Source organism: Stenotrophomonas sp. HMSC10F06 (assembly GCF_001807865.1).
Lineage (GTDB): Bacteria > Pseudomonadota > Gammaproteobacteria > Xanthomonadales > Xanthomonadaceae > Stenotrophomonas > Stenotrophomonas bentonitica_A.
The window spans coordinates 1-45,941 of the sequence record NZ_KV791253.1; the positions used below are offsets into that span (position 1 = coordinate 1).

37 protein-coding genes and 1 riboswitch are annotated in these 45,941 nt (G+C 67.2%); of the genes, 18 read left to right on the forward strand and 19 right to left on the reverse strand.

What is annotated here, in order from left to right; genetic code table 11:
• Positions 1–596 (reverse strand): sigma-E factor negative regulatory protein (locus HMPREF3113_RS01570; protein WP_254665223.1); only part of this gene is annotated, 596 nt, incomplete at its 3' end.
• Positions 593–1,213 carry an RNA polymerase sigma factor RpoE gene (gene rpoE / locus HMPREF3113_RS01575; RefSeq protein ID WP_019183456.1) on the reverse strand — a complete coding sequence of 207 codons (621 nt, stop codon included), beginning with the start codon at positions 1,211–1,213 and terminating at the stop codon, positions 593–595. The genes rpoE and HMPREF3113_RS01570, both read right to left, overlap by 4 nt.
• Positions 1,214–1,450: 237 nt before the next feature.
• Between rpoE and HMPREF3113_RS01580 the strand changes: the two genes are divergently transcribed.
• From HMPREF3113_RS01580 to HMPREF3113_RS01595, 4 genes are all read left to right on the forward strand, one after another.
• A complete protein-coding gene (locus HMPREF3113_RS01580; RefSeq protein WP_046273645.1) occupies positions 1,451–3,514 on the forward strand; it encodes a 3-hydroxyacyl-CoA dehydrogenase NAD-binding domain-containing protein in 2,064 nt (687 codons plus the stop codon).
• Positions 3,515–3,673: 159 nt separating this feature from the next.
• Complete coding sequence (locus tag HMPREF3113_RS01585) at positions 3,674–4,537, forward strand: pirin family protein (RefSeq protein ID WP_019183458.1); 864 nt, start codon at positions 3,674–3,676, stop codon at positions 4,535–4,537.
• A 113-nt stretch (positions 4,538–4,650) separates the two neighbouring features.
• Positions 4,651–5,373 carry an aquaporin Z gene (gene aqpZ, locus HMPREF3113_RS01590; RefSeq protein WP_083298677.1) on the forward strand — a complete coding sequence of 241 codons (723 nt, stop codon included), beginning with the start codon at positions 4,651–4,653 and terminating at the stop codon, positions 5,371–5,373.
• Positions 5,374–5,603: 230 nt separating this feature from the next.
• On the forward strand, positions 5,604–6,065 hold the full coding sequence (locus HMPREF3113_RS01595) for a hypothetical protein (protein ID WP_070470395.1): 462 nt from the start codon (positions 5,604–5,606) through the stop codon (positions 6,063–6,065).
• A gap of 124 nt (positions 6,066–6,189) precedes the next feature.
• Here HMPREF3113_RS01595 and HMPREF3113_RS01600 read toward each other — a convergent pair whose 3' ends face one another.
• Complete coding sequence (locus HMPREF3113_RS01600) at positions 6,190–7,041, reverse strand: pirin family protein (protein WP_070470397.1); 852 nt, start codon at positions 7,039–7,041, stop codon at positions 6,190–6,192.
• 227 nt (positions 7,042–7,268) lie between these two features.
• On the opposite strand from HMPREF3113_RS01600, the gene HMPREF3113_RS01605 reads away from it, so the two are divergent.
• Together HMPREF3113_RS01605 and HMPREF3113_RS01610 are read left to right on the forward strand one after the other, a co-directional pair.
• Positions 7,269–9,350, forward strand: a complete 2,082-nt coding sequence (locus HMPREF3113_RS01605) for a carbon starvation CstA family protein (protein WP_070425673.1) — start codon at positions 7,269–7,271, stop codon at positions 9,348–9,350.
• The gene (locus HMPREF3113_RS01610) at positions 9,350–9,574 is read left to right on the forward strand and encodes a YbdD/YjiX family protein (protein WP_019183464.1); all 225 of its coding nucleotides are present in this window, start codon (positions 9,350–9,352) and stop codon (positions 9,572–9,574) included. Before HMPREF3113_RS01605 ends, HMPREF3113_RS01610 begins: the two co-directional genes overlap by 1 nt.
• 140 nt (positions 9,575–9,714) lie before the next feature.
• On the opposite strand, the gene HMPREF3113_RS01615 is transcribed toward HMPREF3113_RS01610, so the two are convergent.
• The 4 genes from HMPREF3113_RS01615 to HMPREF3113_RS01630 all read right to left on the reverse strand — a co-directional run bounded on the left by HMPREF3113_RS01615 (position 9,715) and on the right by HMPREF3113_RS01630 (position 14,513).
• A complete protein-coding gene (locus HMPREF3113_RS01615; RefSeq protein WP_175440323.1) occupies positions 9,715–10,917 on the reverse strand; it encodes a DUF3103 family protein in 1,203 nt (400 codons plus the stop codon).
• A 199-nt stretch (positions 10,918–11,116) separates the two neighbouring features.
• The gene (locus HMPREF3113_RS01620) at positions 11,117–12,367 is read right to left on the reverse strand and encodes a DUF819 family protein (RefSeq protein WP_070470401.1); all 1,251 of its coding nucleotides are present in this window, start codon (positions 12,365–12,367) and stop codon (positions 11,117–11,119) included.
• Positions 12,368–12,481: 114 nt separating this feature from the next.
• Positions 12,482–13,765 carry a sensor histidine kinase gene (locus tag HMPREF3113_RS01625; protein WP_254665224.1) on the reverse strand — a complete coding sequence of 428 codons (1,284 nt, stop codon included), beginning with the start codon at positions 13,763–13,765 and terminating at the stop codon, positions 12,482–12,484.
• A 46-nt stretch (positions 13,766–13,811) separates the two neighbouring features.
• Positions 13,812–14,513 (reverse strand): response regulator transcription factor, encoded by a 702-nt coding sequence (locus HMPREF3113_RS01630; RefSeq protein WP_070470405.1) that lies wholly within the window; start codon positions 14,511–14,513, stop codon positions 13,812–13,814.
• Between the two features lie 130 nt (positions 14,514–14,643).
• Between HMPREF3113_RS01630 and HMPREF3113_RS01635 the strand changes: the two genes are divergently transcribed.
• The 5 genes from HMPREF3113_RS01635 to HMPREF3113_RS01655 all read left to right on the forward strand — a co-directional run bounded on the left by HMPREF3113_RS01635 (position 14,644) and on the right by HMPREF3113_RS01655 (position 22,845).
• Positions 14,644–16,353: an ArnT family glycosyltransferase gene (locus HMPREF3113_RS01635; RefSeq protein ID WP_070470444.1), complete on the forward strand. Its 1,710-nt coding sequence runs from the start codon at positions 14,644–14,646 to the stop codon at positions 16,351–16,353.
• A 101-nt stretch (positions 16,354–16,454) separates the two neighbouring features.
• Entirely contained in the window at positions 16,455–17,225 is a 771-nt protein-coding gene (locus HMPREF3113_RS01640) for a phosphatase PAP2 family protein (protein WP_083298679.1), read from the forward strand.
• Positions 17,222–18,874 carry a phosphoethanolamine transferase gene (locus HMPREF3113_RS01645; protein ID WP_070470406.1) on the forward strand — a complete coding sequence of 551 codons (1,653 nt, stop codon included), beginning with the start codon at positions 17,222–17,224 and terminating at the stop codon, positions 18,872–18,874. The genes HMPREF3113_RS01640 and HMPREF3113_RS01645 overlap by 4 nt, the downstream gene beginning before the upstream one ends.
• A 175-nt stretch (positions 18,875–19,049) precedes the next feature.
• On the forward strand, positions 19,050–21,044 hold the full coding sequence (locus HMPREF3113_RS01650) for a M2 family metallopeptidase (protein WP_070470408.1): 1,995 nt from the start codon (positions 19,050–19,052) through the stop codon (positions 21,042–21,044).
• A gap of 271 nt (positions 21,045–21,315) precedes the next feature.
• Positions 21,316–22,845 (forward strand): glycoside hydrolase family 19 protein, encoded by a 1,530-nt coding sequence (locus tag HMPREF3113_RS01655; RefSeq protein ID WP_070470410.1) that lies wholly within the window; start codon positions 21,316–21,318, stop codon positions 22,843–22,845.
• Positions 22,846–22,885: 40 nt separating this feature from the next.
• Here HMPREF3113_RS01655 and HMPREF3113_RS01660 read toward each other — a convergent pair whose 3' ends face one another.
• The 3 genes from HMPREF3113_RS01660 to HMPREF3113_RS01670 all read right to left on the reverse strand — a co-directional run bounded on the left by HMPREF3113_RS01660 (position 22,886) and on the right by HMPREF3113_RS01670 (position 25,627).
• Positions 22,886–23,272 (reverse strand): hypothetical protein, encoded by a 387-nt coding sequence (locus HMPREF3113_RS01660; protein ID WP_070470412.1) that lies wholly within the window; start codon positions 23,270–23,272, stop codon positions 22,886–22,888.
• 80 nt (positions 23,273–23,352) lie between these two features.
• Positions 23,353–24,246: a siderophore-interacting protein gene (locus tag HMPREF3113_RS01665; protein WP_070470414.1), complete on the reverse strand. Its 894-nt coding sequence runs from the start codon at positions 24,244–24,246 to the stop codon at positions 23,353–23,355.
• 157 nt (positions 24,247–24,403) lie between these two features.
• Entirely contained in the window at positions 24,404–25,627 is a 1,224-nt protein-coding gene (locus HMPREF3113_RS01670) for a multidrug effflux MFS transporter (protein WP_070470415.1), read from the reverse strand.
• A gap of 293 nt (positions 25,628–25,920) precedes the next feature.
• Positions 25,921–26,022, forward strand: a riboswitch (glycine riboswitch).
• Positions 26,023–26,119: 97 nt separating this feature from the next.
• Here HMPREF3113_RS01670 and gcvP point away from each other — a divergent pair.
• Positions 26,120–28,990 carry an aminomethyl-transferring glycine dehydrogenase gene (gcvP, locus tag HMPREF3113_RS01675; protein ID WP_070470417.1) on the forward strand — a complete coding sequence of 957 codons (2,871 nt, stop codon included), beginning with the start codon at positions 26,120–26,122 and terminating at the stop codon, positions 28,988–28,990.
• 173 nt (positions 28,991–29,163) lie between these two features.
• Here the strand turns inward: gcvP and HMPREF3113_RS01680 are convergent, their stop codons facing one another.
• Together HMPREF3113_RS01680 and HMPREF3113_RS01685 are read right to left on the reverse strand one after the other, a co-directional pair.
• Positions 29,164–30,558: an amino acid permease gene (locus HMPREF3113_RS01680; RefSeq protein ID WP_070470420.1), complete on the reverse strand. Its 1,395-nt coding sequence runs from the start codon at positions 30,556–30,558 to the stop codon at positions 29,164–29,166.
• 81 nt (positions 30,559–30,639) lie between these two features.
• Positions 30,640–31,350: an AraC family transcriptional regulator gene (locus HMPREF3113_RS01685; RefSeq protein WP_019183477.1), complete on the reverse strand. Its 711-nt coding sequence runs from the start codon at positions 31,348–31,350 to the stop codon at positions 30,640–30,642.
• 182 nt (positions 31,351–31,532) lie between these two features.
• Here HMPREF3113_RS01685 and HMPREF3113_RS01690 point away from each other — a divergent pair, with 182 nt between their 5' ends.
• Both HMPREF3113_RS01690 and HMPREF3113_RS01695 read left to right on the forward strand, forming a co-directional pair.
• A complete protein-coding gene (locus HMPREF3113_RS01690) occupies positions 31,533–33,623 on the forward strand; it encodes a catalase (RefSeq protein ID WP_070470422.1) in 2,091 nt (696 codons plus the stop codon).
• 36 nt (positions 33,624–33,659) lie between these two features.
• Positions 33,660–34,154, forward strand: a complete 495-nt coding sequence (locus tag HMPREF3113_RS01695) for a HupB (protein WP_070470424.1) — start codon at positions 33,660–33,662, stop codon at positions 34,152–34,154.
• A gap of 75 nt (positions 34,155–34,229) precedes the next feature.
• On the opposite strand, the gene HMPREF3113_RS01700 is transcribed toward HMPREF3113_RS01695, so the two are convergent.
• From HMPREF3113_RS01700 to HMPREF3113_RS01715, 4 genes are all read right to left on the reverse strand, one after another.
• A complete protein-coding gene (locus tag HMPREF3113_RS01700) occupies positions 34,230–35,018 on the reverse strand; it encodes a hypothetical protein (RefSeq protein ID WP_070470426.1) in 789 nt (262 codons plus the stop codon).
• Between the two features lie 61 nt (positions 35,019–35,079).
• The gene (locus tag HMPREF3113_RS01705; RefSeq protein WP_070470428.1) at positions 35,080–36,345 is read right to left on the reverse strand and encodes a sensor histidine kinase; all 1,266 of its coding nucleotides are present in this window, start codon (positions 36,343–36,345) and stop codon (positions 35,080–35,082) included.
• Positions 36,342–37,028, reverse strand: coding sequence for a response regulator transcription factor (locus tag HMPREF3113_RS01710; protein WP_070470430.1), 687 nt, complete (start codon positions 37,026–37,028; stop codon positions 36,342–36,344). The genes HMPREF3113_RS01705 and HMPREF3113_RS01710 overlap by 4 nt, the downstream gene beginning before the upstream one ends.
• A gap of 3 nt (positions 37,029–37,031) precedes the next feature.
• The gene (locus HMPREF3113_RS01715; protein ID WP_083298680.1) at positions 37,032–38,159 is read right to left on the reverse strand and encodes a DJ-1/PfpI family protein; all 1,128 of its coding nucleotides are present in this window, start codon (positions 38,157–38,159) and stop codon (positions 37,032–37,034) included.
• 190 nt (positions 38,160–38,349) lie between these two features.
• Here HMPREF3113_RS01715 and HMPREF3113_RS01720 point away from each other — a divergent pair, with 190 nt between their 5' ends.
• Positions 38,350–39,210, forward strand: a complete 861-nt coding sequence (locus HMPREF3113_RS01720; RefSeq protein WP_046273976.1) for a PA4780 family RIO1-like protein kinase — start codon at positions 38,350–38,352, stop codon at positions 39,208–39,210.
• 95 nt (positions 39,211–39,305) lie between these two features.
• On the opposite strand, the gene HMPREF3113_RS01725 is transcribed toward HMPREF3113_RS01720, so the two are convergent.
• Positions 39,306–41,438, reverse strand: coding sequence for a methyl-accepting chemotaxis protein (locus tag HMPREF3113_RS01725; protein ID WP_070470432.1), 2,133 nt, complete (start codon positions 41,436–41,438; stop codon positions 39,306–39,308).
• Between the two features lie 206 nt (positions 41,439–41,644).
• On the opposite strand from HMPREF3113_RS01725, the gene HMPREF3113_RS01730 reads away from it, so the two are divergent.
• Both HMPREF3113_RS01730 and HMPREF3113_RS01735 read left to right on the forward strand, forming a co-directional pair.
• Entirely contained in the window at positions 41,645–42,625 is a 981-nt protein-coding gene (locus tag HMPREF3113_RS01730) for a L,D-transpeptidase family protein (RefSeq protein WP_070470434.1), read from the forward strand.
• A gap of 4 nt (positions 42,626–42,629) precedes the next feature.
• Positions 42,630–43,328: a M23 family metallopeptidase gene (locus HMPREF3113_RS01735; RefSeq protein WP_070470436.1), complete on the forward strand. Its 699-nt coding sequence runs from the start codon at positions 42,630–42,632 to the stop codon at positions 43,326–43,328.
• On the opposite strand, the gene HMPREF3113_RS01740 is transcribed toward HMPREF3113_RS01735, so the two are convergent.
• Entirely contained in the window at positions 43,329–43,655 is a 327-nt protein-coding gene (locus tag HMPREF3113_RS01740) for a DUF6966 domain-containing protein (protein ID WP_070470437.1), read from the reverse strand.
• A 231-nt stretch (positions 43,656–43,886) separates the two neighbouring features.
• On the opposite strand from HMPREF3113_RS01740, the gene HMPREF3113_RS01745 reads away from it, so the two are divergent.
• The gene (locus HMPREF3113_RS01745; RefSeq protein ID WP_070470440.1) at positions 43,887–44,297 is read left to right on the forward strand and encodes an EF-hand domain-containing protein; all 411 of its coding nucleotides are present in this window, start codon (positions 43,887–43,889) and stop codon (positions 44,295–44,297) included.
• A gap of 90 nt (positions 44,298–44,387) precedes the next feature.
• On the opposite strand, the gene HMPREF3113_RS01750 is transcribed toward HMPREF3113_RS01745, so the two are convergent.
• Positions 44,388–45,680 carry an adenylosuccinate synthase gene (locus tag HMPREF3113_RS01750; RefSeq protein ID WP_019183490.1) on the reverse strand — a complete coding sequence of 431 codons (1,293 nt, stop codon included), beginning with the start codon at positions 45,678–45,680 and terminating at the stop codon, positions 44,388–44,390.
• Positions 45,681–45,941 lie beyond the last annotated feature (261 nt).

Genomic DNA, 45,941 nt, shown 5'->3' on the forward strand with positions numbered 1-45,941 from the left:
GCGCTGGCGCTGGCGCGGCGTGCGGTGGCCACGTCCTGGCGGCGGCTGGCCGCCGCCACCGCAGCCGCCGGCACCGCAGCCACGGCGAGTGCCTGTCCGGCGGCAGAGGCTTCGGTAACCGGTGCGGCCGGCAGTTCGGCCTGGCTGGCGATGATGGTGGTCGGCGCCTCCAGCGGGGCCTGGGCGGGCAGCTGTTCGCGCGTCATGAACATCGCCACCGCGGCCACGGAGGCAGCCAACGCCGCGCCACCGCCCCAGCGTCGCCAGCTGCCGCGCCGTTGCGCCTGCTCCGGGCCACGCTCCACCCTGGCCTGCATCGCCGGGGCGGGCTCTACGGCCACGGACGCGCGCACACGCTCGGCGAAATCGACCGGGGCCGGTGCGCAGGCCTGCCCGCGCAGCACATCGCCCAGCACCTGCCAGCGTTCGTTGCAGCTGGACAAGGCCTCATCGTGTTCCAGCCGACGCAGCATGAAGCGCGCTTCATCGGCCGACAGTTCACCATCGATCAGCGAGGACAGCTGCTGACGGTAATGGGCGTCGAATTTATCGGGGGACGCGCCCCGGGAAGCATCATTGGACATATCGTGGCTCATGCGCGGCTCTTCTCGCGGGTGGCGCTGCCCACATCGAGCAGCGGCCGAAGTTCAGTGTCGATCGCCTCGCGGGCACGGAAAATCCGCGACCGCACGGTGCCGATCGGGCACCCCATCTTCTGCGCGATTTCGTCGTAGCTCAGGCCCTCCACCTCGCGCATGGTGATGGCTGACCGCAGTTCTTCAGGCAGCGCGGACACTGCCTTCATCACCGTCTGTTCCAGTTCCTGCCGCATCAACTCGCGTTCGGGCGTGTCGGTGTCGCGCAGGCGGGTGCCGCTGTCGTACTGCTCGGCGTCCCCGATTTCGATGTCATCGGTGGGCGGGCGGCGGTTGTGCGCGGCGAGATGGTTCTTGGCAGTGTTCACGGCAATCCTGTGCAGCCAGGTATAGAACTGGGCGTCGCCGCGGAAACTGCCGATCGCGCGGTACGCGCGGACGAACGTGTCCTGGGCGACGTCCTGACATTCACTCCAGTCCGCGATGTAGCGCCCGATCAGCGCGATGACCCGATGCTGGTACTTGCGCACCAGGACATCGAACGCCGCGCTCTCGCCACGCTGCACACGTCGGACCAGCTCCAGGTCCAGCTCCTGTGGTGTTTCAACCTCGGCCATGGGGGGCCGCACTCCTGTCAGCCCAACCGACGTCGGGCAATGAGACTGCCAATCCCGGGAAAAGTTCAGCGCTCGATCACACAGCGCCGCACCAGCTTTTAACCACCGTTCCGTTAAGGTTTCCGATCCAGGCAATGAATCGACGGTATCTCTCCCCAGCTATAGGGATTTGACGGGGAGGAAACAACCTCTGGATCATAGCCCCCTTCTCCATACACAACCGGATGGAACGTTCCCATGCTCTCAGGCTTCGATGGGCTCCGCTTCTCGCATTGGCACCCGCAGATCCGTGACGATGGCGTCGTGGTGCTCAGCCTCGACCGCCAGGACAGCAGCGTCAACGCCATGTCGCAGGACGTGCTGCTCGAACTGGGCGACCTGATCGAGCGGATCGCGATGGACCCGCCCAAGGCGGTGGTGATCCAGTCGATCAAGGCGGCCGGCTTCATTGCCGGGGCGGACCTGAAGGAATTCCAGGCGTTCGACCGCCGCGGCACCGTCAATGACGCGATCCGCCGTGGCCAGAGCACCTACCAGAAGCTGGCCGAACTGCCCTGCCCGACCGTGGCGGCGATCCATGGGCATTGCCTGGGCGGCGGCACCGAGCTGGCGCTGGCCTGCCGTTACCGCGTGGCCTCCAATGATCCGTCCACCCGGATCGGCCTGCCGGAAACCCAGCTGGGCATCTTCCCGGGCTGGGGCGGCAGCTCGCGCCTGCCGCAGCTGGTCGGCGCGCCGGCGGCGATGGACATGATGCTGACCGGCCGCAATCTGTCGGCCTCGGCCGCGCGCAACATCGGCCTGGTCGACAAGGTCGTCGCGCCCGCCGTGCTGCTCGATACCGCGGTCTCGCTCGCACTGAAGGGCACCACCCGCCCGTTCAAGCAGCGCGCGACGGCGTGGATCACCAACACCTGGCTGGCGCGCAGGCTGCTCGCCCCGCAGATGGCCAAGCAGGTCGCCCGCAAGGCGCGCAAGGAGCACTACCCGGCGCCGTACGCGCTGATCAACACCTGGGCGCGCACCGGTGGCAGCCCGATCCAGACCCGCCTGGATGCCGAGCGCCGCGCGGTGGTCAAGCTGGCCGGCACGCCGACCGCACGCAACCTGATCCGCATCTTCTTCCTGACCGAACGCCTGAAGGCCCTGGGTGGCAAGGACCATGGCATCCAGCACGTGCACGTGGTCGGTGCCGGCGTGATGGGCGGTGACATCGCCGCGTGGTCGGCCTACAAGGGCTTCAACGTGACCCTGCAGGATCGCGAGCAGCGCTTCATCGATCCGGCCATGGAACGCGCGCAGGCGTTGTTCGCCAAGCGGGTGAAGGACGAGAGCAAGCGCCCGGCCGTGGCCGCGCGGTTGAAGGCCGATCTCGCGGGCGAGGGCGTGGCGCTGGCCGATCTGGTGATCGAAGCGATCATCGAAAATCCGGAAGCGAAGCGTGATCTGTACCAGTCGCTGGAGCCGAAGATGAAGGCCGATGCGCTGCTGACCACCAACACCTCCTCGATCCCGCTGGACGAACTGCGCGACCACATCCAGCGCCCGGCGCAGTTTGCCGGCCTGCATTACTTCAACCCGGTCGCGCAGATGCCGCTGGTGGAAATCATCCATCACGACGGCATGGCCCCGGAAACCGAGCGTCGCCTGGCCTCGTTCTGCAAGGCACTGGGCAAATTCCCGGTGCCGGTCGCCGGTACCCCTGGCTTCCTGGTCAACCGCGTGCTGTTCCCGTACATGCTCGAAGCCGCCACCGCCTATGCCGAAGGCGTGCCCGGGCCGGTGCTGGACAAGGCCGCGGTCAAGTTCGGCATGCCGATGGGCCCGATCGAACTGCTCGATACCGTCGGTCTGGACGTGGCCGCAGGCGTGGGCAAGGAACTGGCGCCCTTTCTGGGGCTGCAGGTGCCGGCTGCCCTGGCGACGGTGGAACAGGGCAAGCGCGGCAAGAAGGACGGGCAGGGCCTGTACAAGTGGGAGAACGGCCGGGCGCAGAAGCCGGACGTCCCCGCCAACTACGAGATCCCGGCCGATCTGGAAGACCGCCTGATCCTGCCGCTGCTCAACGAAGCGGTGGCCTGCCTGCACGACGGCGTGGTCGCCGATGCGGACCTGCTCGATGCCGGCGTGATCTTCGGCACCGGCTTCGCCCCGTTCCGCGGCGGCCCGATCCAGTACATCCGCGCCACCGGTGCCGATGTGCTGGTCGAACGCCTCAAGGTGCTGCAGCAGCGCTACGGCGATCGCTTCGCCCCGCGCCCGGGATGGGACTCGCCGGTACTGCGTGAGCCCGTGATCTGAGGCGCGATGATGTGATGTGACGACGCCACCGTGAGGTGGCGTTGTCGTTTGTGCTGCCATCCCTGTGCGACCAGAACAACCTGTTACCGATACAGGCCTCCCGCCCCCACACCCCGCATGCGATCCTCCCGCTCTGTCCCCGCCAGCGAGACCGCCCGCATGACGACCATCATCGCCCCCCGCATCCATGACATCGGTGGCCTGCAGGTACGCCGCGCCGTGCCGACCCTGCAGGCGCGCAGCGTGGGTCCGTTCGTCTTCGTCGACCAGATGGGCCCGGCCGTGCTCTCCCCCGGCACCGGCATCGACGTGCGCCCGCATCCGCATATCGGCCTGGCCACCGTCACCTTCCTGTGGTCCGGCGCCATCGGCCACCGCGACACGCTCGGCTCGGACCAGGTGATCCGCCCCGGCGACGTCAACTGGATGACCGCCGGCCGCGGCATCGCCCATTCCGAACGCACGCCCGCCGTCGAACGCGAGCACGACCATCCGCTGCACGGCATGCAGACCTGGCTCGCGCTGCCGAAGCAGTTTGAAGAGACCGATCCCGCGTTCTACCACCATGCCGCCGCCACCCTGCCCCAGCAGCGCCGCAAGGGGGCCTGGCTGCGTGTCATCGCCGGCCGCGCGTACGGCGAAGAATCGCCGGTCAAGGTCTTCGCCGATACCCTCAACGTTGCCATCGATCTGGATGCCGATGCGGAAATCGATCTCGATACCGGCCACGCCGAGCGCTCGCTCTACATCCTGGAAGGCCAGGCCCAGCTCGATGGCGTGGATGTTCCCGCCCAGCACCTGATCATTCCGGAGCCCGGTGCCCGCGGCCGCCTGCGCGCCAAGACCCCGATCAAGGCGATGCTGATGGGCGGCGAACCGCTGGATGGCCCGCGCCACCTGTGGTGGAACTTCGTGTCCAGCTCTACCGAGCGTATCGAGCAGGCCAAGCACGACTGGGAATCCGGGCGTTTCGGCACCATCCCCGGCGACGACAAAGAGTTCATTCCGCTGCCCACGTACTGACCCGCGCACCGCCATCGACCGTTCGTCGGGTATTGACGCCATCGTCACCCCGATGAACCCCGATTCAGCTACGTTGCGCCTGCCCACCCCGGGCATACACGTGGAGCACGTCGATGAGCATGGGCAAACGTCTGGCCGCCGAGTTCCTGGGCACGTTCTGGTTGGTATTGGGTGGGTGTGGCAGCGCCGTGCTGGCCGCCACGTTCGGCGGCGATGGCAATCCGCTGGGGATCGGCTTTCTGGGCGTCGCGCTGGCCTTCGGCCTGACCGTGCTGACCGGCGCCTATGCGTTCGGTCACGTGTCCGGCGCGCACTTCAATCCGGCGGTCAGTGTCGGCCTGTGGGCTGGCGGCCGCTTCCCCGCGCGCGAGCTGCTTCCCTACATCGTGGCGCAGGTGCTGGGCGGCGCATTGGCCGGCTTCATCCTGCTGCAGATCGCCTCCGGCGCGCCCGGTTTCCAGATCGATGGCAGCCAGGCCGGCGCATTCGCCAGCAACGGCTATGGCGCACTTTCGCCGGGGGGCTACAGCGTCGCCGCCGCCGCCCTCTGCGAAGTGGTGCTCACCGCGTTCTTCCTGATCGTGATCATGGGCTCCACCCACGGCAACGCACCGGCCGGCTTCGCCCCGATCGCCATCGGCCTGGCCTTGACCCTGATTCACCTGATCAGCATTCCGGTGACCAACACCTCGGTCAATCCGGCGCGCTCCACTGCCGTGGCCCTGTTCGCCGGCAGCGGCGCGCTCAGCCAGCTCTGGTTGTTCTGGCTGGCTCCGCTGCTGGGCGGGCTGATCGGCGGCACTCTCTACAAGTGGATGGGCACCGCGCCGCGCTGATGCTCAGGGCCGGGCGGGCAACCCCCGCCCGGCCGCTGACAAAGGAATCAACTGAAACCGTTATTTGTACACTGAGTCACATTCCGTTAAGGTCCGGATCACTCGTCCGACACTGACGGCAGCGAGTCATCCGGTACGCGCGCGGGGAATGCGCCACCACGGCCAAGGGTGTCGACGGCCACCGGAATGCCTGTCAGCGGCGGACGCGATCATCGACCTTGGGGGAATGCATGAACGTCCTGCGCGCTGTTGTGTGTGTGTGTCTGCTGGTGTCTGCCGGCGCCGTCGCGGCGCAAGCGACCAGCGAATGTCCGTCCCTGCCCGCCAGCAGCGGCCTGAACTGGCAGCAACTGGCCCAGCGGGACCTGATCCTGTGCAGGGCCAGCACCGCCGATGGGCGTGAAGTGCTCAGCCTGACCTTGAGCGCACGCAATCCGGAGCTGCCGTTGAACCGTGCGCTGCGCCAGGAAAAAGGCAGCTTCGCCGGTGAAACCCTGTACTGGTACCAGCCCGACCTGGGCGGCCAGAAGCCGCCGGGGTATGAAACCCGCCGCATCACCGTGGTCAAGTTCGACAGGAACCGCTTTGCCCAGATCGCGCTGTATGCCGGTGACGCCAGCGAACTCGGCTCGCTGCAATTGTTGGCGCAGGGCATGAGCCTGACGCCCTCGGCCGTCGCCGCCGGGCGCTGAGCACGAGGCCGGGACGGTGCACCGCACTCATCCCGCCATTCACGGTAACGCCGGCCGCTGGCCGGCGCCTCCCACACCGTCAGGTGTCCTGCGTTTGTCGGCCAGCGAGCGGTGCCAACGCCCCTCAGAAGCGGCCTTCCTGGAAATCCACGAAGGCCTGCATCAGCTCCTGCTTGGTGTTCATCACGAACGGCCCATGCCGCATGACCGGCTCGCGCAGCGGCCGGCCCGCCACCAGGATCAGGCGCGCCCCGGTTTCACCGGCACGCAGGACCAGCTGCTCGCCGCCGCCCAGCACCGCCATTTCCTGGCGGGCTACCGGACGCGCATCGTCGCCTTCGCCGATCTCCAGCCCGCCTTCGAACACATAGGCGAACGCGTTATGGCCATCGGGCAGCGCGTAGCTCCAGCCCGCGCCGGCATCCAGCGTGATGTCCAGGTACACCGGATCGGTGGCCGGCTGCACGATCGGCCCGACCGTGTCGCCCACCTGGCCGGCGATGACCTTCACCTGCACGCCCCCGGCCGGTGCCGTCACCGGAATATGGTCCGGCGCGAACTCCTGGTACTTGGGCTCGGTCATCTTCTCGCGCGCGGGCAGGTTCACCCACAGCTGGAAGCCGCGCATCTGCCCCGATTCCTGCTCGGGCATCTCCGAGTGGATCAGGCCGCGGCCGGCGGTCATCCACTGCACGCTGCCCGGCGTGAGCAGGCCCTCGTTGCCATGGTTGTCCTTGTGCCGCATGCGGCCATCGAGCATGTAGGTGACGGTCTCGAACCCACGATGCGGATGGCTGGGGAAGCCGGCGATGTAGTCCTCGGCGCGGTCCGTGCCGAATTCATCCAGCAGCAGGAACGGGTCCAGGTCGGGCAGCGAGGGGCCGCCGATCACGCGCGTCAGGCGCACGCCGGCGCCATCGGAGGTGGCCATGCCACGGATGGTGCGCAGCACGCGCACCGGGGTTGGGCTGCTCATGATGACTCCAGGATCGGTGAACTGCCTACAAGATGGGCGCGCCGGCCCTGCCGGCCAACCGCCACGCCCGCAACCGATTGTTCCAAGCGTGGTGTTCCGATGGCGTGCACGGGCACGCACCGCGCCCACCCTACGACCAAAGTACTAGCGGCAAGCCCCCGCCATTGCATTGACCCCGTCAGTGCCAAGGCGGACTCTTACGACGATCTCCAGGGAGACGCAATCTCATGAAAGGTTTTTCGAAACTGGGTTGGGCAGTCATCGCACTGCTCGGCGCCTTCTGTCTAGGCACCGTCGCACTGCGCCGCGGTGAACCCATCAATGCGCTGTGGATCGTCGTCGCTGCGGTCTCCATCTATCTCATCGCCTATCGCTTCTACAGCCTGTTCATCGCCGACAAGGTGATGCAGCTCGATCCGACCCGGGCCACGCCCGCGGTGATCAACAACGACGGTCTGGATTACGTTCCGACCAACAAGCACGTACTGTTCGGCCACCACTTCGCCGCCATCGCCGGTGCAGGCCCGCTGGTCGGCCCGGTGCTGGCCGCGCAGATGGGCTACCTGCCCGGCCTGCTCTGGCTGGTGGTGGGCGTGGTCGTGGCCGGCGCGGTGCAGGATTTCATGATCCTGTTCCTCTCCAGCCGCCGCAACGGCCGCTCGCTCGGTGACCTGGTGCGTGAGGAAATGGGGCCGGTGCCCGGCACCATCGCCCTGTTCGGTGCCTTCCTGATCATGATCATCATCCTGGCGGTGCTGGCGATGGTGGTGGTCAAGGCGCTGGCCGAAAGCCCCTGGGGCATGTTCACGGTCATCGCGACGATGCCGATCGCGATCCTGATGGGCGTGTACATGCGCTACATCCGCCCGGGCAAGATCGGTGAGATCTCCGTGGTCGGTCTGATCCTGCTGCTCGCCGCGATCTGGTTCGGTGGCAAGGTCGCCGCCGACCCGGTCTGGGGCCCGGCCTTCACCTTCACCGGTATCCAGATCACCTGGATGCTGATCGGCTACGGCTTCGTCGCCTCGGTGCTGCCGGTCTGGCTGCTGCTGGCCCCGCGCGATTACCTCTCCACCTTCCTCAAGATCGGCACCATCGTGGCGCTGGCGATCGGCATCCTGATCGTAATGCCCGAGCTGAAGATGCCGGCGCTGACCCAGTTCGCCGCCAGCGGCGACGGCCCGGTCTGGAAGGGCGGGATGTTCCCGTTCCTGTTCATCACCATCGCCTGTGGCGCGGTCTCCGGTTTCCACGCTCTGATCGCTTCGGGCACGACGCCGAAGCTGCTCGCCAATGAGCGCCACATGCGCTACATCGGCTACGGCGGCATGCTGATGGAATCGTTCGTCGCGGTGATGGCGCTGGTAGCCGCCTCGATCATCGACCCGGGCATCTACTTCGCCATGAACGCGCCGGCCGCCGTGATCGGCCCGGATGCGGTCTCCGCTGCGGCCTATATCAGCAACACGTGGGGCTTCATCATCACCCCCGAGCAGCTGGAGGCCACGGCCGCGGCGATCGGCGAGCCGACCATCCTGCACCGCGCCGGTGGCGCACCGACGTTGGCGGTGGGCATCGCGCAGATCCTGCACGAGGCGATCCCGAGCGGCAGCAACGCGATGATGGCGTTCTGGTATCACTTCGCGATCCTGTTCGAAGCCTTGTTCATCCTCACCGCGGTCGACGCCGGTACCCGTGCCGGTCGCTTCATGCTGCAGGACCTGCTGGGCAACTTCATCCCGGCCCTGAAGAAGACCGAATCGTGGACGGCCAACATCATCGCCACCGCCGGTTGCGTGGCGCTGTGGGGCTACCTGCTTTATACGGGCGTGGTCGATCCCTTCGGCGGCATCCAGACCCTGTGGCCGCTGTTCGGCATCTCCAACCAGATGCTGGCCGGTATCGCGCTGATGCTGGGTACCGTGGTCCTGTTCAAGATGAAGCGTGACCGCTTCGCCTGGGTCACTGGTGTGCCGGCGGTGTGGCTGCTGATCTGCACCACCTATGCAGGGCTGATCAAGATCTTCGACAAGAACCCGGCGCAGGGCTTCCTGGCCCAGGCGCACAAGTACCAGGACGCGATCGCCACCGGCACCCTGACCGCCCCGGCCAAGACCGTCGGCCAGATGCACCAGATCGTGGTCAACGCCTACGTCAACACCGGCCTGACCGTGCTGTTCCTGTTCGTGGTGTTCTCGATCCTGTTCTACGCGATCAAGACCATCTTCATGGCCCGCCGCACGCCGCAACGGACCGACAAGGAAACCCCGTACGTGGCGCTGCAGCCGCACCAGATGGCGGACCTGTGATGAGCACCGAACTCGTCCCCGCCGGTCAGTACCAGGCCCACCGCCGCATCTGGCGGCGCCTGGTGCAGACCGCGCGGCTGTGCTGCGGTATTCCCGACTACGACAACTACGTTCGCCACGTGCTGGAGAAGCATCCGGACCGCGTGCCGATGGACTACAAGACGTTCTTCCGCGAGCGCCAGGAGGCGCGATACAGCGGCAAGAACGGGGGGCGCTGCTGCTGACGCCGCAGGGTGCGCATGGTCCCGGCCGCGGGTTGGGACACAGATGAACAAACGGCGGCGCGAAAGCGCCGCCTTTTTTTTCAGACTGCGATCGACACTGCCTGCGGCCGTCCTCAAGCGGAACCGGCCAGCGGCCGGCACTACTGGAGCGTGAGGGGACTCAACGTCACCTGTGCATTGTTCGCCGCGCCCATCCTTCCGGTATAGCGCTGACCGCGCTGGAGCAGGTAGAAGCTGTCCAGGTAGTCGGTATCGTTGGTGAACCAGCCGCTAGGAATTGCCTTGAGAATCGCGCCGCCGATATCAGCAATCACCGCATACTCCGGGGCGAAGGCACCCAGCGCCAGTTTCACGCCTGAAGTGAGGGCGATCAGCAGGTCTTTGTAATTGGTGTCGCCATCGTCTTCGAACAGTTGCACGTTGGCGGTGTCGAACCGGTAATTGCCCCAGATCACCAACGGCTGGCCCGGGGTGTAATCGGTCTTGTCATGGTCCAGATACGGCAGTGACACCGTGGCCATCTCCGGCTCTGCCGTGTCGATCTGCAGCCCGGACACGACCGCGAACACTTCGGCGCCGCCCAATGCCCACGGCTCGCCGTCATTGACCAGGCGGATGCGGTCGAGCCGGGTGACATCCAGAGAGCTCGCTCCATTGGCGGTCACCGTGAGGCGATCTGCCGACTGCAGCCCCCTCGCCTGCAACCCTGCATTGATCAGCGCCATGCCTTCCTGCACCGCCTGACCTGTGTCGATGTCCACGATCAGCACCGGGAAGGTCGGGGCTATCTGCGCGTCCAGCAGATGCTGACGTCCGTGCCGGTCGTAGGCGACCATCGACGTCCAGGTGCGGTCGTCTCCCGTTGGCAGCACCGCTACCCAGAGATCGGCAGGCGCCACCGCGCTCAGCACCTGCCCAGCAGGCACGAAGCTGCGGACCTGCAGCAAACTGCGCGCACCGGCCGGCAAGCCCTTGTACTGGCGGACCAGGCCATCGCGTCCAGCCAGCGTGCGCGCCGCCAGGCTGCTGCCATCCGGATCGGCCCGGGCCATGACCGAGGTCAATAGCAGCCCGCGATCGGGGTGCGCCGCCAGCGCATCGACCACGGCGTCGGCCAATGCCGGCTGACCGAGCCACGCCGCCACATCGCGCGCACTCGCCTCCGTCACCGCATGCACGTTGCCACCGTCGCCCGGTGCGGCCTGTACGGGCAGTACAGAAGCAATCATCAGTACGCCGGTGGTGACCAGCGACATCCAGGTTCCCTTCGTCTTCATCGCATTCCCTGATGGGCGCCGACTGCCATCGACAGATGGGTTCCATGCCGTGCGCGCCCGGCGCAAGGCACAGTGCATGGCGCCGGACCTTACGCGGCGGTATCAGGACGATCCGGCACCTCTTTCACACTTCATGACAAATGAAGCCATTTCTGACAGCTGGACGTGACGGTGATCCCAGACCTTTCGCACCTCAGCGGCACGTCGCCCAAAAAAGAGGCGGCCATCAAGGCCGCCCCGGGAGTCAACAACTAGGAGCGCCTGCTTACGCGCCCGCCATCCACTTCAGGATCAGCCCGGTCACATAGGCCAGGCCGGTGCCGGTGGCATAGCCCACGGTGCCCAGCAGCACGCCAACCGGCGCCAGCGACGGATGGAACGCCGCGGCGACCACCGGTGCCGACGCCGCCGCACCGATGTTGCCCTGCGAGCCGATCGCGAAGAAGAACAGCGGCGCGCGCATCAGCTTGGCGGCGATCCACAGCACCAGGATGTGGGTCAGCATCCAGATCGCGCCCAACGCGAACAGCCACGGGCGGTCCAGCAGCGAAAGCAGGTCCATCTGCATGCCGATGCAGGCGATCAGGAAGTACAGGAACAGCGTGCCCAGGCGCGAGGCACCGGCCGACTCCAGGCGGCGCGCGCGGGTGAAGCTCAGGCCCAGGCCGAGCGCGGTGGACAACAGCACCACCCAGACGAACGCGCTGTCCAGGCTGAACTGGCTGGCCCAGCTCACATTCGTCTTGAACCAGCCGCTCAGCGGTGCGGCGATGGCATGCGCCAGACCGACGCCACCCAGTGCCACGCCGACGATCACCATCAGGTCGGTGAGGCTGGGAATGCGGGCGTTCTGCGCCTCGTAGGCGGAGATCCGGGCCTTCATCTCATCGATGGCACGGGTATCGGCGCCATTGCGCGTATCGATCTGCTGGGCGCGGTTGGCCAGGAACAGCAGCACCGCCATCCACAGGCTCGCGCAGGCCACGTCGACCACCGCGAACTGGCCGAAGGTGGTGGCATCGGTGCCGAACACTTCGCGCATCGCCACCATGTTGGCGCCGCCGCCGATCCAGCTGCCGGCCAGGGCGGCCATGCCCTTCCAGGTATCACCGGCCACGGTGGCCGGGTGGATCCAGGACATCGTCTGGAACGACACGATCGCGCCGAGGATGATGCCCAGCGTGCCGGCGCAGAACACCACCAGCAGCTTCGGGCCCAGCTTCATGATGCCCTTCAGGTCGATCGAGAGCGTCAGCAGCACCAGCGCTGCGGGCAACAGCACGTCACGGGCGATCGGGTTGTACAGCGAGGTGTTGTGGCCGTCGATCAAGCCGGCGGTGTTGTAGATGGCCGGGATGAAGTAGCACAGCAGCAGCGCCGGCACCCACGCGAAAATCTTCTTGAGCAGTGGGGTCGGGCCACTGGCGGCCCAGAAGATCACGGCCAGGGTGGCGGCGATCAGGCCGAGGCCGACGATGTCATTGGTAATCAGGGCAGTACTGGGTTCGGTCGGCATCAAGCCATCCTCTGTCGATCGAAGGGATAAAAAAAAGCGCCGCATAGAGCGGCGCCCGACGAGCTTAACATTGTCTTCACGACGCCACACTTTGCAGTGCAGCGCGCGGGCCGATCACGACGCGGGTAGTGATGCGCGTTGTTGGCGGCCCGGCAGCGAAGCCCCCAGATCGAGGATCACACACGTCCCTCGCGGCACACAGGGTTCGATCTGCAGCGCCCAGCCCAGGTGCTCGCACAGCCGGGCGATCAGCTCCAGGCCGATGCCGCTCTGCTCATTGCGGTCACCGCGTGCCATGCGCGCATGGACGGCGGCAATCTCCTCCGGGCTCATGCCCAGCCCGGGGTCCTGCAGGGTCACCACGGCCTGATCGGAGACCTGGATGTGGATGGTGCCGCGCCCGCTGTTTTCGATCGCATTGCGCAGCAGATTGCCGATCGCGGCCTGGACCACGCCCAGCGGCGCGACGATGTCCACGCGCGCAAGTCCGTCGATCTCGATGCGCAGGTCCTTGTCGCCCATCAGATGGCGATGGTCTTCGATGATGTCCGGCACCAGCAGATCGAGCGGAATGCGTTCGCCCAGTGCGGCCAGCCGTGCCGGGTCGCGTGCCAGCACCAGCAGCAGCTGGATCAGCTGCTCCACCCCCTGGGCCGTGCGGTGCACGCGCTGCATCTGCTGGCGGGCGCGCTCGGGGATGTCCTGCTGGCCCAACGCCAGCTCGGAGGCACCGGTGATCACCGCGATCGGCGTGCGCAGCTCATGGCTGGCCGTGCTGATGAAGACCCGCTCGCGCTCGACGAACTGTTCGTTGCGCGCCAGGTAATCGTTGAGCGCGTTGGCGATGACATACAACTCCGAACTGGCACGCGGATCCACCTCCACCCGCTGCCCGGGAACGCCGGGCCGCAGTTCGTCGATGCGCCGCGCCAGCGAGCTCAGCGGCCGTACCAGCCGGCCGACACCGAAGGAGGCCATCAGGACGGTGACGATGATCATCAGCACGCCGGCCAGCAGTACCCAACGCGTGGCGAACTGCTCCAGCTCGTGAAAGTCGTTGATGTCCAGCACCAGCGCCAACCGCCCCAGCTGCGTGGTTTCGCGCACCATCACCGCGCTGGCGCGACCGTTGACCTCCACACCATCGTGCAACCCCGGGTGCAGCGTGCGCAGGCTTTCCGGCACCGCCGGGCTGCCGTCGATATAGAACAGCCGCAACGTGTCCGAATCCTGCCAGCGGTAGTGCGGCTCGTGTTCGATGTGGTTGACGATACTGTCCAGCTCGGAGTTGAGCAGCGCGCGCCATGCCGAATGCTCGGCATGTTCATGCACGTAATTGCCCACGCTGAACACCGCCAGCGAGATCAGCGCCAGATAGCCCAGCAGCCACCACACCATGCGCCGGTGCATGGGCGATGGCGTGGGCGATGGCGTGGGCGTGCGCTTACGCCACATTGTCGTCAGCGCCGGCCGCGGACACGCCGAGGCGGTACCCGACCCGCGGCAAGGTGTGGATCAGCTTCTGCTGGAACGGGCCATCCACGCTGCGGCGCAGTTCGTAAACATGCGAGCGCAGCAGGTCGCCATCGGGCAGCTCATCGCCCCACAGCGCGAACTCCAGTTGCTGGCGGGTCACTGCGCCGGGGCTGGCGCGCATCAACACTTCCAGCAGCTTGCGGCAGGCCGGATACAGGTGCAGCGGCTTGCCATCGCGCTGCGCTTCCAGCGTGGCCAGATCCAGCTTGAGGTCGGCCACTTCCAGCAGCTTGCGCGGATTGCGCCCTTTGGCGCGCACCATCAGCGCTTCAAGACGTACTTCCAGCTCGGGCAGTGCGAAGGGCTTGGTCAGGTAGTCATCGGCGCCCGCGCGGAAGCCGGCGATCTTGTCCGGCAGTTCGTCGCGCGCGGTGAGCATGATCACCGGCACTTCCGAGCCGTGGTCGGCACGCAGCCGGCGCAGCACTTCAGGCCCCTCCATGCGCGGCAGCATCCAGTCCAGGATCAGCGCGTCATAGGGCTGCGACACCGCCAGGTGCAGGCCGGTCACGCCATCGGGCGCGACGTCCAGCACGTGGCCCCGCGATTCGAAATAATCGAATAGATTGGCAACCAGCTGACGGTTGTCTTCAATGACCAGCAACCGCATGGGACACTCTCTTGACCGGTTGGGCGCATGGTAGCCGGAACCGTGTCGGAATCCGGTCGCAATGGGGTGGTTACGACGCTTTTCCTACGCTGTCGGGGAGACAGTGGCTGTTTTGCCGGTGAGCTTGGGCGTGACCGAATCCCTCTTCCTGCGGCGCTGGCCGCGTGTGCTGGTGTGCCTTGCCCTGCTGCTGGCGCTGGCGGCGGGCATCGGCTTGCGCCAGCCCTCCCCGCCCGATGAACCCCGTTTCGTGCTGGCCGCACGGGCCATGGTCGCCTCCGGGCAATGGCTGCTGCCTCACCGTGGCAGCGAACTGTACGCGGAAAAACCGCCGGTGTTCATGTGGCTGCAGGCCGCCAGCCACCAGCTGTTCGGCGGCTGGACCATTGCCTTCCTGGTGCCTTCGCTGCTTGCCGCTCTGCTGACACTCTGGCTGACCTGGGACCTGGGCCGGCGGTTGTGGAACCGGCGTGTTGGCTGGTGGGCGATGCTCGCCTTGTTCAGCTGCCTGCAGTTCGGCCTGATGGCCAAGCGGGCGCAGATCGACATGGTGCTGGTGGCGATGACCACCCTGTCGCTGTGGGGATTGCTGCGCCACCTGCTGGAAGGCCGCAACCGGCCCGCGCTGTGGCTGGCCGGCTTCGCCGCCGGGCTGGGCACGGTGACCAAGGGCGTGGGCTTCCTGCCGCTGCTGGTGCTGCTGCCGTTCGCCGCCTGGCGCTGGCGCGCGCGCGGCGCGGCGTTGCCGGCCGGCACCGCCCGCGATCTGTGGTGGCTGCTGCCCGCCTTCCTGCTCGGCACGGCGGTCTGGCTGGCACCGCTGGGCGTTGCCCTGCTGCATTCGTCTGACCCCGCCCTGCACGCCTACGCACGCGAACTGCTGTTCAAGCAGACCGGCACCCGCTACGCCAACGCATGGCACCACGTGAAGCCGGCTTGGTACTACCTGCAGGTGATGGCGACCTTGTGGCTGCCGGGCAGCCTGTTGCTGCCCGCCCTGGTGCCGGCATGGTGGCGCCGCCTCAAACGCCTGGATGGACGCTGGTGGCTACTGCTGGGGTGGTCGCTGCTGGTGCTGGTGTTCTTCAGTGCCAGCCCGGGTAAACGCGAGGTCTACATCTTCCCGATGCTGCCCGCGTTGTGCCTGGCCGCCGCCCCGCTGCTGCCCGGGCTGCTGCGCCGGGCCGGCCTGCGCTGGCTGCTGTGGGCGTATGTCGCCGTTCTCGGTGTGGCGGCGTTGTATGTCGGCACCCAGTTGTGGTCGGCCAGCACATGGGCGCACGTGCAGCTGGCGCGGCGCGCGATGCCCGACACGCTGCTGCCCGTGCTTGGCGGCTGGCTGATCGCCTTCGGCGCGGTGTTGCTGGCGCTGGCCCTGTGGTGGCGCCAGCACCGGGCAGGCGCGCTGGTGGTCGCGGCGGCCTTCCTGCTCTGGAATCTGTACGGCTGGGTCCTGATGCCAACCCTGAACCCGTACAGTTCCGCCTCGGCCGTGATGCAGCGCGTCGGCAAGCGGATCGGGCCGGAGGCCGAGCTCGGCGTGGTCGCCTGGCGCGAACAGAACCTGCTGCAGGCCGACCGCCCGGTGACCGATTTTGGTTTCAAGACCCCGTGGGACCAGCAGTGGCAGGCCGCCGGCCCGTGGCTGTCACACGCGCCCCGGCAACGCTGGCTGCTGGTGCTCGATGAAGCGATCAGCCCGTGTGTGGACCCGTCGGCGGTGATCGAGATCGGCAGCGCCAACCGCAACCGGTGGCTGCTGTTCCCGGGCACCGCCTGGCAGGCCGACTGCCACGCCGCCGTGACCGCCACCGACACCGCGCAGGACGAGGAAGACTGAACGGCAGGCCGCGCTTAACCGGCGGCCAACATCGCTCCGACCACTCTCCGACACTCCGCTGACGACCATGGCGCCGGAATCTCCCGCCGGCCTCTTCGTCCATGTTTCCAGCGTCCACCGTTGCGCTTTCTTCCCTTCCCGCCGCCACAACCACGCCGCGCTTCCTCCGTGCCCATCTCTGGCTCCCGCTGGCCGTGACACTGTTGGCCAGCGCGGTGCTGATGGGCGCCGGTGGCGACCAGTGGCTGGCCGATCAGCTCTATCGACTCGAAGGGCAGCAGTGGGAGCTGCAGAATGCCTGGGTCACCACCCACCTGATCCACCAGGCCGGCAAATGGGCCAGCAGTGCAGCGGCGCTGGTGGCGATCATGCTGTGCTTCCACGCCTGGCGCAGCGAACGGGCCGCCGCGTGGCGCTGGCCGCTGCTGTACCTCGTGCTCGCGGTCGCACTGGGCACCGGCGTGGTCTCGCTGCTCAAGTCACTGACCAACATGGATTGCCCGTGGGATCTGGCCCGCTATGGCGGCAGCCGCGAGTTCATCGGCCTGTTCGCCACACGCCCAGCGGGGATGCCGCGCGGGGTGTGTTTTCCGGGCGGGCATTCCAGCGCGGGGTTTGCATGGGTCAGCCTGTACTTCGTCGCCCTGATGATGCGCCCTGCCTGGCGCTGGGGCGGTCTGGCGGTCGGCCTGCTGGCTGGCGGCCTGTTCGGGGTTTCGCAGCAGCTGCGTGGCGCGCACTTTCTGTCGCATGACCTGTGGACGTTGGCCACCTGCTGGGCGGTCTCGCTTGGCCTGTACCTGCTGATCGAACCGGGGCGGCTGCGCGAACGCAGCACTGCACCGGTCAGCGCGCAGGGAGAAGCGGCATGAGCACCACCCTTCCGCGCGCCTCGCGCTTCCCTGCGCTGGCCACCCTGCGTGGCTGGCGCCCGCAGTGCACCACCGAAACCCTGATCCTGCTCACCAGCGTGTTCTTCGCGGTGGCCTGCAACGGCCTGTTCTGGCACAGCGCGATGGCCACGCACCCGGGCAGCGTCGGCTTCGCGCTTTCGCTGTTCCTGTTTCTGGTGGGGGCGCACTGCCTGCTGATGGGGCTGCTGGTCTGGCGCTGGAATGCCAAGGTGGTGCTGAGCGTGTTGCTGATCGGCACCGCACTGGCGGCCCACTACATGAGCAGTTACCACATCTATCTGGATGCGGACATGCTGCGCAATGTGCTGGCAACCGACCACAAGGAAAGCCGCGAACTGATCACGCCCACCTTGATCGCCCCACTGCTGCTGTTGGCCCTGGCGCCGATGCTGCTGCTGTGGCGCGTGCAGCTGCGCCGGCGCACGCTGGGAAGGGCGCTGCTGTGGCGCATGGGCTTCCTGCTGCTCTCGGCCCTGATTGCCTTCGGCGGGGCGATGCTGTCCTTCCAGGAGATGTCCTCGCTGATGCGCAACCAGCGCGAGGTGCGCTATCTGGCCACGCCGGGCAACTTCCTGCTCGGCCTGCCCAAGGCGCTGCGCGGCGACAACCCGATCCAGCGCGCTCCGAAACTGCCGATCGGCACCGATGCCAAGGCCACCCCGCGTGCAGCCGGCAGCCGCCCGCGCCTGCTGGTGATCGTGATGGGCGAAACCGCGCGCGCGCAGAACTGGGGCCTCAACGGCTATGCCAGACAGACCACGCCGGAACTGGCCCAGGCCGGGGTGATCAACTTCCCGGACATGCATTCGTGCGGCACCAGCACCGAAGTCTCCCTGCCCTGCCTGTTCTCGCCCTACGGGCGCCACGACTACGACGAAAAGAAGATCCGTGCGCACCAGTCGCTGCTGCACGTGCTGGATCACGCCGGCATCGCCACGCTGTGGCGCGACAACCAGTCCGGTTGCAAGGGCGTGTGCGAGGGCCTGGAAATGCAGCCGCTGGATGATGCCAAACACCCGACGCTGTGCGCCAACGGGCGCTGCATGGACGAGATCCTGATCGACGATCTGGCCACCCAGGTCCGCGCCAGGCCCGGTGACCGCGTGGTGGTCCTGCACCAGCTGGGCAACCATGGGCCGAGTTACTTCGAACGCTATCCGGCGCGCTTCCGCCGCTTCACCCCGACCTGCGATACGCCGGACCTGGGCAAGTGCAGCCGCGAGCAGATCACCAACAGTTACGACAATGCGCTGCTGTACACCGATCACCTGCTCTCGCGCACGATCGGCACACTGAAGGGCATGGACGACTACGACACGGCGATGATCTATCTCTCCGATCACGGCGAGTCGCTTGGCGAGAAAGGCCTTTACCTGCATGGCGTGCCCTACGCGATCGCCCCGCAGGAACAGACCCGGGTACCGATGACGATGTGGTTCTCGCCCTCGTTCGCGGCCAACCGCGGGCTCAACCTGGCCTGCGTGCGGGCGCGCGCGGGCAAGTACACCGACCACGACAATCTGTTTCCGTCGGTGCTGGGGCTGATGCAGGTCAAGACATCGGTGTATGAGCGTGACCGGGATCTGTTTGCTGGGTGCGAGGTTTGAGGACGTCCGCGCTTTGGTGATGGTCCAGCGTCCGGGGCGGAAAATCGCCCGCTTTTCGCCTTCCAGTTGAGGCGAGGCAGGCCATACCGTGGCGGGACCGTGCTGCCCTGCCCCTTGCGGTGTGCCCGGCGCTTCACTAGCCTTCGCCGGTCTGTCACCACCCAAGGATGTGCCCGTGAACCACCGCCCGCTCCTGCTGGCCCTGGCAGTCAGTGCTGCCGCACTGACGCTGGCGGCCTGCCAGAAGGAACCGTCCCCCACCGATGCACCGGCCACGGGCACCACCCAGTCCAAGGAAACCGCGGACCAGTTCATCGCCCGCGTCAACGCCGAGTACAAAGCCATGTACCCGGAAATGACCTCGGCCCAGTGGCTGTCTTCGACCTACATCAATGACGATTCCGAGCGCGTCGCGGCCAAGGCCAACGAACGCTGGCTGACCGTGCTCAATGGCTGGATCGCCCAGGCCGGCCAGTACGACGGCCAGCCGATGAGCGAAGACACCAAGCGCCAGATCCACCTGCTCAAGCTGATGACCTCCATGCCCGCCCCGCGCGACCCGGCCAAGCTCTCCGAGCTGACCCGCATCGCCAGCCGCATGGAAGGCGCCTATGGCTCGGGCAAGTACTGCACCGACGAAGCCAACCCGCAGAGCTGCCGCCAGCTCGGCGACCTGGAGCAGGTGCTGGCCCGCAGCCGCGACTACGACAAGCAGCTCGACGCCTGGCAGGGCTGGCATGGCACCACCAAGCCGATGCGCGCCGACTACGAGCGCTTCGTCAGCCTGGTCAACGAAGGCGCCAAGGAAATGGGCTTCGCCGATGCCGGCCAGATGTGGCGCAGCGGCTATGACATGCCCGCCGACCAGATCGGCCCGGAAACCGACCGGCTGTGGGACCAGGTCAAGCCGATGTACGAGCAGCTGCACTGCTACGCACGCACCAAGCTCGATGCGACCTATGGCAAGGACAAGGCCGAGGTCAATGGCGGCCTGATCGCCGCGCACCTCACCGGCAACATGTGGCAGCAGGACTGGTCCAACCTGTGGGACCAGTTGGAACCGTATCCCGGTGCCGGCAACCTGGACATCACCGCCGCGCTGGAAAAGCAGTACCAGACCAACCTGAGTGGCGCCCTGGCCAAGGCCGGCAGCGGTGCCAACGTCGAAGCGCTGTACAAGGCGCAGCGTGAGGCCGAACTGCGCACCGCCAAGCAGATGACCGAGCGCGCGCAGGATTTCTACGTCTCGCTGGGCATGCCGGCGCTGCCGAAGTCGTACTGGGACAAGACCCAGTTCATCAAGCCGCTGGACCGTGACGTGGTCTGCCACGCCAGCGCGTGGGACATGAACATGGACGGCGACGTGCGCACCAAGATGTGCATCAAGCCGAACGAAGAGAACTTCACCACGATCTACCACGAGCTGGGCCACATCTATTACGACCTGGCCTACAACCCGCTGCCGCCGTTGTTCCAGGGCGGTGCCAACGATGGCTTCCACGAAGCGATCGGCGACACCATCGTCCTGGCGATGACCCCGCAGTACCTGAACTCGATCGGCCTGGTCGACACGCCGCAGGAAAGCCGTGAGGCGACCATCAACGCGCAGATGCGCATGGCCCTGAGCGGCGTGTCGTTCCTGCCGTTCGGCCTGATGATCGATCGCTGGCGCTGGGGCGTGTTCGACGGCTCGATCACCCCGGACCACTACAACCAGGCGTGGTGGGACCTGAAGGCCAAGTACCAGGGCGTGGCCCCGGCCAGCGCGCGCGGTGAGGAATTCTTCGACGCGGGCGCCAAGTACCACGTGCCGGGCAACACCCCGTACACCCGCTACTTCCTGGCGCGCATCCTGCAGTTCCAGTTCTACAAGGGCCTGTGCGATGCCTCCGGTTACAAGGGGCCGCTGCACCAGTGCAGCTTCTACGGCAACAAGGAAGCCGGCCAGAAGTTCTGGGCGATGCTGAGCAAGGGCGCCAGCCAGCCGTGGCAGGCGACGCTGAAGGAAATCACCGGCGGCGACAAACTCGATGCCGGCCCGATGATCGAGTACTTCACCCCGGTCAACGAGTGGCTCAAGCAGCAGAACCAGGGCCAGATGTGTGGCTGGCAGCTGCCGGCCAGCACGACGGCTGCGGCCACGGCGGCGCCGGCAACGACCAAGCAGTAATCCAACGCGCAACCCTGGCAATCAGGAAAAGGCCGACAGCGATGTCGGCCTTTTTCTTTGCTTGCGCCCCGTCCGCTCTTCCGCGCAGCGCGTGAGCCGGTTCACAGTCCGTGCGCGCGGGCCTCTCGACAAGCATTGCGTGAAAAAGTGATCCAATGCGATAGACAGGTCCGATGCAGTTCAAGCTTCCACAACGTCATGCAGAACGCGACACGTGATGCCGGTGTGTGAGCGTTACGGTCAGTGCTCGTTCCCTTGCGCTGGATTGCCCATGACCCGTCACACCCTTCTGGCCGCTGCGGTGCTGGCCGTACTTGGCTGCGCCACGGCCCACGGCAGCAACGCCGCCTTCGCCGTCACCCGGTCCGCCTCGGCGGATGCCGACTCCCGTCCACCGCTGCGCACCGCCGCCATGCCCGCCGCCAGCGATACCTACGACCCGACCCAGACCTACGTCGCCGGCTGCGTGGTGATCTTCCAGTCGCGCTATTTCAAGGCGAAATGGTGGGCCGACGTCGGCGAATCGCCCGCGGCCATCGACCCGGCCCAACCATGGCTCTCGCCTTGGGAAGAGATTGCCGAAACCGCACCCGGCTGTGACGATGACACCGGCGGTCCGGGCCCCGGCGGCCCCGATCCGCTTGACCCGGTCGAGATCCCGCTGAGCCAGCTGCTGGCCGACGAGGCCCGCCTCACCGACTTCCCGTTGATGCAGCAGACGCTGGCATCGATTCGTACCTTGCCCAACACCCAGGTCCAGGCCGTCGAGCCACTGCGCGCGGCCAACCCCGAGAACGTGCGCCGGGTCGAAGCGCTGCTGGATGCCGCGCAGTTCGACGACCTCTTCCCGATGCGGGCCCCGGAGTACACCTACCGGGGCTTCCTGCAGGCGTTCGCCAAGTTCCCGGCGATCTGCGCCTCCTACACCGATGGCCGCGATGCCGACGCCATCTGCCGCAGGACGTTGGCAACAATGGTGGCGCACTTCGCGCAGGAGACGGGCGGCCACGATGCGCACAGCCCGATTCCCGAGTGGCGCCAGGCGCTGGTGCACGTCCGCGAGATGGGGTGGAGCGAGGAAACGCCCGATGGCTACGCAGGCGAATGCAACCCGGCCACCTGGCAGGGCCAGACCTGGCCGTGTGGTGTGTTCGAGAGCGGCCCTCACGCCGGTCGCTTCAAGAGCTACTTCGGGCGGGGCGCCAAGCAGCTGTCCTACAACTACAACTACGGACCGTTCTCCGATGCGATGTTCGGCACCGTGCGCACCCTGCTCGACCAGCCCGAGCTGGTCGCCGATACCTGGTTGAACCTGGCCAGCGCCGCGTTCTTCTACATGTATCCGCAGCCGCCCAAGCCCTCGATGATGCATGTGATCGACGGCACCTGGCAGCCCAACGCACGCGACCTCGCCAATGGTCTGGTGCCCGGCTTCGGGGTGACCACGCAGATCATCAACGGTGGTGTGGAATGCGGTGGCAGCACTGAGCACCTGCAGTCGCAGAACCGGATCACGTACTACCGGGCCGCGGCGGCTCACTTCAACGTCCCGGTGCCGGGCAATGAAGTGCTGGGCTGCAAAGGCATGAAGCAGTTCGATGAGGGCGGCGCTGGCGCTCTGCCGATCTACTGGGAAGAAAACTACGATTGGCACGAAGGCAACGTCGGCGGCAAGAGCTACCAGTGCAAGCTGGTGACCTACCAGACGCCGTATTCGGCGCTCAAGCCCGCCGATTACGTGAAATGCGTCATCGACAAGTTCGATAACGTGGACGTGATCGACGACCTGCGCGGTCGCTGAGGGACGACGGGGCGGCGCGGGTGCGCCGCCCCGTGTTGTTTCAGGACGCCGGCTTCAGCTGGGCGGCCAGTTCCACTTTGAACTGCTCGAAGTCCATGCCGTCGGCCTTGGCTTCGGCGTGCGCCGCGTCTTTGAGCGCGTCCGAATACACCAGACGCACCGGGGTGCCCTGGCGTTCGTGCAGTTCAGCGGCCTGCATGATCAGGGCCAGCACCCGCGCTGCACTGGGGGTCTGGCCGGCGATACGGCCGTCCATGCCCAGCACCCACTCACCATCCCGGCGGACAATGCCGGCCAGCAGCGTGCGCTGCTGGTCGCGCAGCTCGGCATGCGGCTCAACCGGCGTGGCGTTGGCCTGCTCACGGTTGGCGGCCTGGGTTTCACGGCGCCGGCGGATGTCGCGGCGCAGCTTGGAGGTGGTCGACATGGGGAAATCCGGACTGCGGCAAAGCGCCAAGGATACCGCACGGGCCCCGGCGGGCCCGTTCTGAAGCGGCTGCGGCCGGCTCAATCCAGGACCTTGCCGTGCCGCCAATAGCCCATGAAGGTGATGGCCTGGCGGTCGATCCCACAGGTCTTCACCAGGTGCCGGCGGATCGCCATCACCGCGCCGGCCTCGCCGGCGACCCAGGCATACAGCCCGCCACCCGTTGCACTGGCCTGCTCCCACAGGATGTCCTGATCGATGTCGATCTCGGCCAGTTCCTGCTCACCATCGCGCGGACCGTAGGGACCGATCCGGGCCCGTACCGCGTCCTGCAGCCGCTGACCATGCGCGGCGCCCTCGCGGGCCAGCCAGAACAGCTGCGCACCGGGCGGTGCCTGCAGCGGCAGCACATCCGCTTCGTGCTCCACCTCCAGGAAGGCCTGCACCTCCGGCGGCTGCGGCCACTGCGCCAGGCCTTCCAGAATGCCGGCCACGGCTGGCAGCGCAGTGTCATCGGCCACCAACAGCACGCGCTTCACCTGCGCCGGCGGCTTCCACTCGTAGCCCTCGCTGCTGGCTTCAACCCGCGCATCCGGCGCCAGCAGGCCGACCCGTTCGCCGACACGTGCCTGCATGGCCCAGCGCGAGGCGGGGCCGGTCTCGCCGTGCAGCACGAAATCGATATCAACTTCGCCCACGTCAGGGCGCAGCGCACGGAGGGTGTAGGTGCGCATCGGCGCACGCTCTGTGTCGGGCAGCGCGCGATAACGCGCGTACCAGTCCTCGCCCTGCGGCACCTCGGGGGCTGCCTGGCCGGCGAGCGGGAAGAACACCTTGATGCGCTGATCCGGCCCGTCGGTCTTCATGTTGGCCACATCGGGCGCAGCGAAGACCATGCGGGTCAGCGACGGAGAGAGAACAGTGCGCTGCTTGAGCGCGACATCGAACAGGCGGTAGGTCTGCTGGGCAGCCATGCAATCACCCTGAATTGCGGCGGACGCGGCGTCCGCAGGGGAGCGTATTGGCTGTCGTGGAGCACGAACTGGCTGGCGAAGGCACAGGATACGCCGCGGTCGCACAATGGCAATGCCGCCACGCCTGCATTCTGTGCAGGCGGGGCGTGCGTGTGGCTCACTCGATCGGCGTGAGCAGGTCGCGGCGGCGTTCGCAGTGCCGCTCCCAGTACCAGAAGCTGCCGCCGATGGCGAAGAAGCCTGCGTAGCCCAGGGCCAGATGCAGCGGGTTGCTGCTGAGCATCGGCGAGACCACGCCGGCCACCACGGTGTTGATCATCAGCTGGATGAACATCTGCATGGACGAGGCCAGGCCGCGCTGATGCGGATACATGTCCAGCACGGCCAGCGCCAGGATCGGGAAGATCAGCGCCATGCCGACACCGCCAAGGAAGATCGGCATCACTGCCCAAGGCAGCGCGATCTGCGGCACCGACACCACGTAACCGACGTTCAACAGCGCCGAGACCGCACACAGCCCGAAACCGATCGCGATCTGCCGCTGCGGCACGATCCGCCCGGCCATGCGGCCGGACAGGAACGAACCGACCGTCATGCCGCCGATGGTGGGAATGAACAACCACGCAAAGCCGCCCTCGCCCAGCTGCAGGTGCTGCATCACGAACACCGGCGCGGAGGCGATGTACAGGAAGATGCCGGAGAAGTTGAAGGCGCCGGCCGCGGCCAGACGGAGCAGGCGCGGGTTGGAGCCCATGCGGGCATAGCTGCGCAGCAGCGCGCGCATCGACAGCGGTGTGCGGGCCTCGACCGGATGGGTTTCGGGCAGCCACTTGCCGGTGGCCAGCAGCAGCACCACGCCGAACAGCACAAGGAACCAGAAAATCAGCGGCCAGTCGCCGCCACCGAGCAGGATCCAACCGCCGATGATCGGCGCGATCGCCGGCGCGACGCCGAAGATCATCGAGACCTGGCTCATCAGTCGCTGCGCGTCGGCACCGTGGTACAGATCGCGGATCACCGCACGGCCGACGATCACGCCCACGCCGGCGGTCACGCCCTGCAGGGCACGGAAGACCAGCAGCGTGGTCATGTCCCGTGAGAGCGCGCACCCGATCGAGGCGCCGATGAACAACACCAGCCCGCCGATGATCACCCGGCGCCGGCCGAACGCATCCGACAGCGGGCCGTGCGCCAGGCTCATCAGCCCGTAGAACAGCAGGTACACGCTGATGGTCTGCTGCACCGCGACCTGGTCCACCTGCATGCGGTCGCCCAGCAGCAGGAACGCCGGGAAAATGGTGTCGATCGAGAACGGACCGAACATCGCCAGGCCTGCGAGCAGCAGGGCCAGGCGGCGGGTCGAGGGCGAGGCGGGCGTCATGCGGGCTTCCGTCAGCGGCCATGCGCAATGCACGGCGGGCGCCAGCCCGGAACGGGCGGCGCCAGATGAATACGAGGATCCGGTGATCATAGGCCTTTGCCGCCCCCGGCACCATGGCCAAGCGCGGTTTCCGGGGTCCGTGCGTCCCCGTATTCAGGTGCTGGAAAGGCCCAGCGAGTGGAAGCGCTGGGCTATAATCGCCGGGCTACATGGTGGGAGAAGCGGCGCTTTGTTTTGAAGCACCCGCTGCCGAAGGCGCAACGCCCGTAATCGCTCAGGCCCGATACCACCCGTACCAAAACTCTGGAGAGACCGGCGAGTGCCGGCGCCGAAGGGGCACGAAGCACGCCGATGCGCGCTTTTAAACTCTCAGGCAAAAGGACAGAGGGGCACCCAGGAAGACCGCAAGGTCCGGTGGATCGCTGTCGCCCGCGACGCGCCCTGGCCCGGCCGCCTTCCGAACGTGCGTGCCCACTCTCCGAGATGCCAGCCATGTCCCAGAACACTCCCTCCCTGCGCGAGCTTGAACACAGCCACGCGTTCGTCGAACGCCACATCGGCCCCAACGACGCCGAAATCGCGCAGATGCTCGACGTGGTCGGCCACGCCTCGCTGGACGCGCTGACCGATGCGATCGTCCCGGCCGGGATCAAGTCGCCGGCGCCGCTGGACCTGCCCGAGTCGCTGACCGAAGTGCAGGCACTGGCCAAGATCCGCGCCATCGCCGACAAGAACCAGGTGTTCCGCACCTTCATCGGCCAGGGCTACTACGGCACGCTCACCCCGAACGTCATCCTGCGCAACGTGCTGGAAAACCCGGCGTGGTACACCGCCTACACCCCGTACCAGGCCGAGATCTCGCAGGGCCGCATGGAAGCGCTGATCAACTTCCAGACCCTGTGCGCCGACCTGACCGGCATGGAGATCGCCAACGCCTCGCTGCTCGATGAAGCCACCGCCGCCGCCGAAGCGATGACGCTGGCCAAGCGCTCGGCCAAGAGCAAGTCCGATACCTTCTTCGTGCACGACGCGGTGCACCCGCAGACGCTGGAACTGCTGCGCACCCGCGCCGAGCCGATGGGCATCGTGCTGCGCGTGGGCACCCCGGCCGAGGCGATGGAAGCCGAAGCCTACGGCGTGCTGCTGCAGTACCCGGACACCTTCGGCCATATCGGCGACTACAAGGCGCTGGCCGATGCCGTGCATGCGCGCGGCGGCCTGGTCGCGGTGGCCACCGACCTGCTCGCACTGACCCTGATCGCCGCCCCCGGCGAATGGGGCGCGGACATCGTGGTCGGCAACTCGCAGCGCTTCGGCGTGCCGTTCGGCTTCGGCGGCCCGCATGCCGCCTTCATGGCCTGCCGCGATGCGTACAAGCGCTCGATGCCGGGCCGCCTGATCGGCGTCTCGGTCGATGCGCAGGGCAATGCCGCTTACCGCCTGACCCTGCAGACCCGCGAGCAGCACATCCGCCGCGAGAAGGCGACCTCCAACATCTGTACCGCCCAGGTGCTGCTGGCGGTGATGGCGTCGATGTATGCGGTGTACCACGGTCCGGAAGGGCTGACCCGCATCGCCCGCCGCACCCATCGCCTGGCCGCGATCCTGGCCAGTGCGCTGCGCGCTGCCGGCGTCAACGTCGGCGAGCACTTCTTCGACACCCTCCACGTCAAGGATGTCGATGCCAAGGCGATCCACGCCAAGGCCGCCGCGGCGCGCATCAACCTGCGCGCGATCGACAGCGACGCGGTCGGCATCAGCCTGGATGAAACCACCACCCGCGCCGACATCGTCGCGCTCGGCCAGCTGTTCGGTGCCACGGTGGATGTCGATGCCCTCGACGCCGCCACCGCCGACGCGCTGCCGGCCGGCCTGGTGCGTACCAGCGAATTCCTGACCCACCCGGTGTTCAACACCCACCACAGCGAGCACGAACTGCTGCGTTACCTGCGTTCGCTGGCGGACAAGGACCTGGCGATGGATCGCACCATGATCCCGCTGGGCAGCTGCACCATGAAGCTCAACGCCACCGCCGAGATGATTCCGGTGACCTGGCCGGAGTTCGCCAACATCCATCCGCTGGCCCCGGCCGACCAGGCCACCGGCTACAAGGAACTGATCGACGGCCTGGAAGCGATGCTGGTGGAATGCACCGGCTATGACGCGGTCAGCCTGCAGCCGAACTCTGGTGCGCAGGGCGAGTACGCCGGCCTGCTGGCGATCCGCGCCTACCACCGCTCGCGCGGCGAAGGCCATCGCGACGTCTGCCTGATCCCGGATTCGGCGCACGGCACCAACCCGGCCTCGGCACAGATGTGCGGCATGAAGGTCGTGGTGACCAAGACCGATGCCAACGGCAACGTCGACCTGGACGACATCCGCGTCAATGCGGAGAAGTACAGCGACCGCCTGGCCGCGTTGATGATCACCTATCCCTCCACGCATGGCGTGTTCGAGGAAGAAGTGGTGGAAATCTGCGAGATCGTGCACAAGCACGGCGGCCAGGTGTACACCGACGGCGCCAACATGAACGCCCTGGTCGGCGTGGCCAAGCCCGGCAAGTGGGGCTCGGACGTGTCGCACCTGAACCTGCACAAGACCTTCTGCATTCCGCACGGCGGCGGCGGCCCGGGCGTGGGCCCGTGCGCGGTCAAGTCGCACCTCGCCCCGTTCCTGCCGAAGGTGCTTGGCGGCGAAGGCGATGTGGGCATGGTCAGCGCGGCCAGCTTCGGCAGCGCCTCGATCCTGCCGATCAGCTGGATGTACATCACGCTGATGGGCACCGCCGGCCTGCGCAAGGCGACCCAAGTCGCGCTGCTCAACGCCAACTACATCGCCAAGCGCCTGGCCCCGCACTTCAAGACCCTGTACACCGGCCGCAACGGCCTGGTGGCGCACGAGTGCATCCTGGACGTGCGTCCGCTGGAGAAGACCTCCGGCATCGGCGCCGAGGACGTGGCCAAGCGCCTGATCGACTTCGGCTTCCACGCCCCGACCCTGAGCTTCCCGGTCGCCGGCACGCTGATGGTGGAGCCGACCGAAAGCGAATCGCTGCACGAACTGGATCGCTTCATCAACGCGATGATCCAGATCCGCGAAGAGATCGCCGCGATCGAAGACGGCCGCCTGGACCGCGAGGACAACCCGCTCAAGCACGCCCCGCATACCGCTGCGGTGGTGTCGGCCAGCGAGTGGGCCCACGCCTACCCGCGCGAGCTGGCGGCCTTCCCGCTGGCCAGCCTGCGCCAGCAGAAGTACTGGCCGCCGGTGGCGCGCGTGGACAACGTGTACGGCGACAAGAACGTGATGTGCGCCTGCATCCCGGTCGATGCGTACAAGGAAGACGAGGGCGTGGAGATGTAGGTGTCGACCGATGGTCGGCACGATGCCTGACAGGCGTACCGACCAACGGTCGGTACCTACCTTGATCGGCATGCATCTGGAATGAAAACGGCCCGCATCGCGCGGGCCGTTTTTTGTTGCGTGCCCTTGCGGGGTGTGCCGACCAACGGTCGGCACCCACCACCCGCCCGGGGTCAGTCGGCCCGGCGGCTGGCGCGCACGCGGCGGGCGACTTCGCTGCTGATGGCGATCACCGCCGTCAGCGCGGCCATCGACAGGAACTGCAGGCGCGTGTGCGACTCGGACAGCAGCAGGCCGAAGATCAGCGCCAGCACCCCCAGGCCGATCACCGTGAGGTACGGATAGCCGGCCATGCGGAACGGCAGGCGGGTGCCGTCGCGGTTGGCACGGTGGCGCAGGATCAGCTGCGACAGCAGCGAGATGGTCCACACCAGCAGGCAGGTCGAGCCGACGATATTGAGCAGTACCGGCAGTACCTTGTCCGGGAACAGCAGCTCCATCACCGTCGCCGCAAAACCGAAGAGCACGCTGGCCAGCACCGCGATGATCGGCACCTGGCGCGGATCGGTCCAGCCCAGCACGGCCGGCGCCTCGCGACGCTGGGCCAGCGAGTACATCATCCGCGACGCGCCGTACAGATTGGCATTGAGCGCCGACAACAGCGCGATCACCGCGATCAACGTGATCGCCGTGGCCGCGCCAGGAATCTTGGCCGCTTCGAGCACAGCGGCAAACGGCGAGCGGAGGGCCTCGCTGGTCCACGGCACCACCGCGATGATCACGCTCAGCGAGCCGATGTAGAACACCAGGATGCGCCAGGCCACGGTGCGGATCGCGCGGGCGATGCTGCGCTCGGGATCTTCGGTTTCCGCCGCGGCCACCGCCACGATCTCGGTGCCGCCGAAGGCGAACACCACCACCAGCAGCGCCGCGCCGATGCCGGCCAGGCCCTTGGGCATGAACCCGCCGTGCTCGGTGAAGTTGCGCAGGCCCGGTGAGGCCACGTCCGGCAGCCAGCCCATCAGCAGCGCCACGCCGATCAGGATGAAGCCGACGATCGCGGCCACTTTCAGGATCGCGAACCAGAATTCAAACTCGCCGAAGTTCTTCACCCCGAGCAGGTTGATCGCGGTGAAGAACAGCATGAAGGCCAGCGCAGCCATCGGCACCGGGATCGCCGGCCACACCGTGGCGAGCAGGCCAGCCGCACCGACCGCTTCAGCGGCGATCACGATCACCAGCTGCACCCACCACAGCCAGCCCACCGTGGCACCGGCAGTGGCCCCCATGGCATCAGCGGCGTACACCGAGAACGCGCCGCTGGTCGGCTTGGCTGCGGCCATTTCGCCCAGCGCGTTCATCACGATGATCACCAGTGCGCCGGCCACCAGATACGACAGCAGGACCGCCGGGCCGGCGGCCTGGACGCCCACGCCGGAGCCGAGGAACAGGCCGGCACCGATCGCGCTGCCCAGGCCCATCATGATCAGCTGGCGAGGCTTGAGCGCGTGCCCGAGGCGGGGATCGGCGGGCGGAGTGGCAGGAGCCGGAGTCTGGGATGCGGGCATCGGAATCGATTGGCGGGCAACAAGTGCGACACCATACCCTGTCGGCCGCGCGGCGGCATAGGCCGGAAGCCCCACCCCGCCTCAGGCGGCGGCGCGCTCCCCGATCTGGGCGCGATAGGCCCGGGGCGACAGCCCGACCTCGGCCTTGAACTTCCGGGTGAACGCACTCTGGTCGGTGAAGCCACACGCCTGCCCGATGCTGGCAATGCTGTCCGGGCCGTGCAGCAGGTGCACCGCCATCTGGATGCGCAGCCGGGTCAGCACCTGCTGCGGGGTCATCTGGAACACCTTGCGGAAGGTGCGCTCCAGCTTGGACAGCGAGAAGCCGGTGATGTCGAGCAGGGTCTGCATGCGCACGTTCTCGGCGTAATGCGCATTCAGATGGGCCAGGGCCAGGCGCAGCTGTTCGTACTGGGTGCCCAGGCTGTCCTTCTGGCCGAGGTCGCGCGAGATGCCGATCAACCCGCGGATCTGCCCGTCCACCAGCAGCGGCCGCTTGCAGGTCAGGCACCAGCCCGGCTCGCGGTTGGCGAACAGATGCAGTTCCATCAGGTTCTCGATGACCTTGCCGGCCAGCACCTGCTCGTCCTGGGTGGCGTAATCGGCCCCCAGGCCGGTGGGATAGATCTCCGCCGCGGTCCGCCCGATCACCTCCTTGCGCGACTTCAGGCCCAGCCGGCGCAGCATGGTCTGGTTGATATGCGTATACCGCCCGTCGCAGTCCTTCATGAAGAACAGGACGTCGGGGATCGCATCAAACAGGGCTTCGATGTCGGCGGGTTCAACGCGCATGCGGCTGGGAAAGACAGGAGAAGACGCGCCCAAGGATACCTGCCCGCGCGCGCCTCACCCAGCGCCCGGGCGCCGCATGTGAAGCGCGGGTGCAAGCAGCGTCGTGTTTTCGCACCTTCGATTAACGCCCGGCCCGCCAGTGTGAGGTGATCCCCCTTCCCGCCAGCTCCCGGAGTCGCCTCATGGCCGCCAGCAAGAAAAGCACGAAGAACGCCCCCGCACCCGCCACCGATGTCCGCGGCGAAGGGGATGAACTGCACCAGCGCGCGGGCAACGGCCACCCCGGGCTGACCACCAACCAGGGCATTCCGGTCGGTGACAACCAGAACTCGCTGCGCGCCACCCCGCGCGGGCCGACCCTGCTGGAAGACTTCATCCTTCGCGAGAAGATCACCCACTTCGATCACGAGCGCATCCCCGAGCGCATCGTGCATGCCCGCGGCAGCGCGGCGCACGGCTATTTCGAGCTGACCCGCTCGCTTGGCGAGTACACCCGGGCGCGGATCCTCAATGAAGTGGGCGTACGCACCCCGGTGTTCACCCGCTTCTCCACCGTGGCCGGTGGCGCCGGGTCGGTCGACACCCCGCGTGACGTGCGCGGCTTCGCGGTCAAGTTCTATACCAAGGAGGGCAACTGGGACCTGGTCGGCAACAACATCCCGGTGTTCTTCATCCAGGACGCGATCAAGTTCCCCGACCTGATCCACGCGGTGAAGATGGAGCCGGACCGGGCATTCCCGCAGGCAGCCAGCGCACACGATACCTTCTGGGACTTCGTCTCGCTGATGCCCGAGTCGATGCACATGATCATGTGGGCGATGAGCGACCGCACGATCCCGCGTTCGCTGCGCACCATCGAGGGCTTCGGCATCCACAGCTTCCGCCTGATCAACGATGCCGGCGAGTCGACCTTCGTCAAATTCCACTGGCGGCCGAAGCTGGGCATCCAGTCCACCGTCTGGGACGAGGCGGTGAAGCTGCAGAGCGCGGACAACGACTTCCACCGCCGTGATCTGTTCGAGGCGATCACCACCGGCAACTTCCCCGAGTGGGAACTGGCGGTACAGCTGTTCACCGAGGAACAGGCCGAGGCTTTCCCGTTCGACCATCTGGATTCGACCAAGATCATTCCCGAGTCGCTGGTGCCGCTGACCGTGATCGGGCGCATGGTGCTGGACCGCTGGCCGGACAACTTCTTCGCCGAAACCGAGCAGGTCGCCTACTGCCCGGCCAACGTGCCGCCGGGCATCGACTTCAGCAACGATCCGCTGCTGCAGGGCCGCCTGTTCTCCTACCTGGATACCCAGCTCAGCCGCCTGGGCGGCCCGAACTTCCACCAGATCCCGGTCAATGCGCCCAAGTGCCCCTTCGCCAATCATCAGCGCGACGGGCACATGCAGATGAACATCCCCAAGGGACGGGTCGCCTACGATCCCAGTTCGCTGGAGGGCGACAGCCCGCGCGAGACCGCCGATGGCTTCCCGAGCCACGCCACCGCGCCGGATGACGGCCGCAAGGGGCGCGTGCGGGCCGACAGCTTCGCCGATCACTACAGCCAGGCCCGGATGTTCTTCCGCAGCCTGGAGGCACCGGAACAGGCCCATCTGGCCTCGGCGCTGGTGTTCGAGCTGTCCAAGGTGGAGACGGTCAAGGTGCGCGAGCGCACCGTGAGCCATCTGCGCAACATCGATGAGGCCCTGGCCAAGCGGGTTGCCGATGGTCTGGCGATGCCGGCCCTGCCCGAGCCGGCCGCCACCCAGACCCCGGCGCAGGATTTCCCGAAGGCGCCGGAAGTGCGCATCATCGGCCGCACCAAGGACCTGCTGACCGGTCGCTGCATCGGCATCCTGTTCGACGAGGGCTCCGATGCGGCGCTGATCGCCAACCTGCGCAAGGCGGCCGACAAGGCCGGCGCCAGCGTCAAGCTGGTTGCGCCCAAGATCGGTGGCGCCAGGCTCAGTGACGGCAAGACGCTGGCGGCGGATGGCCAGCTGGCCGGTACGCCGTCGGTGGTCTTCGATGCGGTGGCCGTCGTACTCAGCCCCGAGGCGGCAAAGAAGCTGGGCAAGGAATCGGCCGCAATCGATTTCGTCAGCGATGCCTGGGTCCACCTGAAGGCGATCGCCGCCGATGATGGCGCGCAGGCGCTGTTGAAGATCGCGCGTGTCGGCAACGATGCCGGGGTGGTGGAAGCCGAGGATGCCAAGGCCTTCCTTGCCGCCGCCGCTACGCGGCAATGGGCCCGCGAACCGAAGGTGCGCACGCTCTCCTGAGCGGCGCCACCTTCGTCACCAGACAGGAGCATGACCATGCCGCGCGGTGATAAATCCAGCTATACCGACAAGCAGAAGCGCAACGCCGAGCACATCGAGGAAAGCGAGAAAGACCAGGGCCGCAGCGAAGCGGCTGCGGAGCGCATCGCCTGGGCCACGGTCAACAAGCAGGATGGTGGCGGGAAGAAGAGCGGTAGTGCGAACAAGACCGCCGCCAAAACCACGAAGACCTCGAAGACCTCGAAGACCGCGGCGACGAAGAAGGCAGCGGTAAAGAAAACCGCTGCGAAGAAGGCCGCTGCGAAAGCAGCGCCCGGGAAGGCCACCAAGAAAACTGCAAAGAAGACGGCGACGCAGGCCGCTGAAAAAGCGACGACAAAAACCGCGATCAAGAAAACGGCAAAGAAGGTGGCGAAGAAGACCGTCGCCAAGCAGGCCACCGGCAAAGCGGCCTCGAAAACCGCCACCGGGGCGCCTGCGAAAAAGACGGCAGCGACCGGCGCCCGCAAGCGAGCAGCCGGCAAGGGCTGACGTACGCGCAGGGCCGACCGTGCATCTACCGCGTGCTGCCTGAAGCAGCAGGCGGCAGAGCACTTACCGTTGCGCTTACCGCGCCGCTGGCGCGGTGGACGGCCTGGATGGGGTGACCGTTCGGGGCGCCACCGGTTTGACTGGCAAGGGCAACGACTGCAGCCGACGGATCGCGCTGATCGGCACGGCTTCGGCGCGCCGTTGCTCCGGCCACCACAGGAACACGAACGCACTGCTGGATCCCAGCAGTTTCGCGGTGCCCGGCAGCGCTGCAGCGTCACCTCCGAGCACGACCTGCACTGGTGTACCGCCCCTACCATCGCGGATCTTCTCGGCCGAGCTCAGCGCATACAGCGCCGCGCCGAATGCCATGAAGCAGACCACCGCAATACACATGCCGGTCAGCGGACGCAGCCCGGAGAATTCCCAGTTCATCCACGGCGACTCCGAGAACAGCATCCGCCATCCCCAATGCCGCGCACGCAGGCGTGCCACCTTGGCTGGATTGCGCCGCCGCAGTCTTTCCGGCCAGCCCAGCAGCACTGCCAGCAACGCGCCCAACAGCAGGATCAGCACGTAGGCCGGATCACGCAGCCCGGCCACCAGGAAGTCGCTGACCTGCAGGTAATCCAGGATCGACAACCGGAACTTGAAATAGAAGAAGTAGCTCGACCACAACCCCAGCACGGACAGGAATACGTAGCCCCCACTCACCATCAACGCCGGCTCCTGCCGCAGCAGGCGCCAGATCACAGCCACCATCGAGTCTTCATTGCCGTGCGTGACCGGCAGCAACGACCAATCGGTCGGCGTCTGCTCCGCCGGGACATCCCCGTGAATGCTGCCCTCGTCCCTGTTGCCCATGCGCCCCCCCCCGTTCGGCAGAGCATCGCGCACTTTGGCGATGGACGGAAGCGGGCCGGCCTTACTGCACGCTGAAACTGGCGACCGTGGCGTGCTCGGTTCCCTCGATGCGCAGGTCGATGGCGAAGCGGTCGCACAGCCGGTGCACGATCGCCAGGCCGAGCCCGAAGCCGGCGCTGCCCTCGCCTTTCGCGAATGGCTGCATGATCGTGTCAGGGTCACCTGCCGGCGCCGTGTTGCGGATGCGCAGTCGTCCAGCCGCCACATCGATGTACACCTCACCCGCCCGGGTATGCGCAAACGCATTGCCGACCAGATTGGCCAGCAGCATGTGCAGCACCGGCCCCGGTACCGGCAGGCTCACGTCGGCTGGCACGTCCACCCGCACCGCCACCGGCTTGCCCTCCAGCAGCACGGCCTGCTCGACCACCACCTGTTCCAGCACCGGCAGCACCGCCAGTGGCGTCGCGTCCTGTTCCACGTTCTCTTCGCGGGCCAGTGTCAGCAGGGTGATGACGGTCTGTTCGAGTTGACGCGCCGAATGCTGGACATGCGCGAGCTGCCGCCGCCCGGCCCCGGACAGGCCAGGTTCGCTGGCCAGCTGTTCGGTGGCACTGCGGATCACCGCCAGGGGCGTGCGCAGCTCATGGCTGGCATCACGGGTAAAGGCATGCTCGCGCGCAATGAAGGCACGCACGCGCCCGCTCAGATTGTCCAGGCCGCGGGCGAGCACGCCGACCTCGTCATCGGGGAAGTCCCCGGCGAACCCCACCGGCAACCTGTCCGGCGCCATGCCGTCGACCAGCGCCGCCAGCTTCGACAAGGGACGCGTGGTCCGTCGCGCCAGCCATGCGCCGGCCAGGATGGCGACCACCACCACGGCCAGCCCGGACCAGGCCAGCAGCGCCAGAATCTGGCTGCGCATCGGCCGCACCACCAGCTGCTGGCTGACCTCGGCGACCAGCCATCCCGGTGTACCGGCTCCGCCCGGCGGCAGCGCGCGCAGGTGATAGTGCCGCCCTTCGGTGCCGGCGATCTCGCGGCGCCATGGCTCAGCATCGAAGGCGGCCTTGAGATCCGTGGGGAAGCTGGCAGGGCTGTCATGGACCGCCATGAACGCATTGCGCGGTGGCGACCAGGTCCCACTCGCGGCCCGCTGCTCCAGTTGCTGCTGCGCTTCCTGCTCAAGCATTGCGTCGAAGAACCGGTCTTCGACGCTGTACACGAACACCGCCACGTACAGGCCGAACAGGCCGGCCACCGCCAGCGCGAACACCGCGAAGGCCAGCATCAACCGGTTGCGCAGGCGATGCACCCGTGCCGTCATGCGTCGGCCTCCAGCCTGAAGCCGACCTCGTGCACGGTCTTGAGCATCGGCCGGTCGAAGGGCTTGTCCAGCCCCTGTCGCAACAGATACAGATGCGAGCGCAGCGGATCCGAGGGCGGTGCTTCATCGCCCCAGAGGCGCCGGATCAACTCGCTGCGGGTCACCGTGCGCGGCCAGGCTTCGGCGAGCAGCACCAGCAGGCGGTAGGCCGTCTGCGGCAACTCGATCGGCTGCTCACCGCGGTGTACGGTCCCGCTGCGGCGGTCGATGCCGAGAGATCCGACGCGCAGCACATGCCCGTCGCGTCGGCCGTGCCGATGGGCCAGGGCCAGGCACCGCGCCAGCAGTTCCTCGCCTGCGAACGGTTTGACCAGGTAATCATCGGCACCGGCCTGGAAGCCGACCAGCTTGTCGGCCAGCGTGTCGCGCGCGGTCAGCATCAGGATCGGGATGTGGCGGTCGGCCTGCTCACGCAGATGGCTGCATACGCGCAGGCCATCCATGCCTGGAAGGGTGAGGTCCAGCACCAGCACATCCGGCGGCTCTGCCAATGCCATCTGCAGGCCACTGCGGCCATCGGCGGCAAAGGCCACGCGATGGCCGCGGGCCTCCAGCAGCGTGGCCATGCCGGCGCGCAACGCCGGGTTGTCCTCGATCACCAGGATGTGCAGGCCATCGTCCATGGGTCAGCCTTCGATCGTGTCCTTGAGCTGCTTAGCTTCGGCCATGTCCGGGTGGGTTTCCAGCAGTTTGCCGAGTACCGCGCGCGCCTGTGCCACCTCGCCCAGCCGCCAATGCGCCTGTGCGATGCCCAGCGGCAGCTGCGGTTCGCTCATGTACGGGGCGGCCAGCTGCATGATCGACAGCGCATCACGTACAGCCGCATCGTCCTGCGCGGCCTGCAGCTGGTAGTAGCCGAGCACGCCGATCAGCTGATCGTGATAGCCGGTACGGTTGCTGGCCAGCTCGCGCTTGACCGCCTCGCCTTCACCGGCCAGCAGCCGCTGCACCAGCGCCATGCTGGCCTCATCGCGCCACGGCGTGCGCGCGATCGGCGTGCGGCCGGTGGCCTGCACGATCGCCTCGGCCACGGCCGGTGTCGAATAGGGGTTCTGCCCGGTGATCAGGCGCCCGTCCACCACCAGCTTGGGCATCATCAGCGGCGCCTGCTCCCAGCGCGCGCCACGCTCGCGCAGCGCGGTTTCCAGCAGGAACGGAAACTCCTTCGCCCAGCGCTTGCCGAACACCCCTTCCTCTGCATTGGTGAAGCCGGTCATGCGGCGCCCGGCCACCAGCAGCGATCCGTCCGCCAGCCGCACGTCCACCAGTGCGGCCGGGCCGTGGCAGACCGCCGCGACCACCGCGCCACGGTCGTGCATCGTGCCGAGCAGCCCCCGCAGCGCGGGGTCGGCCGGCAGGTCGAACATCGCGCCCTTGCCACCGACCACGTAGACCGCCGCATAGTCGGCGGCGCTGAGGGTCGCGGTGGCGCGGGTATCGGACAGCAGTGCGGCCGCGGCCGGATCGGCCAGGACGCGTGCGTTGAAGGGCTCCTCGGCGTTGAACTTGTCGGCCTCGACCGGTCCGCCTTGCGGGCTGGCGACCTGCACGGCCAGGCCGTTGTCGCGGAAGATCAGGTAGGCCTGCGCGAACTCGTCCATCTCGAAGCCGGGACGGGTCTTGCCCTGGTCGCGGCCTTCGCCGCTGACCACGATCAGCACGGTATCGGTGGCCGCAGGGCGGGCATGCACGGTGGAAACGGCCAGCAACATGGCCAGGGCGGCACCGGTGCGGCGCAGCAGGGACAGCATCATGGGCGACACTCCTTGGAAGGTGGCCCCAGCCTGCCGCGCCGATGTGAATCAGATTTCAAGCTGTCGCGCACGTACACGCAGCTGAACGACCTCACTGCGCCGGGCCGGGTCGATGGCTCCCCCGGCCCGAAGATGCGAAAATCCCTCCCCCTCCAGGGCAGGCCCCGCGCCAGCCGATTCCCGAGATACCGTGAAGACCCCCCAAGGCTTGCAGGCGCTGATCGACGACGGCGTGATCGATGAAGTGCTCCGCCCGCTCAAGAGCGGCAAGGAAGCAGCGGTATACGTGGTCCGCAGCGGCGACGACGTGCGCTGTGCCAAGGTCTACAAGGACATGGCCCAGCGCAGTTTCCAGCAGCGCGTGCAGTACCAGGAAGGCCGCAAGGTCCGTGGCAGCCGCGAAGCGCGCGCCGTGGGCAAGGCGAGCAATTACGGCCGCAAGCAGCAGGAAGCGGCCTGGAAGAACACCGAGGTCGAAGCGCTGTACCAGCTGCGCGATGCCGGCGTGCGCGTGCCCGAGCCGTACGGCTACTTCCACGGCGTGCTGGTGATGGAGCTGGTCACCGATGCCGAGGGCTATTCCGCCGCGCGCCTGGGCGAGGTCGAGCTCAGTCCTGAACAGGCCCGCGAGTTCCACCAGATCCTGGTCCGCCAGGTGGTGCGGATGCTGTGCTGCGGCCTGATCCACGGCGATCTGTCGCCGTACAACGTGCTGGTCGGCCCGGAAGGCCCGGTGGTGATCGATTTCCCGCAGGTGGTCAGTGCGGCGGGCAACAACGCCGCGCGCACGATGCTGCTGCGCGACGTCAACAACCTCACCGCCTATCTGGGCCGCTGGGCGCCGGAACTGCTGGAGACCTGGTACGGCGAAGAGATGTGGGCGCTGTTCGAGGCCGGCGACCTGCTGCCGGACAGCGTGCTGACCGGCGAATTCGAACAGGATGAAAGCAGCATCGACCTGGATGGCGTACGCCATGCCATCAACGATGCGCGCGAAGAAGCGCTGATCCGCCAGCAGGGTCGCGAGGCGGCGGAAGAGAACGACGACTGAACCCGTCCGCCGGCAGCGTGCGCCGGCGGACGGGTTCGACCGGCACAACGCCCCGCCGACGCGGGGCGTTCCGGTTTACCCGGCGGGCCGCACGATCATGCCGCCTGCAACGGCGCCGGCCGGACCCGCGCCGTGGCATCGGGTTCCAGGGTGAACACCGCCACCGACCCGGTCAGTGCGTGCGCCTGCTGCTCCAGCGCGCGGCTGGCGGCGGTGGCTTCTTCCACCAGCGCCGCATTCTGCTGGGTGACCTGGTCCATCTGCACCACCACCTGGTTGACCTGCTCGATGCCCGCGGCCTGTTCCTTGGTCGCCGCGGCGATGTCGCTCATCAGCTGGTTGGTGCGCGAACTGGCCTGGGTCAGGCGGGCGATCGCCGCTTCGGACTGCACCGTGACATTCAGCCCGGTCCTGACGTTGGCGCTGGCGTCGTCGATCAGCTCCTTGATCTCCTTGGCCGCGGTGCCGGCACGCTGGGCCAGGGTCCGGACCTCGGTGGCGACGACCGCGAAGCCGCGCCCGTTCTCGCCGGCGCGGGCCGCTTCCACCGCAGCGTTCAGCGCCAGGATATTGGTCTGGAACGCGATGCCGTCGATGACCGAGGAGATCTCGGCGATGCGCGCCGAGGACTGGTCGATCTGGCTCATCACCGCCGCCACCTGCGCGATCGCCTGCTCGGTCGCCTTGACCGCGGCACCGGCTGCATGGGCTTCAAGGTCGGCCTGGTTGGCCAGTTCGGCGTTCTGCCGGACCGTGGAGGTCAGCTCTTCCATCGACGCGGCCGCCTCCTCCAGATTGGCGGCCTGCTGCTCGGTGCGGCGCGACAGGTCATTGTGGCCGGCCGCCAGTTCCTGCGCGGCATCGTTGATGCTGCCGGCCGCGCCCTGGATCTGCCGCACGATGCCGGTCAACTGCCCGGCGGTCACCGTGGCATCGTCGCGCATCTGCGCGAACACACCCTCGTAGTGGCCCTCCATCCGCGCGGTCAGGTCGCCGGTGGAGATCGCGCGCAGCACCTGCGACAGGTCGGCGATGCTGCTCTGTGAACTGGCCATCATGCCGTTGAGCTGGGCCACCATGGCCCGGAACTGGAACTGGAAGGCCTGCTCGCTGCCGCGCACCGAGAAGTCACCGGCACGCGCGGCGGCGGCCAACGTCTCGATCTGCTGGTTGATCGCCATCAGGCTGTCCTTGACGTTGGCCATGGTGGTGGTCAACACGGCCTTCTCGCCGGGGTAGCTGTCCAGGTCGCGACTGAGGTCGCCGATCGCGTAGCGCTGCATCACCTCGACCATGTGGAACTCGACGGCGACGTGGGAACCGACCAACGCGTTCGTGGCGTGGATCATCCGCCCGAAATCGCCGGGGAAGGCCGTCTCATCCATGCGATGGCTGATGGCCCCGGCTTCATGCTGACGCGCCATGTCCAGCTGCGCGGCGATGGCGCCCTGGACGCTCTGCCGAACCGTGGCCATCGCGTTGCCGAGCTGGGTGATCTCATCGCGGCCGCCCAGATCGACGTCGTCGGCCAGATCACCCTTGGCCATGCGGTTCGCCAGGCCGACGGCGCGGGCCAGCGGACCGGTCAGGCTGCGGCCGATCAGCACGGAGGCGGCGATGCCGACCACCAGCGCGATCGCACCCAGCACCAGCAGCTGCAGCAGGGTCCGCTCACCCAGCCGGATCGCCTGGGCAGCGGCCTGGCGGCTTTGCTTTTCCTCGTAGACCACGCCATTGCTGAGCGCCTGGTTCCAGCTATTGGCCGCCTGCTGCACGGCGCCCAGGGTGAGCGCCGTGGCACCGGCAACATCGCCCTGCTGCAGCTGTTCGCTCATCTGCTTGTTGAGCGGACGCGCCACCGCGCGGGCCGCCGCGATGGCCTCGCCGATGGCCTTGTCCTCGGGCTGCGTGGGCAGCGCCTGGTAGGCGGCCCAGCTGGCTTCATAGCGCGCGACCAGCGCGGCGATGCGTGCTTCGTCATCGGCCAGACCGTCGCCCTGGCGGATCAGCATCTCCCGGCGCACGACCATCATCTGGTTGTTGGCATCGAGCATGTCCGAGAGCAGCCTCACCTTGGTCACGTTGACCTCGACCACCTGCTGCATCGCGCGCTTCTGCTCGGCGCTGCCAGTCGCGCCGGTGGCCACCACGGCCGCCACCAGCAGCAACAACAGGCCAAAACCCATACCTAGACGCCAGACAACACTGACGTTGCGCAGATAATTCATGAGACATCCAAAAACGTGGGGGGTGGGCTGGTATCGGCGCCAGGGCCAGCGGCTTGACCGGCTAGCGTGATCACGCTGTGAATGGATTCACCTTAGGCGCGCCGCGTGCGCGTTCCCGTGCGCCACTCAGCCGCGCGTCAGGGTTTTCACGGCGAGTGCGCACACCGGGCAGGCATGGTGGAAACACGTTCCCGCTGGAGTTGCCGATGTCCCTTCGCCTGCACCGAATCGCCCGCCTCACCGCGCTCGCCCTCGCCTTGGGAGCGTCCTCCGGCTGGGCGGTCGCACAGACGGCACCCGCGGCCACTCCCGCTGACACGGCCACCGCCAAGACACCCGTGGCGACCGGCGTCCGCTCTGATCTACACGCGCAGGTGCTGCTGGATCGCGCCCATTTCTCGCCGGGGCAGATCGATGGCGAAGTCGGCTCGAACCAGAAACGCGCGGTCTCCGGCTTCCAGGCCGCGCGAGGATTGAAGGTCACCGGCGAACTGGACGATGCGACGTGGAAGGCCCTGCAGCCGGACAGCGCTCCGCCCTTGGTGCGCTATACGCTGACCGCCGAGGACGTTGCCGGCCCGTTCAACCCCGTGCCGAAGGGCCCGGCCGAACAGGCCAAGTTGAAAGCGCTCGGCTTCGGCTCGGTGGAAGAGGCGCTCGGCGAACGCTTCCATGCCTCGCCGGAACTGCTCAAAACCCTTAACCCGGGCGTGGACCTGGGCAAGGCCGGCAGTGTGATCCAGGTACCGAACATCTCCGTCACACCGTTGGCCAAGGCCAGCAAGCTGGTGATCGACAAATCCGACTCGACGCTGCGCCTGTTCGATGCCGACGGCAAGGTCTATGCGCAGTTCCCGGTTTCCTCGGGCAGCAGGCATGACCCGCTGCCGATCGGGAAGTGGAAGATCCTGGGCATTTCGCGCGATCCGACCTTCCACTACAACCCCAAGCTGTTCTGGGACGCCAAGGCCGGTGACAGCAAAGCGGTGCTGCCGCCCGGCCCGAACAACCCGGTCGGCGTGGTCTGGATCGATATCTCCAAGCCGCACTACGGCCTGCACGGCACCCCGGAGCCCGGCCACGTCGGCAAGACCGAATCGCACGGCTGCGTGCGCATGACCAACTGGGATGCGCTGCAGGTGGCCGACGCAGTGGATGCCTCCGTGCCGGTCGTGATGCAGGAGTAAGCAGATGAAGATCCTGCGACTGCTGGCGGTGGGCCTGGTCATCGGCGTGGTCGGGTACTGGCTGCTGGGGCCTGGCCCCTCTGCCCGCCTGGGAGCCGCCGAGCCGGCCAAGATAGGCTCGGCCACGAGTTCCACCCGCGCCGCACTCGATGCGCCACCGCCACCTGCTGCCACCCCGGCCCCGACGCCGGTACCGATCCAGACCACGCCCACACCGCCCGCGCCTGACGCGGGCGGTGCCGCACCGGCACCGGCAAACGCGGCCGGCGCCTTGCTGCTCCCGGTGCAGGGCATCGGTGCCGAGCAACTGCAGGACACCTTCACCGATGCACGCAGCGAAGGTCGCGTGCACGATGCGATCGACATCCTTGCGCCAAACGGCACGCCGGTGCTGGCGGTTGCCGATGGGACGGTCGAAAAGTTGTTCGACAGCGTGCGGGGCGGGCTGACCGTGTACCAGTTCGAGCCGAGCGGCCGCTACTGCTACTACTACGCGCACCTGGACCGCTATGCCGACGGTCTGGCCGAGAAGAAGACCATCAAGCGTGGCGAGGTGATCGGCTATGTCGGCAGCACCGGCAATGCCAGCCCCGACGCGCCGCACCTGCATTTCGAGATCCACGTACTGGGCCCGGAAAATCAGTGGTGGAAAGGCGAATCCATCAACCCCTATCCGGTGCTGAAAGGTCAGCAGGCGCTCTGATCAACGGGGGCCGGGGGTAGCGTTCCGGATCGCCCGCGCCAGTTCCCAGGCACGGCCGCGCAGCGCATCCAGGCGGTCATTGAGTTCGCCAGCGTCTGCCTTCCACTGGAAGCGGCCGTTGCTGTAATCCTGGCCAAGCGCGAGGTCGTTGAAAGACCCCATGCCACCGTAGGCGCGCAGCAGGCTTTCCGGCGCGCCGGGATTGCCCTGCTCGAGCTGGGTGATGACGCGCCGCATCCAGTCCGCCCAGTGGCGTTCGCCGTCGCCGCGCAACAGCGCTTCAAGCTCGGATACCACCGCATGCAGGGCGCGGTTCGCGCTGCTCATGCCGATGCCCGCCTGATCTCCCGTTTCCATGCCGCCCCGGTGTCTCGTTGAGTGGCTGCACAGCATGCCATGGTGTCGATGGCGCGAGCGCGAACGTTGCGGTCAGCTGCCCGGGCGCACTCAGTAAAACTACTGGCGCGAATGCGGGAAATTGCCGTTGTCGCGGTCATCCACGCGGCGGACACTGGGCCCTGACGGCACGCCCTGCCCGTTCTGGAGAAGACCGTGACGATGTCCGCCCCCCGTATCGCCCTGCTCGTGTTGTCTGGCGTACTCGCAGCAGGTGCTGCCGCGGCGCAGGACCTGCCTGCCACCGCATCGGACCGCTTCGCGATGCTGGATCGCAATGGCGATGGCAAGGTCAGCCGTGATGAGTATGACGGTGACGCGTTCTTCCGTCTGGTCGATGCGGATCACAACTACCGCGTGAGCGTCGATGAAGTACAGGCGGTACTGGGACCGCAACGCGACGGTGAGTTCTCCGCTACCGAGTGGCTACGCATCGCCGACCAGAATGGTGACGGTGAACTGAGTGCCGAAGAGATGCGCCGCTCCTCGGAGATGCGTTTCCAACGGCTGGATGCGAACCAGGACGGCAACCTGGAGTTGTCCGAAGTACGGGTGGGCATCGGCCAGCGCTGAGGCGCCCCGGCCACGAAAAAGCCCCGCTTTCGCGGGGCTTTTCCTGCACCTTCAGGCACTACCGGGCATGCCCGGCACGCCCGCACCTGATCAGGCGAACGGGTCCTGCAGGACCATGGTGTGGTCGCGGTCCGGGCCGGTCGAGACGATGCTGACCGGGCAACCGGCCAGCTCTTCCAGCGCGCGCAGGTAAGCGCGGGCGGCCGGCGGCAGGTCATCCCAGTTGGTGATGCCGTGGGTGTTCTCGGTCCAGCCCGGGAACTCCAGGTACACCGGGGTGCATTCTTCCCAGCCCTGCGCGTCCAGCGGCGCGTACTCGGTACGCTTGCCACGGTATTCGTAGGCGATGCAGACCTTCAGCTTCTCCATGCCGTCGAGCACGTCCAGCTTGGTGATGCACAGGCCGCTGATGCCGTTGATGGCCACGGCGCGCTTGAGCGCGACGATGTCCATCCAGCCGCAGCGACGCGGGCGGCCGGTCGAAGCGCCGTACTCGGCACCGCGGTCGCGGATGCCCTGGCCGACTTCATCGTCCAGCTCGGTCGGGAACGGGCCACCGCCGACGCGGGTCGCGTAGGCCTTGGCGATGCCCAGCACGTAGTCGATCGCATCGGCGCCGACGCCGGCACCGGCCAGTGCACCACCCACGGTGGTGTTGGAGCTGGTGACGTACGGGTAGGTGCCGTGGTCGATGTCCAGCAGTGCGCCCTGGGCGCCTTCGAACAGCACGCGCTTACCCTGCTTGCGCAGGTCATGCAGGATGCCGGCGACGTCGGACTTCATCGGCTCGACGTATTCGCCGAAGGCCAGTGCTTCGTCGTAGGTCTTCTGGAAGTCGACCGCGTCGGTATTGAGGTACTTGGTCAGCACGAAGTTGTGGTAATCCAGCGCGGTGCGCAGGAGTTCTTCCAGCTGGGCCGGGTAATGCAGGTCGGCGATGCGGATGCCGCGACGCGCCACCTTGTCTTCATACGCCGGGCCGATGCCACGGCCGGTGGTGCCGATCGCCTTGCCGCCGGCAGCGCGTTCGCGCGCCTGGTCCAGAGCGATGTGGTACGGCATGATCAGCGGCGCGGCCGGGGAGATCTTCAGGCGCGAACGCACTTCCACGCCGGAGGTTTCCAGCTCGGCGATTTCCTTCTGCAGCGCGGCCGGCGAGATCACCACGCCGTTGCCGATCAGGCACAGCGCGTCTTCGCGCAGGATGCCCGACGGGATCAGGTGCAGCACGGTCTTCTTGCCATTGATGACAAGGGTGTGGCCGGCGTTGTGGCCGCCTTGGAAACGCACTACGGCACCGATTTCCTCGGTGAGCAGATCGACGATCTTGCCCTTGCCTTCATCGCCCCACTGGGCACCAAGCACTACGACAGACTGACCCATGACGGGCTCCTCATATGTTGCGGCCATCGGGGCCGCGGACGGGTAAACCGTGGCAGGGCTGGCCAGCGCGGTGATGGCGGCTCCAAACGGGGAGCGGCCGGCGATGGAAGGCCCAGACACGGAAAAAGCCGAACGGGGAGGCCCGTCCGGCTTTTTTGCATTATCCGGGTTTCCTTGGGCAGGTGCCACCCCGCTGGCGGCCCGTGTTGGCAACCGGTCAGGACGGGCCCACCGGGTAGTGCCGGCCGCTGGCCGGCTCCC

Excerpts from the sequence above, each read along its gene's own strand:
- rpoE (WP_019183456.1), bottom strand. The coding sequence starts at position 1,213 with ATGGCCGAGGTTGAAACACCACAGGAGCTGGACCTGGAGCTGGTCCGA.
- HMPREF3113_RS01580 (WP_046273645.1), top strand. The coding sequence starts at position 1,451 with ATGCTCTCAGGCTTCGATGGGCTCCGCTTCTCGCATTGGCACCCGCAG.
- HMPREF3113_RS01585 (WP_019183458.1), top strand. The coding sequence starts at position 3,674 with ATGACGACCATCATCGCCCCCCGCATCCATGACATCGGTGGCCTGCAG.
- aqpZ (WP_083298677.1), top strand. The coding sequence starts at position 4,651 with ATGAGCATGGGCAAACGTCTGGCCGCCGAGTTCCTGGGCACGTTCTGG.
- HMPREF3113_RS01595 (WP_070470395.1), top strand. The coding sequence starts at position 5,604 with ATGAACGTCCTGCGCGCTGTTGTGTGTGTGTGTCTGCTGGTGTCTGCC.
- HMPREF3113_RS01600 (WP_070470397.1), bottom strand. The coding sequence starts at position 7,041 with ATGAGCAGCCCAACCCCGGTGCGCGTGCTGCGCACCATCCGTGGCATG.
- HMPREF3113_RS01605 (WP_070425673.1), top strand. The coding sequence starts at position 7,269 with ATGAAAGGTTTTTCGAAACTGGGTTGGGCAGTCATCGCACTGCTCGGC.
- HMPREF3113_RS01610 (WP_019183464.1), top strand. The coding sequence starts at position 9,350 with ATGAGCACCGAACTCGTCCCCGCCGGTCAGTACCAGGCCCACCGCCGC.
- HMPREF3113_RS01620 (WP_070470401.1), bottom strand. The coding sequence starts at position 12,367 with ATGCCGACCGAACCCAGTACTGCCCTGATTACCAATGACATCGTCGGC.
- HMPREF3113_RS01625 (WP_254665224.1), bottom strand. The coding sequence starts at position 13,765 with ATGGTGTGGTGGCTGCTGGGCTATCTGGCGCTGATCTCGCTGGCGGTG.
- HMPREF3113_RS01630 (WP_070470405.1), bottom strand. The coding sequence starts at position 14,513 with ATGCGGTTGCTGGTCATTGAAGACAACCGTCAGCTGGTTGCCAATCTA.
- HMPREF3113_RS01640 (WP_083298679.1), top strand. The coding sequence starts at position 16,455 with ATGTTTCCAGCGTCCACCGTTGCGCTTTCTTCCCTTCCCGCCGCCACA.
- HMPREF3113_RS01645 (WP_070470406.1), top strand. The coding sequence starts at position 17,222 with ATGAGCACCACCCTTCCGCGCGCCTCGCGCTTCCCTGCGCTGGCCACC.
- HMPREF3113_RS01655 (WP_070470410.1), top strand. The coding sequence starts at position 21,316 with ATGACCCGTCACACCCTTCTGGCCGCTGCGGTGCTGGCCGTACTTGGC.
- HMPREF3113_RS01660 (WP_070470412.1), bottom strand. The coding sequence starts at position 23,272 with ATGTCGACCACCTCCAAGCTGCGCCGCGACATCCGCCGGCGCCGTGAA.
- HMPREF3113_RS01665 (WP_070470414.1), bottom strand. The coding sequence starts at position 24,246 with ATGGCTGCCCAGCAGACCTACCGCCTGTTCGATGTCGCGCTCAAGCAG.
- HMPREF3113_RS01670 (WP_070470415.1), bottom strand. The coding sequence starts at position 25,627 with ATGACGCCCGCCTCGCCCTCGACCCGCCGCCTGGCCCTGCTGCTCGCA.
- gcvP (WP_070470417.1), top strand. The coding sequence starts at position 26,120 with ATGTCCCAGAACACTCCCTCCCTGCGCGAGCTTGAACACAGCCACGCG.
- HMPREF3113_RS01680 (WP_070470420.1), bottom strand. The coding sequence starts at position 30,558 with ATGCCCGCATCCCAGACTCCGGCTCCTGCCACTCCGCCCGCCGATCCC.
- HMPREF3113_RS01685 (WP_019183477.1), bottom strand. The coding sequence starts at position 31,350 with ATGCGCGTTGAACCCGCCGACATCGAAGCCCTGTTTGATGCGATCCCC.
- HMPREF3113_RS01690 (WP_070470422.1), top strand. The coding sequence starts at position 31,533 with ATGGCCGCCAGCAAGAAAAGCACGAAGAACGCCCCCGCACCCGCCACC.
- HMPREF3113_RS01695 (WP_070470424.1), top strand. The coding sequence starts at position 33,660 with ATGCCGCGCGGTGATAAATCCAGCTATACCGACAAGCAGAAGCGCAAC.
- HMPREF3113_RS01700 (WP_070470426.1), bottom strand. The coding sequence starts at position 35,018 with ATGGGCAACAGGGACGAGGGCAGCATTCACGGGGATGTCCCGGCGGAG.
- HMPREF3113_RS01705 (WP_070470428.1), bottom strand. The coding sequence starts at position 36,345 with ATGACGGCACGGGTGCATCGCCTGCGCAACCGGTTGATGCTGGCCTTC.
- HMPREF3113_RS01710 (WP_070470430.1), bottom strand. The coding sequence starts at position 37,028 with ATGGACGATGGCCTGCACATCCTGGTGATCGAGGACAACCCGGCGTTG.
- HMPREF3113_RS01715 (WP_083298680.1), bottom strand. The coding sequence starts at position 38,159 with ATGATGCTGTCCCTGCTGCGCCGCACCGGTGCCGCCCTGGCCATGTTG.
- HMPREF3113_RS01725 (WP_070470432.1), bottom strand. The coding sequence starts at position 41,438 with ATGAATTATCTGCGCAACGTCAGTGTTGTCTGGCGTCTAGGTATGGGT.
- HMPREF3113_RS01730 (WP_070470434.1), top strand. The coding sequence starts at position 41,645 with ATGTCCCTTCGCCTGCACCGAATCGCCCGCCTCACCGCGCTCGCCCTC.
- HMPREF3113_RS01735 (WP_070470436.1), top strand. The coding sequence starts at position 42,630 with ATGAAGATCCTGCGACTGCTGGCGGTGGGCCTGGTCATCGGCGTGGTC.
- HMPREF3113_RS01740 (WP_070470437.1), bottom strand. The coding sequence starts at position 43,655 with ATGAGCAGCGCGAACCGCGCCCTGCATGCGGTGGTATCCGAGCTTGAA.
- HMPREF3113_RS01745 (WP_070470440.1), top strand. The coding sequence starts at position 43,887 with ATGTCCGCCCCCCGTATCGCCCTGCTCGTGTTGTCTGGCGTACTCGCA.
- HMPREF3113_RS01750 (WP_019183490.1), bottom strand. The coding sequence starts at position 45,680 with ATGGGTCAGTCTGTCGTAGTGCTTGGTGCCCAGTGGGGCGATGAAGGC.